The 56373-nt window shown below is 61.4% G+C and carries 53 protein-coding genes and 1 pseudogene (2 of these 54 cut by a window edge); 25 read left to right on the top strand and 29 right to left on the bottom strand.

The window, feature by feature from the left end:
- Positions 1 to 821, top strand: partial view of a HAMP domain-containing sensor histidine kinase gene (locus LCH64_RS15900; protein ID WP_103483998.1) — the 3' portion only. Its footprint begins 712 nt before the window's first position; the window shows 821 of its 1533 coding nt (coding positions 713–1533); its start codon lies off the left edge, out of view; the stop codon is at positions 819 to 821.
- A gap of 168 nt (positions 822 to 989) precedes the next feature.
- Here the strand turns inward: LCH64_RS15900 and LCH64_RS15895 are convergent, their stop codons facing one another.
- The 4 genes from LCH64_RS15895 to glyQ all read right to left on the bottom strand — a co-directional run bounded on the left by LCH64_RS15895 (position 990) and on the right by glyQ (position 5400).
- Positions 990 to 1769, bottom strand: a complete 780-nt coding sequence (locus LCH64_RS15895; protein WP_003220219.1) for a lysophospholipid acyltransferase family protein — start codon at positions 1767 to 1769, stop codon at positions 990 to 992.
- An 82-nt stretch (positions 1770 to 1851) separates the two neighbouring features.
- Positions 1852 to 2391, bottom strand: a complete 540-nt coding sequence (gene gmhB, locus LCH64_RS15890; protein ID WP_177434763.1) for a D-glycero-beta-D-manno-heptose 1,7-bisphosphate 7-phosphatase — start codon at positions 2389 to 2391, stop codon at positions 1852 to 1854.
- A gap of 4 nt (positions 2392 to 2395) precedes the next feature.
- Entirely contained in the window at positions 2396 to 4450 is a 2055-nt protein-coding gene (gene glyS, locus LCH64_RS15885; protein ID WP_226500712.1) for a glycine--tRNA ligase subunit beta, read from the bottom strand.
- On the bottom strand, positions 4447 to 5400 hold the full coding sequence (gene glyQ / locus LCH64_RS15880; protein ID WP_003187265.1) for a glycine--tRNA ligase subunit alpha: 954 nt from the start codon (positions 5398 to 5400) through the stop codon (positions 4447 to 4449). Before glyQ ends, glyS begins: the two co-directional genes overlap by 4 nt.
- Before the next feature lie 81 nt (positions 5401 to 5481).
- On the opposite strand from glyQ, the gene LCH64_RS15875 reads away from it, so the two are divergent.
- The 3 genes from LCH64_RS15875 to LCH64_RS15865 all read left to right on the top strand — a co-directional run bounded on the left by LCH64_RS15875 (position 5482) and on the right by LCH64_RS15865 (position 7317).
- On the top strand, positions 5482 to 6039 hold the full coding sequence (locus tag LCH64_RS15875) for a DNA-3-methyladenine glycosylase I (RefSeq protein WP_003220226.1): 558 nt from the start codon (positions 5482 to 5484) through the stop codon (positions 6037 to 6039).
- 40 nt (positions 6040 to 6079) lie between these two features.
- Positions 6080 to 6967, top strand: coding sequence for a lysophospholipid acyltransferase (locus tag LCH64_RS15870; protein WP_003220227.1), 888 nt, complete (start codon positions 6080 to 6082; stop codon positions 6965 to 6967).
- A 110-nt stretch (positions 6968 to 7077) separates the two neighbouring features.
- Positions 7078 to 7317, top strand: coding sequence for a PilZ domain-containing protein (locus tag LCH64_RS15865; RefSeq protein ID WP_003220229.1), 240 nt, complete (start codon positions 7078 to 7080; stop codon positions 7315 to 7317).
- Position 7318: 1 nt separating this feature from the next.
- Here the strand turns inward: LCH64_RS15865 and LCH64_RS15860 are convergent, their stop codons facing one another.
- The 5 genes from LCH64_RS15860 to def form a co-directional block, all read right to left on the bottom strand.
- The gene (locus LCH64_RS15860) at positions 7319 to 7633 is read right to left on the bottom strand and encodes a tetratricopeptide repeat protein (protein WP_103483994.1); all 315 of its coding nucleotides are present in this window, start codon (positions 7631 to 7633) and stop codon (positions 7319 to 7321) included.
- Between the two features lie 152 nt (positions 7634 to 7785).
- Positions 7786 to 9162: a Trk system potassium transporter TrkA gene (gene trkA, locus LCH64_RS15855; protein WP_003220233.1), complete on the bottom strand. Its 1377-nt coding sequence runs from the start codon at positions 9160 to 9162 to the stop codon at positions 7786 to 7788.
- Positions 9163 to 9184: 22 nt separating this feature from the next.
- A complete protein-coding gene (gene rsmB / locus LCH64_RS15850; RefSeq protein ID WP_226500711.1) occupies positions 9185 to 10495 on the bottom strand; it encodes a 16S rRNA (cytosine(967)-C(5))-methyltransferase RsmB in 1311 nt (436 codons plus the stop codon).
- Positions 10492 to 11451: a methionyl-tRNA formyltransferase gene (gene fmt, locus LCH64_RS15845; protein WP_103521331.1), complete on the bottom strand. Its 960-nt coding sequence runs from the start codon at positions 11449 to 11451 to the stop codon at positions 10492 to 10494. Before fmt ends, rsmB begins: the two co-directional genes overlap by 4 nt.
- 57 nt (positions 11452 to 11508) lie before the next feature.
- Entirely contained in the window at positions 11509 to 12015 is a 507-nt protein-coding gene (gene def, locus LCH64_RS15840) for a peptide deformylase (protein WP_027610272.1), read from the bottom strand.
- Between the two features lie 159 nt (positions 12016 to 12174).
- Here def and LCH64_RS15835 point away from each other — a divergent pair, with 159 nt between their 5' ends.
- The 4 genes from LCH64_RS15835 to LCH64_RS15820 all read left to right on the top strand — a co-directional run bounded on the left by LCH64_RS15835 (position 12175) and on the right by LCH64_RS15820 (position 15906).
- Complete coding sequence (locus LCH64_RS15835) at positions 12175 to 13200, top strand: LysM domain-containing protein (RefSeq protein WP_003220240.1); 1026 nt, start codon at positions 12175 to 12177, stop codon at positions 13198 to 13200.
- 82 nt (positions 13201 to 13282) lie between these two features.
- Positions 13283 to 14380, top strand: a complete 1098-nt coding sequence (gene dprA / locus LCH64_RS15830; protein WP_226500710.1) for a DNA-processing protein DprA — start codon at positions 13283 to 13285, stop codon at positions 14378 to 14380.
- 54 nt (positions 14381 to 14434) lie between these two features.
- On the top strand, positions 14435 to 14992 hold the full coding sequence (locus tag LCH64_RS15825; protein ID WP_003220243.1) for an L-threonylcarbamoyladenylate synthase: 558 nt from the start codon (positions 14435 to 14437) through the stop codon (positions 14990 to 14992).
- A gap of 239 nt (positions 14993 to 15231) precedes the next feature.
- On the top strand, positions 15232 to 15906 hold the full coding sequence (locus LCH64_RS15820; protein ID WP_226500709.1) for a hypothetical protein: 675 nt from the start codon (positions 15232 to 15234) through the stop codon (positions 15904 to 15906).
- 65 nt (positions 15907 to 15971) lie between these two features.
- Here LCH64_RS15820 and LCH64_RS15815 read toward each other — a convergent pair whose 3' ends face one another.
- Complete coding sequence (locus tag LCH64_RS15815) at positions 15972 to 16949, bottom strand: NADPH:quinone reductase (protein ID WP_103521328.1); 978 nt, start codon at positions 16947 to 16949, stop codon at positions 15972 to 15974.
- A gap of 164 nt (positions 16950 to 17113) precedes the next feature.
- On the opposite strand from LCH64_RS15815, the gene hemF reads away from it, so the two are divergent.
- Both hemF and aroE read left to right on the top strand, forming a co-directional pair.
- The gene (gene hemF, locus LCH64_RS15810; RefSeq protein WP_003220249.1) at positions 17114 to 18028 is read left to right on the top strand and encodes an oxygen-dependent coproporphyrinogen oxidase; all 915 of its coding nucleotides are present in this window, start codon (positions 17114 to 17116) and stop codon (positions 18026 to 18028) included.
- A gap of 9 nt (positions 18029 to 18037) precedes the next feature.
- Positions 18038 to 18859, top strand: coding sequence for a shikimate dehydrogenase (aroE, locus tag LCH64_RS15805; protein ID WP_226500708.1), 822 nt, complete (start codon positions 18038 to 18040; stop codon positions 18857 to 18859).
- Between the two features lie 126 nt (positions 18860 to 18985).
- Here aroE and LCH64_RS15800 read toward each other — a convergent pair whose 3' ends face one another.
- The 3 genes from LCH64_RS15800 to betC all read right to left on the bottom strand — a co-directional run bounded on the left by LCH64_RS15800 (position 18986) and on the right by betC (position 23199).
- Positions 18986 to 20554 (bottom strand): SulP family inorganic anion transporter, encoded by a 1569-nt coding sequence (locus tag LCH64_RS15800; protein ID WP_003220253.1) that lies wholly within the window; start codon positions 20552 to 20554, stop codon positions 18986 to 18988.
- A 194-nt stretch (positions 20555 to 20748) separates the two neighbouring features.
- Entirely contained in the window at positions 20749 to 21669 is a 921-nt protein-coding gene (gene choX, locus LCH64_RS15795; protein WP_226500707.1) for a choline ABC transporter substrate-binding protein, read from the bottom strand.
- A gap of 15 nt (positions 21670 to 21684) precedes the next feature.
- A complete protein-coding gene (betC, locus tag LCH64_RS15790) occupies positions 21685 to 23199 on the bottom strand; it encodes a choline-sulfatase (protein ID WP_226500706.1) in 1515 nt (504 codons plus the stop codon).
- A gap of 114 nt (positions 23200 to 23313) precedes the next feature.
- Here betC and LCH64_RS15785 point away from each other — a divergent pair, with 114 nt between their 5' ends.
- Complete coding sequence (locus LCH64_RS15785; RefSeq protein ID WP_226500705.1) at positions 23314 to 24264, top strand: LysR family transcriptional regulator; 951 nt, start codon at positions 23314 to 23316, stop codon at positions 24262 to 24264.
- Positions 24265 to 24268: 4 nt separating this feature from the next.
- Here LCH64_RS15785 and LCH64_RS15780 read toward each other — a convergent pair whose 3' ends face one another.
- A complete protein-coding gene (locus tag LCH64_RS15780; protein WP_226500704.1) occupies positions 24269 to 24931 on the bottom strand; it encodes an NAD(P)H-binding protein in 663 nt (220 codons plus the stop codon).
- Positions 24932 to 25011: 80 nt separating this feature from the next.
- Between LCH64_RS15780 and LCH64_RS15775 the strand changes: the two genes are divergently transcribed.
- The gene (locus tag LCH64_RS15775; protein WP_103522039.1) at positions 25012 to 25338 is read left to right on the top strand and encodes a DOPA 4,5-dioxygenase family protein; all 327 of its coding nucleotides are present in this window, start codon (positions 25012 to 25014) and stop codon (positions 25336 to 25338) included.
- On the opposite strand, the gene LCH64_RS15770 is transcribed toward LCH64_RS15775, so the two are convergent.
- A complete protein-coding gene (locus LCH64_RS15770; protein ID WP_226500703.1) occupies positions 25339 to 25740 on the bottom strand; it encodes a GFA family protein in 402 nt (133 codons plus the stop codon). It lies immediately after the preceding gene.
- 322 nt (positions 25741 to 26062) lie between these two features.
- Here LCH64_RS15770 and LCH64_RS15765 point away from each other — a divergent pair, with 322 nt between their 5' ends.
- The 4 genes from LCH64_RS15765 to LCH64_RS15750 all read left to right on the top strand — a co-directional run bounded on the left by LCH64_RS15765 (position 26063) and on the right by LCH64_RS15750 (position 31867).
- A complete protein-coding gene (locus LCH64_RS15765; RefSeq protein ID WP_007954069.1) occupies positions 26063 to 27370 on the top strand; it encodes a CitMHS family transporter in 1308 nt (435 codons plus the stop codon).
- A gap of 70 nt (positions 27371 to 27440) precedes the next feature.
- Positions 27441 to 28208 carry a TerC family protein gene (locus LCH64_RS15760; RefSeq protein ID WP_027610258.1) on the top strand — a complete coding sequence of 256 codons (768 nt, stop codon included), beginning with the start codon at positions 27441 to 27443 and terminating at the stop codon, positions 28206 to 28208.
- A 442-nt stretch (positions 28209 to 28650) separates the two neighbouring features.
- The gene (locus LCH64_RS15755) at positions 28651 to 30309 is read left to right on the top strand and encodes a Na/Pi cotransporter family protein (protein ID WP_003220268.1); all 1659 of its coding nucleotides are present in this window, start codon (positions 28651 to 28653) and stop codon (positions 30307 to 30309) included.
- Between the two features lie 169 nt (positions 30310 to 30478).
- Positions 30479 to 31867 carry an insulinase family protein gene (locus LCH64_RS15750; protein ID WP_226500702.1) on the top strand — a complete coding sequence of 463 codons (1389 nt, stop codon included), beginning with the start codon at positions 30479 to 30481 and terminating at the stop codon, positions 31865 to 31867.
- Here LCH64_RS15750 and LCH64_RS28380 read toward each other — a convergent pair.
- Positions 31867 to 31965 (bottom strand): annotated as a pseudogene (locus tag LCH64_RS28380) (metal ABC transporter ATP-binding protein); the annotation flags it as partial. The gene LCH64_RS15750 and the pseudogene LCH64_RS28380 sit on opposite strands and share 1 nt — an antisense overlap.
- Positions 31966 to 32058: 93 nt before the next feature.
- On the opposite strand from LCH64_RS28380, the gene LCH64_RS15740 reads away from it, so the two are divergent.
- The 5 genes from LCH64_RS15740 to LCH64_RS15720 are packed head-to-tail and all read left to right on the top strand — an operon-like array spanning position 32059 to position 36651.
- Entirely contained in the window at positions 32059 to 33087 is a 1029-nt protein-coding gene (locus tag LCH64_RS15740) for a DUF5924 family protein (RefSeq protein ID WP_201136157.1), read from the top strand.
- Between the two features lie 55 nt (positions 33088 to 33142).
- On the top strand, positions 33143 to 34291 hold the full coding sequence (locus LCH64_RS15735; RefSeq protein WP_226500701.1) for an ABC transporter permease: 1149 nt from the start codon (positions 33143 to 33145) through the stop codon (positions 34289 to 34291).
- The gene (locus tag LCH64_RS15730) at positions 34288 to 35091 is read left to right on the top strand and encodes an ABC transporter ATP-binding protein (protein ID WP_003220273.1); all 804 of its coding nucleotides are present in this window, start codon (positions 34288 to 34290) and stop codon (positions 35089 to 35091) included. The genes LCH64_RS15735 and LCH64_RS15730 overlap by 4 nt, the downstream gene beginning before the upstream one ends.
- A gap of 1 nt (position 35092) precedes the next feature.
- Positions 35093 to 36031, top strand: coding sequence for an MlaD family protein (locus LCH64_RS15725; protein WP_103483975.1), 939 nt, complete (start codon positions 35093 to 35095; stop codon positions 36029 to 36031).
- Positions 36028 to 36651, top strand: coding sequence for an ABC-type transport auxiliary lipoprotein family protein (locus LCH64_RS15720; RefSeq protein ID WP_226500700.1), 624 nt, complete (start codon positions 36028 to 36030; stop codon positions 36649 to 36651). Before LCH64_RS15725 ends, LCH64_RS15720 begins: the two co-directional genes overlap by 4 nt.
- 139 nt (positions 36652 to 36790) lie before the next feature.
- Here LCH64_RS15720 and LCH64_RS15715 read toward each other — a convergent pair whose 3' ends face one another.
- The 5 genes from LCH64_RS15715 to LCH64_RS15695 all read right to left on the bottom strand — a co-directional run bounded on the left by LCH64_RS15715 (position 36791) and on the right by LCH64_RS15695 (position 41247).
- Complete coding sequence (locus tag LCH64_RS15715; protein ID WP_103483973.1) at positions 36791 to 38020, bottom strand: spore maturation protein; 1230 nt, start codon at positions 38018 to 38020, stop codon at positions 36791 to 36793.
- Between the two features lie 204 nt (positions 38021 to 38224).
- Complete coding sequence (gene gltP, locus LCH64_RS15710; protein ID WP_003220280.1) at positions 38225 to 39556, bottom strand: glutamate/aspartate:proton symporter GltP; 1332 nt, start codon at positions 39554 to 39556, stop codon at positions 38225 to 38227.
- A 702-nt stretch (positions 39557 to 40258) separates the two neighbouring features.
- Positions 40259 to 40723, bottom strand: a complete 465-nt coding sequence (locus LCH64_RS15705; RefSeq protein ID WP_003220283.1) for an inhibitor of vertebrate lysozyme family protein — start codon at positions 40721 to 40723, stop codon at positions 40259 to 40261.
- Positions 40724 to 40725: 2 nt separating this feature from the next.
- Complete coding sequence (locus LCH64_RS15700; protein ID WP_003177151.1) at positions 40726 to 40890, bottom strand: DUF1328 domain-containing protein; 165 nt, start codon at positions 40888 to 40890, stop codon at positions 40726 to 40728.
- Between the two features lie 72 nt (positions 40891 to 40962).
- The gene (locus LCH64_RS15695) at positions 40963 to 41247 is read right to left on the bottom strand and encodes a hypothetical protein (RefSeq protein WP_047297449.1); all 285 of its coding nucleotides are present in this window, start codon (positions 41245 to 41247) and stop codon (positions 40963 to 40965) included.
- A 426-nt stretch (positions 41248 to 41673) separates the two neighbouring features.
- Here LCH64_RS15695 and algB point away from each other — a divergent pair, with 426 nt between their 5' ends.
- A complete protein-coding gene (gene algB, locus LCH64_RS15690; protein WP_003220286.1) occupies positions 41674 to 43020 on the top strand; it encodes a sigma-54-dependent response regulator transcription factor AlgB in 1347 nt (448 codons plus the stop codon).
- Between the two features lie 10 nt (positions 43021 to 43030).
- Complete coding sequence (locus LCH64_RS15685; protein WP_226500699.1) at positions 43031 to 44821, top strand: KinB sensor domain-containing domain; 1791 nt, start codon at positions 43031 to 43033, stop codon at positions 44819 to 44821.
- Here LCH64_RS15685 and LCH64_RS15680 read toward each other — a convergent pair.
- The 7 genes from LCH64_RS15680 to LCH64_RS15650 all read right to left on the bottom strand — a co-directional run bounded on the left by LCH64_RS15680 (position 44818) and on the right by LCH64_RS15650 (position 52150).
- Entirely contained in the window at positions 44818 to 46431 is a 1614-nt protein-coding gene (locus tag LCH64_RS15680; RefSeq protein WP_226500828.1) for an EAL domain-containing protein, read from the bottom strand. The genes LCH64_RS15685 and LCH64_RS15680 overlap by 4 nt on opposite strands.
- Positions 46432 to 46507: 76 nt before the next feature.
- Positions 46508 to 47287 carry an N-acetylmuramoyl-L-alanine amidase gene (locus LCH64_RS15675; RefSeq protein WP_226500698.1) on the bottom strand — a complete coding sequence of 260 codons (780 nt, stop codon included), beginning with the start codon at positions 47285 to 47287 and terminating at the stop codon, positions 46508 to 46510.
- A gap of 100 nt (positions 47288 to 47387) precedes the next feature.
- Positions 47388 to 49469, bottom strand: coding sequence for a GGDEF domain-containing protein (locus LCH64_RS15670; RefSeq protein WP_226500697.1), 2082 nt, complete (start codon positions 49467 to 49469; stop codon positions 47388 to 47390).
- The gene (locus LCH64_RS15665) at positions 49466 to 50344 is read right to left on the bottom strand and encodes an endonuclease/exonuclease/phosphatase family protein (protein WP_226500696.1); all 879 of its coding nucleotides are present in this window, start codon (positions 50342 to 50344) and stop codon (positions 49466 to 49468) included. Before LCH64_RS15665 ends, LCH64_RS15670 begins: the two co-directional genes overlap by 4 nt.
- Before the next feature lie 14 nt (positions 50345 to 50358).
- The gene (locus tag LCH64_RS15660) at positions 50359 to 51000 is read right to left on the bottom strand and encodes a thiol:disulfide interchange protein DsbA/DsbL (RefSeq protein ID WP_226500695.1); all 642 of its coding nucleotides are present in this window, start codon (positions 50998 to 51000) and stop codon (positions 50359 to 50361) included.
- 200 nt (positions 51001 to 51200) lie between these two features.
- On the bottom strand, positions 51201 to 51812 hold the full coding sequence (locus LCH64_RS15655) for a c-type cytochrome (protein ID WP_201136139.1): 612 nt from the start codon (positions 51810 to 51812) through the stop codon (positions 51201 to 51203).
- Positions 51813 to 51844: 32 nt separating this feature from the next.
- A complete protein-coding gene (locus LCH64_RS15650; protein WP_003220307.1) occupies positions 51845 to 52150 on the bottom strand; it encodes a c-type cytochrome in 306 nt (101 codons plus the stop codon).
- A 191-nt stretch (positions 52151 to 52341) separates the two neighbouring features.
- Between LCH64_RS15650 and yihA the strand changes: the two genes are divergently transcribed.
- Entirely contained in the window at positions 52342 to 52992 is a 651-nt protein-coding gene (gene yihA / locus LCH64_RS15645) for a ribosome biogenesis GTP-binding protein YihA/YsxC (protein ID WP_003220309.1), read from the top strand.
- Between the two features lie 410 nt (positions 52993 to 53402).
- On the opposite strand, the gene polA is transcribed toward yihA, so the two are convergent.
- Positions 53403 to 56207: a DNA polymerase I gene (gene polA / locus LCH64_RS15640; protein WP_226500694.1), complete on the bottom strand. Its 2805-nt coding sequence runs from the start codon at positions 56205 to 56207 to the stop codon at positions 53403 to 53405.
- Positions 56208 to 56281: 74 nt separating this feature from the next.
- On the opposite strand from polA, the gene LCH64_RS15635 reads away from it, so the two are divergent.
- Positions 56282 to 56373, top strand: partial view of a DUF2782 domain-containing protein gene (locus LCH64_RS15635; RefSeq protein WP_003220313.1) — the beginning only. 205 nt of this gene lie beyond the right edge of the window; the window shows 92 of its 297 coding nt (coding positions 1–92); the start codon lies at positions 56282 to 56284; the stop codon falls past the right edge of the window.

Raw genomic sequence — 56373 nt, 5'->3', positions numbered from 1 at the left:
CGGCATTGTCCACCCTGGCACTGCTGGAGTTTCGCGATCACAAGGAGCGCAGCCTGCGTCTGGAGCGGGCGGCATTGCTGCCGGTGGACGGCGATACTCCCATTGGCTGGCTGCTGAGCCTCACCGACCTGAGTGCCGAACGCGCCGCTGAAGAACAGCGCAGCGTACTGCTGCGTTTTCTGTCCCACGACCTGCGGGCCCCGCATTCGGCGATCCTTGCTCTGCTCGATGTGCATCGCCATCAGGCCGGAGCGGATTCACCGCTGTTCGAGCAGATCGAGCGCCAGGTCCGCCGCGCGCTGGAATTGACCGATGGCTTCGTGTTGCTGGCGCGGGCGGAATCCGAGGCTTACCAGTTTCAGCCCAGCCTGTTCGCGATGCTGGTGCTGGACGTGCTGGATCAGGCGTTGCCCATCGCCCAGCAGAAAAGCATCAAACTGCTGCACACGATGGACGAACAATCTCAGGAGCGTCTGATCAACGCAGATCAAGGCCTGCTGACCCGCGCCTTGTTCAACCTGTTGGAAAACGCCATCAAGTACAGCCCGGCCGACACAACGATCGAGTTGAGTGTCAGTTGCCAGGGCGACTGGTTGCGCTGTGAACTGAGCGATCAGGGCAAAGGCATCGCCGCCGAGGAATTGCCGGATCTGTTCATGCAGTACCGACGCTTTTCATCGGCGCAAGGTATCGATGGTGTGGGTTTGGGGCTGTCGATGGTCAAGGCAGTGGTCGATCATCATGGCGGCAGCATCGAGTGCCACAGCATCGTCGATCAAGGCACCACGTTCAGGCTGCAGTTACCGCTGATCGCGGAGTGAACAGGCACAAAAAAACCGGCTATATCAGCCGGTTTTTTTACTTCCGAAAAAAACTTATGCACCTTTTACGGTGCTTTATGAGCTTGAGAAATATATAGGTAAATCAGTCACTTAAATTAAAGATTCAGGCCTTTTCAACAAAACCGTACACAGGTTATCCACAAAATCTCAGACAGCCATCTGATCACTGGCTGCGGGCGCCTGCGGTGCCGGCGGAAGCGAACCCATTTCGCGCTGAGTCCGTTCGTTCCAGGCTTGTACCCGGTCGTTCAGATCGGCGATGGCGCGCGGGCCAGTGCCTTCGGCATACATCGGCTCGCCGATGACCACGGTGATCACGCCCGGTTGCTTGCCCCAGCCGATTTTCGGCCAGAATTTGCCGGCATTGTGTGCAATCGGCAGTACTGGAAGCGCCGCATTCACCGCCAACGCGCTGCCACTGCGGGAGAACTTGCCGACGGTGCCGTAAGGAACGCGGGTGCCTTCAGGGAAGATCAATACCCAGACGTTATCCTTGAGCAGTTCATCGCCTTTGGCGGCCACTTGCTTGAGTGCCGCTTTCGGGTTGTCGCGGTCAATCGCGATCGGCCGCAGCATGGCCATGGCCCAGCCGAAGAACGGCACGTACAGCAATTCACGCTTGAGCACCTGGCTCAAGGGCGAGAAATAAGCGGAGAGAAAGAACGTCTCCCAAGTGCTCTGGTGGTTCGACTGAATCACGCAGGGCCGGTCCGGCACGTTTTCCGCGCCTTTGATCTCGTAACGAATGCCGAGAAACACCTTGGTCAACCACAAGGCGCAACGGCACCAGTACACGTTGATGAAACGATAGCGCGCCTTGAACGGCAAAAAGGGCGCGATAAAAAAGCTCAGGCTGCACCACAGCAAGGCAGTGGTGCCCAGCAGCAGGTAAAAGAGGAAGATTCTGATGGCCTGCAGTATCGACATGGCGACGTTTACCGTTACGGGCGATGCCCGACTGTTCAAGCGCACTCCCGATCAATCCCTGGTCAGGAACTTCAGAAGCACTCTAGTTGTGGATAAGTTCTGCGGCAATCGCCGCCAGATCGTCAAAAATCAGGGTGCCGACCGGAAGGGTCTTGCCCAGAGTTTTTTCGCCTTTCCCGGTCTTTACCAAAACGGGCTGTGAATCGACGGCTTTGGCGGCCTCCAGGTCACCAAGGCTGTCGCCGACGAACCAGACATTCGTCAGCGCCACGTTGTAATGCTCGGCGATGGTTTTCAACATCCCCGGTTTCGGTTTGCGGCAATCGCAACCCTCATCCGGGCCATGCGGGCAGTACACGATCAGCCCGACTTCACCGCCCTGCTCCGCCACCAGCTCGCGCAGGCGCGCGTGCATGGCATCGAGGGTGGCGAGGTCGTAATAGCCGCGAGCAATGCCCGACTGGTTGGTGGCCACCGCCACCGTCCAGCCGGCCTTGCTCAACTGCGCAATCGCTGCGATCGAGCCGGGCAAAGGAATCCACTCCTCCACCGACTTGATATAAGCGTCGGAGTCGTAATTGATCACTCCGTCCCGATCGAGAATCAGCAGTTTCAACAGCAGTCCCTCAACCCAGCAGCGAAATGTCGGCAACCCCGAGGAACAGACCACGCAGGCGCGCCAGCAGCGCGTAGCGGTTGGCCCGGACCTTGGCGTCTTCGGCATTGACCATGACGGCGTCGAAGAACGCGTCTACCGGCTCACGCAATGCAGCCAGACGTGCCAGCGATTCGTTGTACTGACGCGCTGCGGCCATTGGCTGCACCGCCTGATCCGCTTGCTGGATCGCCGAGTACAGCGAGAACTCGTTGGCGTTGTCGAAGTATTTGGCTTCGACCACGGTCGGCACCGAGCCTTCGACTTTGCTCAACAGGTTCGACACACGCTTGTTGACCGCCGCCAGCGCTGCAGCTTCCGGCAGTTTGCGGAAGGCTTGTACCGCTTGTACACGCTGGTCGAAGTCCAGCGCCGAACCCGGCTTCAGCGCACGTACCGACAGGTAAGTGGCGACATCAACGCCTTCGTCTTCGTAACGCGCACGCAGACGGTCGAAGATGAATTCCAGTACCGAGTCCGACAGACCGGCAGCCTTGACCTTGGCACCGAACGCGGCCACGGCGAAAGCCACAGCATCGTTCAGATCGAGGTCGAGTTTTTTCTCGATCAGGATGCGCAGCACACCCAGTGCCGCACGACGCAGGGCATACGGGTCTTTGCTGCCGGTTGGCAGCATGCCGATACCGAAGATGCCGACCAGGGTGTCGAGCTTGTCGGCGATTGCGACGGCCGCACCGGTCAGGGTCGCCGGCAGTTCAGCACCGGCACCGCGTGGCATGTACTGCTCGTTCAGCGCCAGCGCGACGTCTTCCGGCTCGCCGTCATTGAGCGCGTAGTAGTAACCGGCGACACCTTGCATCTCCGGGAACTCGCCGACCATTTCGGTGGCCAGGTCGCACTTCGACAGCAAGCCGGCACGGGCCGCCCACGAAGCGTTGCCGCCGATACGTGCGGCGATGTACGCCGCCAGTTTCGACACGCGCTCGGCCTTGTCGTAGACGCTGCCGAGTTTTTCCTGGAACACCACGTTCTGCAGGCGCAGGTTGAAATCTTCGAGTTTCTGCTTCTTGTCTTGCTTGAAGAAGAACTCGGCGTCGGTCAGGCGTGGGCGAACCACTTTCTCGTTACCGGCGATGATCTGCTGCGGATCCTTGCTTTCGATGTTGGCGACGGTGATGAACCGTGGCAGCAACTTGCCGTCGGCATCCAGCAGGCAGAAATACTTCTGGTTGTCCTGCATGGTGGTGATCAGTGCTTCCTGCGGCACGTCGAGGAAGCGTTCCTCGAACGAGCACACCAGCGGCACCGGCCATTCGACCAGCGCGGTCACTTCATCGAGCAACGCCGGCGGCACGATCGCGGTGCCTTCCTGACGGGTCGCCAGCTCTTCGGTGCGCTTGCTGATGATCTCGCGACGCTCGTTGGCATCGGCCAGGACATAAGCGGCACGCAGGTCGGCCAGATAGCTCGACGGCGAACCGATGCGCACGCTTTCCGGGTGGTGGAAACGGTGACCACGAGAATCGCGGCCAGCCTTTTGCGCGAGGATCGTGCAGTCGATGACCTGGTCACCGAGCAGCATCACCAGCCACTGGGTCGGACGCACGAACTCTTCCTTGCGCGCCCCCCAACGCATGCGTTTCGGGATCGGCAGGTCGTTCAGCGAATCTTCGACGATGGTCGGCAGCAGGCTCGCGGTCGGCTTGCCGGCGATGTTCTGGCTGTAGCGCAGTTTCGGACCGCTCTGGTCGATTTCGCTCAGCTCGACGCCGCACTTCTTGGCAAAGCCCAGGGCTGCCTGAGTCGGGTTGCCCTCAGCGTCGAACGCAGCCTGACGCGGCGGGCCGTCGAGGTTGATGCTGCGATCCGGCTGCTGTGTGGCCAGCGCCGTGATCAGCACGGCCAGACGACGCGGTGCGGCGTAGACGGTTTTGCTTTCGTAGCTCAGGCCGGCAGCTTGCAGGCCCTTGTCGATACCGGCGAGGAACGCTTCAGCCAGGGTGTTCAGGGCTTTGGGTGGCAGTTCTTCGGTGCCCAGTTCAACCAGAAAATCTTGAGCACTCATTGTGCAGCCTCCAGCTTGGCCAGTACTTCGTCACGCAGGTCCGGGGTCGCCATCGGGAAGCCCAGCTTGGCGCGGGCCAGCAGGTAGGCTTGCGCAACGGAACGCGCCAGGGTGCGCACGCGCAGGATGTATTGCTGACGCGCGGTCACCGAGATCGCCCGGCGCGCATCCAGCAGGTTGAAGGTGTGCGAGGCCTTCAGGACCATTTCGTAGCTCGGCAACGGCAGCGGCTGGTCGAGTTCGATCAGGCGCTTGGCTTCGCTTTCATAGAAGTCGAACAGTTCGAACAGTTTGTCGACGTTGGCGTGTTCGAAGTTGTAGGTGGACTGTTCCACTTCGTTCTGGTGGAACACGTCGCCGTAGGTCACCTTGCCGAACGGACCGTCGGCCCAGACCAGGTCGTAGACCGAATCCACGCCCTGCAGGTACATGGCCAGACGCTCGAGACCGTAAGTGATCTCGCCGGTCACCGGGTAGCATTCGATGCCGCCGGCCTGCTGGAAGTAAGTGAACTGGGTCACTTCCATGCCGTTGAGCCAGACTTCCCAGCCCAGACCCCAGGCGCCGAGGGTCGGCGATTCCCAGTTGTCTTCGACGAAGCGAATGTCGTGGACCAGCGGGTCCAGGCCGACATGCTTGAGCGAGCCCAGGTACAGTTCCTGGAAGTTGTCCGGGTTCGGCTTCAGGACGACCTGGAACTGGTAGTAGTGCTGCAGACGGTTCGGGTTTTCCCCGTAGCGGCCGTCAGTCGGACGGCGGCTTGGCTGCACGTACGCGGCGTTCCAGGTTTCCGGGCCGATGGCGCGCAGGAAGGTCGCGGTGTGGAAAGTGCCGGCGCCTACTTCCATATCGTAGGGCTGAAGTACCACACAACCTTGCTCGGCCCAGTATTGCTGGAGCGCGAGGATCAAGTCTTGGAAGGTACGCACGGCTGGCGTAGGCTGGCTCACGAAATTCACCTGTTTCTTGGGCTGCGATTTAAAGAGCGGGAGTATACCCGATTCAGTCGCACCTCCACCCCCTGGAGCCTTATGCCACGCTGCTTTTGGTGTACCGAAGATCCGCTGTACATGGCTTATCACGATCAGGAGTGGGGCACGCCGCTACGCGATGCGCAGGGTTTGTTCGAGTTGCTTTTGCTCGAAGGGTTCCAGGCCGGCCTTTCCTGGATCACCGTGCTGCGCAAACGCGAGCGCTACCGCGAGGTGTTGTACGGCTTCGACGTGCAGCGCGTGGCGCAGATGAGCGACGCGGAAATCGCTGAGTTGATGCTCGATCCGGGGATCATCCGCAACCGCCTCAAACTCAATGCCGCCCGGCGCAACGCCCAGGCCTGGCTGGCGCTGGAAGATCCGGTAGCCTTCCTCTGGTCATTTGTCGGTGACAAACCGGTCATCAATCATTTCAAGGATCGCAGCGAAGTCCCGGCCATCACCCCCGAAGCCGTGGCGATGAGCAAAGCCCTGAAAAAGGCCGGATTCACCTTCGTCGGCCCGACCATTTGCTACGCGCTGATGCAGGCCTCGGGCATGGTCATGGATCACACTCAGGACTGTGATCGCTACGCGCAGCTGGTCAACGGCGGTTAGAATGGCCGCCTCGCGCACAGCACAAAATCAGGAGTGACCTGTGGAAAAGTTTAAAGGCGCCTTGCTGGTAGGCGCTCTGCGGCTGTTTGCCCTGCTGCCATGGCGGGCCGTGCAGGCCGTGGGTTCGGCGATCGGCTGGATCATGTGGAAAACCCCCAACCGCTCCCGCGACGTGGTGCGGATCAACCTCGCCAAATGTTTTCCACAGATGGACCCGGCCGAGCGCGAGCGCCTGGTCGGCCAGAGCCTCAAAGACATCGGCAAGTCCCTGACCGAAAGCGCCTGCGCGTGGATCTGGCCGGCCCAGCGCTCCATCGATCTGGTGCGCGAAGTCGAAGGCCTCGACATCCTCAAGGAGGCGCTGGCCTCGGGTAAAGGCGTGGTCGGCATCACCAGCCACCTGGGCAACTGGGAAGTGCTCAACCACTTCTATTGCAGCCAGTGCAAACCGATCATTTTCTACCGCCCGCCGAAGCTCAAGGCGGTGGATGAATTGCTGCGCAAGCAACGCGTGCAACTGGGCAACAAAGTCGCCGCTTCCACCAAGGAAGGCATCCTCAGCGTCATCAAGGAAGTGCGCAAAGGTGGTGCAGTGGGCATTCCGGCTGACCCGGAACCGGCCGAATCCGCCGGGATCTTCGTGCCGTTCTTTGCCACCCAGGCGCTGACCAGCAAATTCGTGCCGAACATGCTCGCCGGCGGCAAAGCGGTCGGCGTGTTTCTGCACGCCCTGCGCCTGCCGGACGGTTCCGGCTACAAAGTGATCCTCGAAGCGGCGCCGGAAGCCATGTACAGCACCGATACCGAGGAATCCTGCGCGGCCATGAGCAAGGTGGTCGAGCGCTATGTCGCGGCATATCCGAGCCAGTACATGTGGAGCATGAAGCGTTTCAAAAAGCGGCCGCCGGGCGAAGCGCGCTGGTACTGAGCAAGTTGGCACACTCTGTGGATAACCTGTAGAAGCTGCCGCAGGCGGCGATCTGTTGATCCTGCCTCTGCGGCTTATCCACAGCCTCGTTCATTCAAGGGCGCATAAAGATGTCCGAACACTGCAAATCTTTCCGCATCAAGATCACCCACGACAGCTTCGGCGAATGCCTCGGGCAGACGCGCAATCTGTCCACTACGGGGGTCTACGTCCAGCATCCGCGCCTGGCTTCGCTGCCCAAGGGCGCTGTGGTTTACGGGCAAGTGCAGGGCTTGCCCACCGGCGCGCCACGGGTGCGAATGGAAGTGGTGACGGTGGATGCCGAGGGCATCGGCCTGCGCTATCTCTAGCTTATTGCGCCTGACGATCGAGCTTCTTCAGAAACACCGCCATCTCCTTCTCGGCCTGCTTGTCGCCATGGGCGCGGGCGGCTTCCAGACCTTGTTCCCATGCCTGCCTTGCGGCGGCGTGATCGCCTAGTGCGAGTTGCGCCTTGCCCAATAGCTTCCACGCCGCCGAGTACTTCGGGTCGAAGCCGACACAGCGCTGGAAATGTTCGGCGGCTTTGGCGTTCTCGCCCAAATCCAGATAACCCTTGCCGAGGCCGAAGCGCAGCAATGAGTTATCCACACCCTTGGCGAGCATTTTTTCCAGGGATTCGAGCATGGGCAGAGTCCTTTTCTGTGGAGTGACAGGTGTTGATCGGTGTCAGTTACACCGCTTTCGCGAGCAAGCCCGCTCCCACATTTGGAATGCGTTCCCCTGTAGGAGTGAGCCTGCTCGCGATGGGGCCAGGTCTGATCACCCAGTAATCCGGATCAGAAGAAGCTGAGACCCACATGAAACAGCTTCTCCACATCGCGGATATGCTTTTTATCCACAAGGAACAGAATCACATGGTCACCGGTTTCGATCACCGTATCGTCGTGGGCGATGATCACTTCTTCGTTGCGGATGATCGCGCCAATCGTGCTGCCCGGTGGCAGGCCGATTTTCTCGATCGGTCGGCCGATGACCTTGCTCGACTTCGCATCACCGTGGGCAATCGCCTCGATGGCTTCCGCCGCGCCCCGGCGCAGTGAGTGCACGCTGACGATATCGCCACGCCGTACGTGGGCCAGCAGCGTGCCGATGGTCGCCAGTTGCGGGCTGATGGCGATGTCGATGTCGCCGCCCTGGATCAGGTCGACGTACGCTGGGTTGTTGATGATCGTCATCACCTTCTTCGCGCCCAGGCGTTTGGCCAGCAACGACGACATGATGTTGGCTTCGTCATCGTTGGTCAGGGCGAGGAAGATGTCGGCGTCGGCGATGTTCTCTTCCAGCAGCAGATCACGGTCCGACGCGCTGCCCTGCAACACCACGGTACTGTCGAGGGTATCCGAGAGGTAGCGGCAGCGTGCCGGGTTCATCTCGATAATCTTCACCTGATAGCGGCTTTCGATGGCCTCGGCCAGGCGCTCGCCGATCTGCCCGCCGCCGGCAATCACGATGCGCTTGTAGGTTTCGTCGAGGCGGCGCATTTCGCTCATCACCGCGCGAATATTCTCACGGGCGGCGATGAAGAAGACTTCGTCATCGGCCTCGATCACCGTGTCGCCTTGCGGCAGGATCGGTCGGTCACGGCGGAAAATCGCCGCGACACGCGTCTCGACATTCGGCATGTGTTCGCGCAGCTGGCGCAGCTGTTGGCCCACCAGCGGCCCGCCGTAATAGGCGCGCACCGCCACCAGTTGCGCCTGGCCTTCGGCGAAGTCGATCACTTGCAGCGCGCCCGGATGCTGGATCAGGCGTTTGATGTAGTTGGTCACCACCTGCTCGGGGCTGATCAGCACGTCGACCGGAATCGCTTCGTTCTGGAACAGCTGTTCTTCGCGATTGAGGTAGGACGCTTCGCGCACCCGGGCGATTTTGGTCGGGGTGTGGAACAGCGTGTGCGCGACCTGGCAGGCGACCATGTTGGTCTCGTCGCTGTTGGTCACCGCCACCAGCATGTCGGCATCGTCGGCGCCGGCCTGGCGCAGCACCGACGGCAGCGAGCCGCGGCCCTGAATGGTGCGGATGTCGAGGCGGTCGCCGAGGTCGCGCAGGCGCTCGCCGTCGGTGTCGACCACGGTGATGTCGTTGGCTTCGCTCGCCAGGTGTTCAGCCAGCGAACCGCCGACCTGCCCCGCACCGAGGATGATGATTTTCATCCAGTCACTCCATTGAATCCGTTTAGCCGCGCGCGGCAGCGATCTTGATCAGCTTGGCGTAGTAGAACCCGTCATGCCCGCCCTGCTGGGCCAGCAATTGGCGACCATGGGGCTGTTTGATCCCGGCCGTGGTGGCCAGATCCAGCTCGCGGGCACCGGGCGTGCGCTCAAGGAACGCGGCAATGACTTCGGTGTTCTCGGTGGGCAAGGTCGAGCAAGTGGCGTAGAGCAGGATGCCGCCGACTTCGAGGGTTTTCCACAGGGCGTCGAGCAGCTCGCCTTGCAGCAGCGCGAGGGCGGCGATGTCGTCGGCCTGACGGGTCAGTTTGATGTCCGGATGGCGGCGGATCACGCCGGTGGCCGAGCATGGCGCGTCGAGCAGGATGCGCTGGAACGGTTTGCCGTCCCACCACGCGGCGGTATCGCGACCGTCGGCAGCGATCAGTTCGGCGCTCAGGCCCAGTCGTTCAAGGTTTTCCTTTACGCGCACCAGACGTTTGGCTTCCAGATCCACCGCCACCATGCCGGCCAGCGCCGGTTCGGCTTCGAGGATGTGGCAGGTCTTGCCACCGGGGGCGCAGCAGGCGTCGAGCACTCGCTGGCCCGGCGCCAGATCGAGCAGATCGGCGGCCAGTTGCGCGGCTTCGTCCTGCACACTGATCCAGCCTTCGGCAAAACCCGGCAGGCTGCGCACGTCGGCGGCGGCTTCAAGGACGATGCCGTCGCGGCTATAGACGCAGGGCGTGGCAACGATGCCGGCGTCGCTGAGCAAGCCGAGGTAGGCGTCGCGGCTGTGATGCCGGCGGTTGACCCGCAGGATCATCGGCGGGTGCGCGTTGTTCGCGGCGCAGATCGCTTCCCATTGCTCCGGCCAGAAAGCTTTCAGGGATTTTTGCAGCCAGCGCGGGTGGGCGGTGCGCACCACCGGATCGCGCTCCAGCTCGGCAAAAATCGTCTCGCTTTCGCGCTGGGCATTACGCAGCACGGCGTTGAGCAGACCCTTGGCCCAGGGCTTTTTCAGCTTGTCGGCGCAACCGACGGTTTCGCCGATGGCCGCGTGCGGCGGCACGCGGGTGTAGAGCAGTTGATAGAGACCGACCAGCAGCAGCGCCTCGACATCGGCGTCGGCAGCCTTGAACGGCTTCTGCAGAAGCTTTTCCGCCAGCGCCGACAGCCGTGGCTGCCAGCGCGCGGTGCCGAACGCCAGATCCTGGGTGAAGCCGCGATCACGGTCTTCGACCTTGTCCAGTTGCGTCGGCAGGGAGCTGTTCAACGAAGCCTTGCCGCTGAGGACGGCAGCGAGTGCCTTGGCGGCAGCCAGACGCGGGTTCATTGCGCGTCCACCACGGCGCCGAGCACGGTACCGACGGCGAATTTCTCGCGACGGCTGTTGAACAGGTCGCTGAAGTTCAGCGCCTTGCCGCCGGGCAGTTGCAGACGGGTCAGGCACAGCGCCTGCTCACCGCACGCGACGATCAGGCCGTCCTTGCTGGCGCTGAGGATTGCACCCGGCGCGCCTTTGCCGTCAGCCAGGGTCGCGGCCAGTACTTTCAGCGCTTCACCGTTGAGGGTGCTGTGGGTAATCGGCCAGGGATTGAAGGCGCGTACCAGACGCTCCAGCTCAACCGCCGGACGGCTCCAGTCGAGGCGCGCTTCGTCCTTGTTCAGTTTGTGGGCGTAGGTGGCGAACTCGTCGTTCTGTACTTCGCCTTCGAGGGTTCCGGCGGCCAGGCCTGCAATCGCCTGGACCACGGCGGGCGGGCCCATTTCGGCGAGACGGTCGTGCAGCGTGCCGCCCGTGTCGTCGGCGCTGATCGGGGTCACGACCTTGAGCAGCATCGGCCCGGTGTCGAGGCCGGCTTCCATGCGCATCACGGTCACGCCGCTTTCGGCATCACCGTGTTCCACGGCGCGCTGGATCGGCGCCGCACCGCGCCAGCGTGGCAGCAGGGAGGCGTGGCTGTTGATGCAGCCCAGACGCGGAATATCCAGCACCGCTTGCGGCAGGATCAGGCCGTAGGCGACCACCACCATCAAGTCCGGTTTCAGCGCGGCCAGCTCGGCTTGAGCGTCAGCGTTGCGCAGGGTCGGCGGCTGCAACACCTGGATATTATTTTCCAGGGCCAACTGTTTGACCGGGCTCGGCATCAGTTTTTGCCCGCGACCGGCCGGACGATCCGGTTGGGTGTAGACCGCAACGATCTCGTAAGGGCTGTTCAGCAGGGCCTTGAGGTGTTCGGCGGCAAATTCCGGGGTACCGGCAAAAACGATGCGCAGTGGCTCAGTCATGAAGGGCGTCTCATAAAAAGAAAAAGGCTTGCCGCAGCAAGCCTTTGAAGGAGGGCATCAAGCGTTCTGGCGATGCAGCTTTTCCAGTTTCTTCTTGATCCGGTCGCGTTTGAGCGTGGACAGGTAATCGACGAACAACTTGCCGTTGAGGTGGTCGCATTCGTGCTGGATGCACACCGCGAGCAGGCCTTCGGCGATCAGTTCGTAAGGCTGGCCGTCGCGGTCCAGCGCCTTGATTTTGACCTTCTGCGGGCGGTCGACGTTTTCGTAGAAACCCGGCACCGAGAGGCAGCCTTCCTGGTACTGATCCATCTCGTCGGTCAGCGATTCGAACTCGGGGTTGATGAACACCCGGGGTTCGGTGCGGTCTTCGGAAAGGTCCATCACGACGATACGTTTGTGCACGTTGACCTGGGTCGCGGCGAGGCCGATGCCCGGCGCTTCATACATTGTTTCAAACATGTCATCGACCAACTGACGCACTTCGTCGTCCACTACAGCCACAGGCTTGGCGATAGTACGCAGACGCGGGTCCGGGAATTCGAGGATGTTTAAAATGGCCATAGGCTGATTGCTGCACGTATTGAGTAAAGTCGGGTCGATGGCCTGGCAGGTCCGAAGATGCAGGCTACCGTTGTGAAGCGTAGCTAATGCAATTTGCAGTAGCGAGCCACGGGGGCTCTGACGGTTCACGCGAACGCACATGATAAAGGGATTCGCTGCATGAGGAAAACACTACTCGCCCTGCTGCTTCTGGTCTCGGCCGGCGTGGCGCAAGGGCAAGTGCAACTCAGGGATGGTTTTCCACAGCAATACACGGTGGTTTCGGGAGACACACTCTGGGACATTTCCGGCAAATACCTGCGCGAGCCCTGGCAATGGCCACAGCTGTGGCGGGCCAACCCGCAAATTGAAAACCCCAACCTGATCTATCCCGGCGACACGCTGACGCTGAGTTATGTCGACGGCCAGCCTCGACTGACCGTCAATCGCGGCGAGTCGCGCGGCACCATCAAACTGTCGCCACGCATCCGCACCAGCCCGGTGGCCGAGGCGATCCCGAGCATTCCGCTGAAGTCGATCAACGCCTTTCTGCTGAGCAACCGCATCGTCGACAAGGTCGAAGACTTCGACAAGGCACCCTATATCGTCGCCGGCGATGCCGAGCGGGTGCTTTCCGGCACCGGTGACCGGATTTATGCCCGTGGCCATTTCGACCCCAGTCAGCCGGTGTACGGTATCTTCCGCCAGGGCAAGGTCTACACCGACCCGCAGACCAAGGAGTTCCTGGGGATCAATGCCGATGACGTTGGCGGCGGCGAAATCGTTGCCACCGAAGGCGATGTCGCCACCCTCGCCCTGCAACGCACCACCCAGGAAGTGCGCCTCGGCGACCGTTTGTTCAGCGGCGAAGAGCGCTCGATCAATTCGACCTTCATGCCCAGCGCCCCGAGCACCAACATCAACGGCGTGATCATCGACGTGCCGCGCGGCGTCACGCAGATCGGCGTGATGGACGTGGTCACCCTGAACAAGGGCCAGCGCGACGGCCTGGTCGAAGGCAACGTTCTGGCAGTGATGAAAACCGGGGAAACCGTACGTGACCGGGTAACCGGCCAGCCGTTGAAAATCCCCGACGAACGCGCCGGTCTGCTGATGGTGTTCCGCACCTACGAAAAAATCAGTTATGGCCTGGTACTCAACGCATCGCGCTCGCTGGCGGTGCTCGACAAGGTACGAAATCCTTAGCTGGCTTCACAAGTTACCAACAGAGTTATCCACAGCTTGTTCCGAATGGTTCGGGACTTATAACGATCAAGGATGATCCACGATGCTGTCTGCCTGTACGCCGGTTTCCCCTGCGGAACTGGAAGCGCGTTTGCGCCTGCACCGCTTGCCGGAAATCGGTCCGAAACGTTTTGCCAAACTGCTTGAAGCCTTCGGCTCGGCTTCAAAAGCCCTGAGCGCGCCGGCCAGTGCCTGGCGTGCGCTGGGGTTGTCGGCGGCGTCGGCCGAGGCCCGGCGCAGCCCCGAAGTGCGCGACGGCGCCAGCCATGCATTGCGCTGGCTAGAGCGGCCCGGCCAGCATCTACTGATGTTGGACCAGGCGGATTATCCGGCGCTGCTGGCGCAGATCCCTGACCCACCACCGCTGTTGTTTGTTGCGGGCGACCCGCTGATTCTGGAAAAACCGCAACTGGCGATGGTCGGCAGTCGCAGTGCTTCACGCCCGGGAATGGACACCGCTGCAGCATTTTCCCGCAGCCTCGCCGGGGCCGGTTTTGTCATCACCAGTGGCTTGGCGCTGGGCATCGATGCAGCTGCCCATCAGGCGGCGCTGGACGTCGGCGGGCAAACCGTCGGCGTGCTCGGCACCGGCCTGGAAAAGTTTTATCCACAGCGCAATCGCCGACTGGCCGACGCGATGATTGCCTCGGGCAGCGCGGTGCTTTCGGAGTTTCCACTGGACGCCGGTCCGACGGCGAGCAACTTCCCCAGGCGCAACCGGATCATCAGCGGTTTGTCCCTCGGTGTGCTGGTGGTCGAAGCGAGTGTTGCCAGCGGTTCGCTGATCACTGCCAGGCTGGCGGCAGAGCAGGGCCGCGAGGTGTACGCGATTCCGGGCTCGATCCATCACCCTGGCGCACGCGGCTGTCACCAGTTGATCCGCGACGGTGCGGTGCTGGTCGAAACCATCGAACACATCCTCGAAGCCCTGCGCGGCTGGCAGCATGTGCCGTTATCCACAGACACGCCGAAAGCCGAGCACCCCTTGCTGCGCCTGCTGCACGCGGCGCCGCACACCAGCGAAGCCTTGGTCGACAGCAGCGGCTGGGCGTTGCCCAAAGTTCTCGCGGCACTCACCGAGCTGGAAATGGAAGGCCGGGCAGTGTGTGAAAACGGTCGCTGGCAGGCCAGGACACGCTAGGTTTTACAGGGAAGATCGGTAAACTGCGCAAAACCTGTTTGCGGAGAGTTTTTCATGGTCAACAGTTGGCGTGTGCAGCAAGCCGCACGAGAGATTCGCGCCGGGGCGGTGATTGCCTATCCAACCGAAGCCGTCTGGGGGCTGGGTTGCGACCCGTGGAACGAAGAGGCAGTGGATCGTCTGCTGGCGATCAAGAACCGTTCGGTGGACAAGGGCCTGATCCTGGTCGCCGACAACATTCGCCAGTTCGACTTCCTGTTCGAAGACTTCCCTCAAGAGTGGCTCGACCGCATGGCCAGTACCTGGCCGGGGCCGAACACCTGGCTGGTGCCGCATCAAAACCTGCTGCCGGAGTGGGTGACGGGCGTGCATGACACGGTGGCGCTGCGGGTCAGCGATCATCCGCAGGTGCGGGATCTGTGCTCGATGGTCGGGCCGCTGATCTCCACCTCGGCGAACCCGCAAGGACGGCCGGCGGCGCGCACGCGGTTGCGCGTCGAGCAGTATTTCCGTGGGCAGATCGACCTGATCCTCGGCGGGCAACTGGGCGGGCGCAAGAACCCCAGCGTGATCCGTGATCTGGCGACCGGCAAGGTCATTCGTCCCGACTGATCCTGGCTCGAAAACCTTTACGTGAGTCCTCTTCGCCTTGATGGCGAGGAGGACTACGCGTACCTGCGATTTGTCCTGCAATGACGCCCGTTTCTATGTCGGAAAAGTCGCCAAGTACCCGGATTCATTGAGTTTTCCCACCGGATTATCAGACTTTCTGGCGTGGCGGAATCGCCAAAAGCAACCATCCTTTCCCTGCACTCGAAATACTTCGATAAGTTAAGGTCTGCGGAGAAAGAATGGACACTACGAATTTGCAACTCACGGATTATCTGCAGGCGCTTCAGGTGACGTTAAAGAGTCACCATGAGGGTTGTCGCATCGTGATGCTTGAGGCAGGGGCGGATACTCAAGAGTTCGACCGGTTTATCGATCGGCAATTTCGGCTTCGGTTGCAGCATTACATGCTGACTTCACGGGCGCGGATGCTCGAAACCAGACTGGCGATAAAGTCGCGCAGTACCCATTTCCTGCTGTATCGGCACGATCAACTGTTGGCGGTATTGAGAGCGACTCCGGCACCGTTCGAGTGGGTATCGCTGGCGCAGCAACACGTTTCTCCCACAGTAGCGCTGTCGCGCCATGTCGAATTCAGTCGATTGATGTCGTACACACCCAATCAGTTGCCCATTGCGGTCAACGGTCTGCTGGCGGCCGCTACCGAGTGGGCCATTAAACGCGGTTATAACGGGGTAACCGCGTTGTGCAGATCGCAACAGCTGCGCTTCTACCAGCGTTTCGGCCTGATGCCGATCGCCTCCAATGCGCTGCACATCGACCAGCGCGCACGCGGCGATTATTGGGTGTTGTCAGCCGAGTGGCGGCAAATCCTCGCGGCGGTTCAACAGCCCGATCACGCGACGGTTGGCCAGCTGGTGCAAAAACCGTTGGAGTCTCCTCTGCCGAGGTGCTGAACGCGTTCGAACTGTCTTGCCAGCCGTGGGTTCGCAACCCTGACTGGCAAGATGCCGAAGGTTGATCAGGGCAGCAGGATGGTCGAGCCGGTGGTGCGCCGCGCCGACAGTTCGGTCTGCGCCTTTGCCGCGTCAGCCAGTGGATAACGCTGGCTGATGTCCACCTTGATCTTGCCGCTGATGATCATCTCGAACAGCTCGTCGGCCATGCGCTGCAGGTTCTCGGCGTTGTTGGCGTAGGTCGCCAGGGTCGGGCGGGTCACGTACAGCGAGCCCTTGGCCGAAAGAATCCCCAGGTTCACCCCGTCCACCGCACCGGAGGCATTGCCGAAACTCACCACCAGTCCACGCGGCGAGACGCTGTCGAGCGAGGTCAGCCAGGTGTCCTTGCCGACGCCGTCATACACCACCGGGACTTTCTTGCCGTCGGTCAGCTCCAGCACCCGCTGTGCCACGTTTTCGTGGCTGTAATCGATGGTTGCCCAGGCGCCGTTGGCTTTGGCCAGTTCGGCTTTTTCCTTGGAGCTGACGGTGCCGATCAGTTTCACGCCCAGGGCCTTGGCCCATTGGCAGGCCAGCGAACCGACACCCCCCGCAGCGGCGTGGAACAGAATGGTTTCGCCACCCTTGAGTTCATAGGTCTGGCGCAGCAGGTACTGCACGGTCAGGCCCTTGAGCATGACCCCGGCGGCGGTTTCGAAGCTGATCTCGTCCGGCAGTTTCACCAGGTTGGCTTCGGGCAGCACGTGCAACTCGCTGTAGGCACCCAATGGGCCGCTGCCATACGCCACGCGATCACCGACCTTGAACCGGGTGACTTCACTGCCCACGGCATCGACGATACCCGCGCCTTCAGCGCCCAGACCCGATGGCAGCGCCGGTGGCGCATAGAGACCGCTGCGGAAATAGGTGTCGATGAAGTTCAGGCCAATGGCTTTGTTGGCCACTCGCACCTGTTGCGGGCCGGGGGCGGCGGGCTGGTAATCGACATACTCGAGTACTTCGGGTCCGCCGTGGGCGCGGAACTGGATACGCTTTGCCATCTGCCTACTCCTTGGGTCGTTTTGCGAGGCCCCTATCCAACTCCCCTGCTTGATCTTCGTCAACTGCGGCGCTCGGGTCTGCGGTGTTATGCTACGCGCCCATTTGCGCCGCCCCCTGCCTGCGGGGCGCCCGCGTAGTGATGCCCCTGATTCAAGGTGAAGCCATGACGACCCGCACCGACGCCGTAAAGGCCTATCTGCTCGACCTGCAAGACCGCATCTGCGCCGCGCTGGAAACCGAAGACGGCGGCACGCGCTTCGTCGAAGACGCCTGGACCCGGCCTGCCGGCGGTGGCGGTCGTACTCGCGTGATCGAGAACGGTACGGTGATCGAAAAGGGCGGCGTCAACTTTTCCCACGTGTTCGGCAGCGGCCTGCCACCGTCGGCCAGCGCTCACCGTCCGGAACTGGCCGGTCGCGGTTTCGAAGCCCTCGGCGTATCGCTGGTGATCCATCCGCACAACCCGCATGTGCCGACGTCCCACGCCAACGTGCGCTTTTTCATCGCCGAGAAGGAAGGTGAAGAGCCGGTCTGGTGGTTCGGCGGCGGCTTCGACCTGACCCCGTATTACGGCAACGAAGAAGACTGCATCCACTGGCACCGCGTCGCCGAACAGGCCTGCGCGCCGTTTGGTGCGGACGTCTACCCGCGCTACAAGGCGTGGTGCGACACCTATTTCCACATCAAGCATCGCCACGAACCGCGCGGCATCGGCGGCTTGTTTTTCGATGACCTGAACGAGTGGGACTTCGACACCAGTTTCGCCTTCATGCGCGCCATCGGTGACGCCTACATCGATGCGTACCTGCCCATCGTGCAACGCCGCAAGAACGATGCGTTCACCGCGAAACAGCGTGAATTCCAGGAATTCCGCCGTGGCCGCTACGTCGAGTTCAACCTGGTCTACGACCGTGGCACGCTGTTCGGCCTGCAATCGGGCGGGCGTACCGAGTCGATCCTCATGTCGCTGCCGCCGCAAGTGCGCTGGGCCTATGACTTCAAGGCCGAGCCCGGCAGTGAAGAAGCGCGCCTGACCGACTACTTCCTGCAAGACCGCGACTGGCTGGCCGAAGCCTGAGGACTGCTGATGGATCGTTACGTCGTTTTCGGTAACCCGATCGGCCACAGCAAGTCGCCGATGATTCACAAACTGTTCGCCGAGCAGACCGGCCAGCGCCTTGACTACAGCACCCTGCTGGCGCCACTCGACGACTTTACTGGCTGCGCCATGGCGTTTTTCCAGGACGGTCGCGGCGCCAACGTCACTGTGCCGTTCAAGGAAGAAGCCTTTCGCCTGGCGAACAGCCTGACCCCCCGTGCGCAACGCGCTGGTGCGGTGAACACCCTGAGCAAACTGGCCGACGGCTCGTTGCTCGGTGACAACACCGACGGTGCCGGACTGGTGCGCGACCTGACGGTGAATGCCGGTTTCAGCCTGACCGGCAAACGCATCCTGCTGCTCGGCGCTGGCGGCGCGGTGCGTGGCGCGCTGGAGCCGTTGCTGGCCGAGAAGCCGGCATCGGTGATCATCGCCAATCGCACGGTGGACAAGGCCGAGCTGCTGGCAGAGTTGTTCGGTGATCTGGGGCCGGTGTCGGCCAGCGGTTTCGACTGGTTGCAGGAGCCGGTGGACGTGATCATCAACGCCACCTCCGCCAGTCTGACCGGCGATGTACCGCCGATTGCGCCGAGCCTGATCGAACCGGGCCAGACCCTGTGCTACGACATGATGTATGGCAAGGAACCGACTGCGTTCTGCCGTTGGGCCAGCGAGCATGGCGCGGCGGTGTCGATGGATGGCCTGGGGATGCTGGCTGAACAGGCTGCCGAGGCATTTTTCCTGTGGCGCGGGGTGCGTCCGGATACGGCGCCGGTGCTCGCCGAACTACGCCGCCAGCTAGCGCAGTAACAGAGCCTTTGTGGCGAGGGAGCTTGCTCCCGCTCGGGTGCGAAGCGCCCGCAATTGGGTTTGGGCTGCTGCGCAGCCAGCGGGAGCAAGCTCCCTCGCCACAGAGGTCTGGAAGTGGCCAGCAGGTCAGTCCTCAAACCGGATCGGGCATTTCTCCGGCCCTTCCAGCTTTCTCAACTCCTCCACCACCTGCGGCCGCGCCCGGCGCAGAGTCAGGCTGCGATCCTGACGCAGCAAGCGCCGCGCCTCCTGATGCAGCATTTCCACCCCCGAATAATCGATGAAGTTGATCTGCTGCGCCTCGATCACCACCCGCGTGCCGTGCAGCCGTTGCAGGCGCACTTGCAGGTAATGGCTGGCGCCGAAGAAAATCGAGCCGCCAACCCGCAACACATCCTCTTCACCCTCGCGCCAATGTTGTACTCGCGGTTGCGAGGTGCGCTTGAGGTAGAAGAACAGTGACGCCAGCACCCCGGCGTAGATTGCCGTCTGCAATTCCAGCAGCAGGGTGGCGAGGCAGGTCAGGGCCATGACCACGAACTCGGCGCGGCTGACCCGCAGCAGCGAACGAATCCCGCGATGATCCACCAGCCCCCAGGCGATCAGCAGAATGCTCCCTGCCATCGCCGGAATGGGAATGTGTGAAATCAGCCCTGCACCGAAAATCGCGAACAGCGCAACCCAGATCGCCGAAAACACCCCGGCCAGCGGCGAACAGGCACCGGCCTCGTAACTCAGACCTGAGCGGGTGAACGAGCCGGCGGACAACGAGCCGGAAAAGAACGCCCCGACGATGTTCGACAAACCCTGCGCACGGACTTCCTGATTGGCATCGAGCAACTGCTGGGAGCGCGCGGCAATCGAACGGGCAATCGACAGACTCGTTACCAGCCCGAGCATGCCCACCGCCACGGCGCTCGGCAGCAAGCGCAGCACCAGATCCAGATCCAGCGGCAGCGCGCTGAACGGCGGCAAGCGCCCGACAAAGGCGCTGACCCGATGCACGTGGCCGAACATCGTCGGCCACAGCCACACCAGCAGGCTGCCGAGCACCAGCGTTATCAACAGGGTCGGCCAGCGCGGCAGCAATTGTCTGAGCACGAAACCGACCACCACCGTGGCCACGCCCAATACCAATGAAGGTTTATCCACAGCCTGCAGGTGCTGCAGCAGATCCATCAGGCTGTCCAGCGCCGTGGCTTTGGCCGGCAGATCCAGCCCCAGCAGATTCGGCAACTGGCCGATGGCAATCACCACCGCCGCGCCGAGGGTGAAGCCGAGCACCACCGAATGCGAGACGAAATTCACCAGCGCACCGAAGCGCAGCAGGCCGAGCAGCCACTGAAAAATCCCCGCCAGAAAGCTCAACAGCAGGATCAGGGTGATGTAGTCCTGGGACGCGGGCACGGCCAAGGGGCTGACGCTGGCATACAGCACAATCGAAATCGCTGCGGTCGGGCCGCAGATCAGGTGCCACGAGGAACCCCAAAGGCAGGCGATCAGCACCGGGATGATCGCCGCATAGAGGCCGTATTCCGGCGGCAGGCCGGCGATCAGCGCGTAGGCGATCGACTGTGGCAGCGCGAGTATGGCACCGCTCAGGCCAACGACCAGATCCCGGCCGACGCTGGCGCGGGTTTGCCGGGGCAGCCAGGTCAGGAAGGGGAAAAGTGAATGGCGACTGGGCAGGGCCATGGGTCCTCGCGGGGTGTGGGTTTATGCAAGGTTATCAGGACGCGCCAATCACTGTGGCGAGGGAGCTTGCTCCCGCCCGGCTGCGAAGCAGTCGCAAACCAGACTGCTCGGTTTATCTGCGAAAACCCAGTCAGCCCGATTGGGAGCGTTTCGCACTCCAGCGGGAGCAAGCTCCCTCGCCACAACAAACTGCGTTAGAGCTTGGCCTTCACCGCAGGCAACGCATCCTTGCCATCTACGGTCTTCACCCCATCCAGCCACTTGTCCAGCACCGCCGGATTGGCTTTGATCCATGCCTTCACCGCATCGGCATTGCTGACTTTCTTGTTCACCACCTCAGCCATGATGCTGTTCTCCATGTCCTGGGTGAACGCCAGGTTGGTCAGCAACTTGCCCACATTCGGACAGGCCTCGGCATAACCCTTGCGCGTGAGGGTATAGACGCTGCCGGTGTCGCCGAAGTATTTCTCGCCGCCCTTGAGGTAATGCATCTTCAGCTGCACGTTCATCGGGTGCGGGGTCCAGCCGAGGAAGGTGACGAATTTCTGTTTCTTCACCGCTCGCGACACTTCGGCGAGCATCGCCTGTTCGCTGGATTCGATCAGCTTCCACTGGCCGAGGTCGAAGTCGTTCTTCTTGATGATTTCCTGCAGCGAAATGTTCGCGGGCGCCCCGGAACCGATGCCGTAGATCTTCTTGTCGAACTTGTCGGCGTATTTGTTCAGGTCGGCAAAGTCATGCACACCGGCGTCCCACACGTAATCCGGGACGGCGAGGGTGAACTCGGTGCCGTCGAGGTTCTTCGCCAGTTGCGTGACGTCACCGGTGGCGACGAACTTGTCGTAGAAGCCCTGCTGCGCCGGCATCCAGTTGCCGAGAAATACATCCACTTGACCGTCCTTCAAACCACCGAAGGTGATCGGCACCGCGAGGGTGTCGACCTTGGCCTTGTAGCCCATGCCGTCCAGCAGAAACCCGGCGATGGCGTTGGTCGCGGCGATGTCGCTCCAGCCCGGGTCGGCCATTTTCACCGTTTCGCAGCTTTGCTCGGCGAATGCCGAGCCGCTGCCCAGAGCCAGCAGGCCAATCGTCAGTGCTGTGGATAACTTGCGCATGGACTTCCCCTTACATTATTGATTTTGGCAGGGTTGTGGATAACGGGCCTTGCGCTCCAGATCGTCGAGGTCGATGTGGTTGCGCATGTACTGCTGACTGGCGTCCACCAGCGGCTGGTGATCCCAGCTCTTCAGCTTGCCGATGGTCAGGGCGTCGGCGACAAAACGTCGGCGACGCTGGCTGGCGAGCACCTCGCGGTGAATCGCCGGGATGTCCCACTTGGCCCGCGCTTCGGCGAGAAAATCGTCGAACAGCTGGCGATGTTGCGGCGACTGGCTGAGTTCTTCGACTTCACGCGGATCGTTGTGCACATCGAAGAGTAGGCACGGGTCGCTTTCACTGTAGATAAATTTGTAGGCGCCGCGACGGATCATCATCAGTGGACTGATGGTGCCTTCGGCCATGTATTCGCCGAAAACTTCGTCATGTCCGCCCTGCCCTTGCAGATGCGCCACGAGTGATCGGCCATCCAGTGGCAGGCCTGGTTCCAGGCTGCCGCCGGCCAGTTCGACGAAGGTCGGCAACAGATCAGCGGTGGACACCGCAGCGCTGACCCGGCCGGCAGCGAACTGCCCCGGAGCGCTGATCAACAGCGGCACCCGCGCGGCCATCTCGAACCAGTGCATTTTGTACCAGAGGCCTTTCTCGCCAAGCATGTCGCCGTGGTCGCCGGAGAAGACGATGATGGTATCGTCGATCAGCCCGGTATCTTCGAGGGTTTGCAGAAGTTTGCCGACGTTGGCGTCGATATAGCTGCACGCGCCGAAATAGGCACGGCGCGCATCGCGAATTTTATCCACAGGCAGCGGTTTGTCCCAAAGGTCGTAGACCTTGAGCAGGCGTTGCGAGTGTGGATCGAGGGAATGTTGTTCCGGGGTGGTCGGCAACGGGATGTCACCGTCGTCGTACAAATCCCAGAACGCCTTGGGAATCGTGTATGGGTCGTGTGGGTGAGTCATCGAAACGGTCAGGCAGAACGGCTGATCGCCGTCCTCGCGAATGTGATCGAACAGGTATTGCTGGGCCTTGAACACCACCTCTTCATCGAAGTCGAGCTGGTTGGTGCGCACGCACGGCCCGGCCTGCAGCACCGACGACATGTTGTGATACCAGCTCGGGCGCACGTCCGGCTCGTCCCAGTTCACCGCCCAGCCGTAATCGGCCGGGTAGATGTCGCTAGTCAGGCGCTCTTCGTAGCCGTGCAATTGATCCGGGCCGCAGAAATGCATCTTGCCTGACAGCGCGGTGCGGTAGCCGAGGCGGCGCAGGTAATGGGCGTAGGTCGGAATGTCGGCGGGGAAATCGGCGGCGTTGTCGTAGGCGCCGATCTTGCTCGGCAGCTGGCCGCTGACCAGGGTGAAGCGCGACGGCGCGCACAGCGGACTGTTGCAATAAGCGGCGTCGAACACCACGCCCTGAGCGGCGAGGCGCGAAAGATTCGGCAGTTTGATCGGCGACGGGCCGTAGATCGGCAACATTGGCGCGGCCATTTGATCGGCCATGATGAAAAGAATGTTCTTGCGCTTCATGTGATCGCGGCATTCCATAGTGAATATTTATGCGACATTGCTGCGATCGAGCATGGAGTCCATGCTGTGTCCGGTAAAGCCCGCGCCGGACAATGACTAGGATAAGCACAGCTTATGTATGAAGCCCTCGGCAATCTGTCCCTCGACCTGTTGCGCGCCTTCGAGGCGGCGGCCCGCCACCGCAGCTTTACCGCTGCGGCGGTGGAGCTGGGCACTACGCAGCCAGCGATCAGCCAGCAGATCAAGCGTCTGGAAGAACAGCTGGGCGCACGACTGTTTGACCGGATCTACCGCGGCATCGAACTGACCGAGGGCGGAACGATCCTGTTCGAGCAGGTTCAGCTCGGTTTGCAAAACATCGACGCAGGCTTGAGCGCGATCAGCGCGCAACAGCAACATGAGGTGTTGCAGGTCGCCACCGATTTTGCCTTCGCCGCGTACTGGCTGATGCCGCGCCTGCATCGCTTCCACGAAGCCAATCCGAATGTCGACGTCAGCCTGGTCACCAGCGAGCGCAACCACAATATGCTGCGCACCGACATCGATGTCGCGATCTTGTTTGGCGACGGGCGTTTCAAGCAGGGCGAAAGCCATTGGCTGTTCAGCGAAGAAGTGTTTCCGGTGTGCAGTCCGCAGTTGCTCAAGGACAGTGCCCTGCCCTTGCCCGCACAGGCGTTGCTGGAGTTGCCGCTGCTGCACCTGCGCGGGGAAAACAGCAGCAACTGGTTTGACTGGAGCGGGCTGTTTCGCGAACTGGGTATCAGCACCCCGCCAGCACCGGGCCAATTGCGTTTCGACAATTACACGCTGTTGATTCAAGCGGCGATTGGCGGTCAGGGCGTGGCCATCGGCTGGCGCCACCTTGTGGATAACTTGTTGAGCCAAGGCTTGCTCTGTCGGCCAATCGCCGAGACCACGTTGTCGCGTCTGGGGTATTACGTGGTGCTGCCGCAACGCAAACGCCGGGGTGCGTTGATTCAGCAGTTTGTCGATTGGTTGATGGCGGAACAGGCCAGTAGCGCCGAATCTCTCGCCGGGGTAGCGTTACCGTCGATTGCGGTTTGAACGCTCAGCCAGTTGCGGCGACAAAATTCACATGTTGCCCCACATGCAGGTTCAATCGCAGCTCATCGGCAATCCCCACCGCGACCCGGTTCAGGCGTTCCAGCGGCTCCGCCAGTCCCGGCTCCAGATTGCCGCCCACCTGACTGAAATGCTCAATGGTCAGCCCCGCCACCCCGTGGGGCGCATTCACCAGTGTCCACTGCAGCGGGCTGCTTTGCAGGGCTTCGCGGATTTCTTCGGCGGCGTGGCGTTGCAGTGCGTCGTCCAGTTCCGGCTCGTCGAGCACGGCAAAATTCCCCACCAGGAACAGCCTGGAAACGTTGGCTGCTTGCAGGCCGTCGACCAACGCATCGACCGCCAGCACCTGTTCCACCGGGCCGAGTACCACTGACCTTTCCACATGGTCGCTGCTGAACGGCAACCCCGGAGCATCCAGCAGACAGATCACCGCCGAACTGCCCGCTACGCTCTGCTTTACCCGCTCGGCGTCGAACAGATCGCCGCTTTTGGTGCGCAGGCCGGGACGTGGCGCGAGTACGTTCAAATCGTCGAGAATCGCGATCACTTCGTGCTGCCGTCGCAGCAATTCAGCCATCAACGCACCGCCGAGGCTGGCCATGGCACCATAGAGCACCACTTTCACCGTCGGGGTTTCGGCATTTTTCATGGCTGAGCTCCTGTTCCTGTCATATGGCGTGTGACCTACAGGAAACGGCGAGGGTTCGAATTCGATTCAGAGGCTTTCAAATGCACACGATCAAGGGCTACCACGCCCATATTTATTACGACGCCAGCACGATTGCTCAGGCCCGGGCCTTGTGCGAACAGGCCGCGCAGTTGTTTCCAGTGCAGATGGGCCGGATGCACGAACGTCCGGTCGGCCCACACCCGGACTGGAGCTGCCAGTTGGCTTTCGGCCCGCAGTTGATCGGCGATCTGTTGCCGTGGCTGGCGCTCAATCGCAAGGGGCTGGTGGTGTTCCTCCACCCGGATACCGGCGATGACTTGCTCGATCACACCGAGCATGCGATCTGGATGGGCGCGATGCGTCCGCTGGATCTGTCTATTTTCTGATCAAAGCGTTTCTTCAGGCTCGCCCGGCAGATGCTCGTCCAGATGCAGCCAGGGCAATTGGCTGTCGGTCCAGATATGCCGCTCGGCCAGCGCCCGCTCCGGGTGATCCAGCGTGGCGATGGTCACATCGATGCTCTCGGGGCTGAGTTGCGTCACCAGCGCCAGTTGCGCGCCGCAGTGCGGACAGAAATACCGCGCGCAACTGCCCGACGAGTCATAGCGCGAAGGCGTCCCGGCCAGCCACTGGAAGTTGGCCATTGGCAGCGTGATCCATGTGGTGACGATCCCGCCACTGACCTTGCGGCAGATCGAGCAGTGGCAGTGCGCGATGTCCTGCAATGGCCCGCTGAACCGATAGCGGATATGTCCGCAATGGCAGCCGCCGCTGTGCACGTTTTCCATGTCCCTGCCCTCCCGTCCCCGAAATGATTGACTCTAGTCGCATCCGACAGCCGGTTGGCCATTCGCCTGAAGCTTTCGTCAGCGAAAGGTAGCTGAAAGGTTGCCCGATTAGGATCGCCGCCACTACCGGCAACAGACCGGTTGGCCAGCGCGTGTGATCGCTCGCACGTCAGGCCCAATTAACAACAACAATGGTGATCTGATGTCCTCTGTAACCCGCCTCTTCGCTGTCACTCCGCCCGTACGTCTCGTGCTTCCCGTTCTGCGCTGATCCCCACCGATCCGCTCACTTCACTCGCCGCGCTACGCCTGGAGTATTCCCATGCTGACTTTCCTTGGCTTTGCCATGGTCATCACGTTCATGTTCCTGATCATGACTAAGCGCCTGTCTGCGCTGATCGCCCTGATCATCATCCCGATCCTGTTCGCCCTGTTCGGTGGTTTCGCGCCGAAGATCGGCCCGATGATGCTCGAAGGTATTACCAAGCTTGCGCCGACCGGCGTGATGCTGATGTTCGCCATTCTGTACTTCGCCCTGATGATCGACTCCGGCCTGTTCGACCCGGCCGTGCGCAAGATCCTCAAACTGGTCAAGGGCGACCCGCTGAAAGTTTCGGTCGGTACCGCCGTGCTGGCGCTCGTCGTTTCCCTCGATGGTGACGGCGCGACCACTTACATGATCTGCGTGGCCGCCATGCTGCCGCTGTACAGCCGCATCGGCATGAGCCCGCGGATCATGGCCGGTCTGATCATCCTCGCCGGTGGCGTGATGAACATGACCCCGTGGGGTGGCCCGACCGCCCGTGCCGCCAGTGCGCTGCATGTGGACCCGTCGGACATCTTCGTGCCGATGATCCCGGCCATGGCCGCCGGTGTGGTGGCGATCCTGATCATTGCCTACTTCTACGGCAAACGTGAGCGTGCGCGTCTGGGCGAGCTGCACCTGATCGGCGACGAAATCGATCACAGTGAAATCAGCGTGTCGCAATTCCCCGATGCCCGCCGTCCGAAGCTGATCTGGTTCAACGGCCTGCTGACCCTGGCGCTGATGTGCACCCTGATCGCCGGCCTGCTGCCGCTGCCGGTGCTGTTCATGGTGGCGTTCAGTATCGCGATGATCGTCAACTACCCATGCCTGCAAATGCAGAAGGACCGCGTTGCGGCCCATGCCGGCAGCGTGCTGTCGGTGGTCAGTCTGATTTTCGCTGCGGGTATCTTCACCGGTATCCTGTCCGGAACCGGCATGGTCGACGCCATGTCGAAAAGTCTGCTGGCAGTGATTCCGGACTTCCTCGGCCCGTACCTGGCGGTGATCACGGCGCTGGTGAGCATGCCGTTCACGTTCTTCATGTCGAACGACGCGTTCTACTACGGCGTGTTGCCGGTGCTCTCCGAAGCGGCTAGCCATTACGGCATCACCGCAGTGGAAATGGCCCGTGCCTCGATCGTCGGTCAGCCCGTCCACTTGCTCAGCCCGCTGGTGCCGTCGACCTACCTGCTGGTGGCGCTGGCCGGCATCGAGTTCGGTGATCACCAACGTTTCACCCTGAAGTGGGCAGTGCTGGTCTGCCTGTGCATACTGGTGGCCGCCTTGCTGCTGGGGACGTTCCCGCTGTTCAGCACGTTGTAACGGCATTCACTCACCATGACGCCAGCTGCTTGCTGGCGTCATGGTTTAACACTCGCTCAAAGGAATACACATGGATTGGCTGACCAACCCCGAAATCTGGGTTGCCTTCTTTACCCTGACCGCCCTGGAAATCGTTCTGGGCATCGATAACATCATCATGATTTCGATCCTGGTCAGCCGCATGCCCAAGCACATGCAGCAGCGCACGCGCATCTTCGGCCTGGGCCTGGCGATGATCACGCGGATCCTGTTGCTGCTGTCGATCACCTGGGTCATGCGCCTCACCGCCGACCTGTTCGTGGTGTTCGGCCAAGGCATTTCCGGGCGTGACCTGATCCTGTTCTTCGGTGGCCTGTTCCTGCTGTGGAAGAGCTCGCAAGAGATGTACCACGCGCTGGAAGGCGAAGACGAAAGCGGCGACGAGCCTTCGGGCAAGGGCGGCAACTTCCTCTACACGATCATCCAGATCGCGATCATCGACATCGTGTTCTCGCTGGACTCGGTGATCACCGCTGTCGGCATGGTTTCCCATGTGCCGGTGATGGTCGCGGCAATCGTCGTCGCCGTGCTGGTGATGATGGCGGCCTCGGGCAAGATCAGCGAGTTCATCGACAAGCACCCGTCGCTGAAGATGCTGGCGCTGTCGTTCCTGCTGGTGGTCGGTACCGTGCTGATTGCCGAGTCGTTCGACGTGCACGTACCGAAAGGCTACGTCTACTTCGCCATGGCGTTCTCGCTGGCAGTGGAAGCGATCAACATCAAACTGCGCGGCGCGATGGCCAGGAAGAAACAGCAGCAAGATCCGGTGAAACTGCGCAAGGACGTTCCGGGGCAGTAATCCGGAAGTCCTGAATCACGCAACACCCCTGTGGGAGCGAGCCTGCTCGCGAAGACGGAGTGTCAGTCGACAACAATGTTGGCTGAACCACCGCTTTCGCGAGCAGGCTCGCTCCCACAGTTGTTCAGGGGTACTGAAGAGTCCGGGGCAGCCGTAATACCTGTAGGAGTGAGCCTGCTCGCGATCGCCGGTCGTTCAGTAAACAACGATGTTGAAGTTGATGGCCCTATCGCGAGCAGGCTCACTCCTACAGGGGACCGCGTTGATTTCAGATGAGGTGAATAAACCCGTTTTCATGACACTTTTGTTTCAATCCGCACTTTAGCTGTGCAATGCTGGCGCCCAGTCCGTTAGCCAACTACAGCTTAAGTATCAAAAACGTAGAAACCGCGCGGTACCGTCAACTTGCCCCTCTGGGGCGCTGCCATTACAGGGGGTCTGCATGCTCACCCTGCTCAATTTGCTTTCTGCCGTGGCCCTGCTGATCTGGGGCACGCATATCGTCCGAACCGGCATCCTGCGGGTGTACGGCACCAATCTGCGCCATGTGATCGGCCAGAACATGTCCAAACGCTGGCTCGCGTTCGTCGCCGGCATCGTCGTCACCGCGATGGTGCAGAGCAGCAACGCCACCGCCATGCTCGTGACCTCCTTCGTCGGCCAGGGCCTGATGGCGCTGACCCCGGCGCTGGCGACCATGCTCGGCGCCGACGTCGGTACCGCGCTGATGGCGCGGGTGCTGACGTTCGATCTGTCGTGGCTGTCGCCGCTGCTGATTTTCCTCGGGGTGATTTTCTTTCTGTCGCGCAAACAGACGCGGCTCGGGCAGATGGGCCGGGTGGCGATTGGCTTGGGGCTGATCATTCTCGCGCTGCAACTGATCGTCGAAGCCGCCGCACCGATTACCCACGCCCAAGGGGTGAAGGTGATTTTTGCCTCGCTGACCGGCGACATTCTGCTCGACGCCCTGGTCGGCGCGTTGTTCGCGATGATTTCCTATTCCAGCCTCGCTGCCGTGCTGCTGACCGCAACGCTCGCTGGCGCCAGCGTGATCAGCCTGCCGGTGGCGATCGGTCTGGTGATCGGCGCCAACATCGGCAGCGGCGTGCTGGCGTTCATGAGCACCAGCATGCAGAACTCGGCGGGCCGGCAAGTGGCGCTGGGCAGTCTGTTGTACAAGCTGATCGGCCTGCTGCTGATCATCCCAGTGCTTGATCCGCTGGTGCACTGGATGGACGGCCTGGATTTCAGCCCGCAGGAAATGGTCATCGGTTTCCACCTGCTCTACAACACCGCGCGCTGTCTGATCCTGCTGCCCAGCGTCTCGCCGATGGCACGCCTGTGTGCCTGGCTGCTGCCGGAGCGTGCGGAGGTCAACGGCACCGCCAAGCCGCGTCATCTCGATGCAACGGCGCTGGTCACCCCGAGCCTGGCGCTGGCCAATGCCGCCCGCGAGACCCTGCGCATGGGCGACCTGATCGACAACATGCTCGACGCGATGCTCGATGTGCTGCGCGGCAAGCAGACCGCCATCACCCAGGAAATGCGCCGTCTGACCGATGACGTCGAAGCGCTGTACAGCGCGATCAAGCTGTATCTGGCGCAAATGCCCCGCGAGGACCTTGGCGAGCAGGACAGTCGGCGCTGGGCGGAGACCATCGAGCTGGCGATCAATCTGAAACTGGCCAGCGACCTGATCGAACGCATGCTGCGCAAGGTGCAGCAGCAGAAGACTTCGCAGCGTCGCTCGTTCTCCGAGGACGGTCTGGAAGAGCTGGCTGGGTTGCATCAGCAACTGATCGCCAACCTGCGCCTGGGCCTGTCGGTGTTCCTCAGCGGCGACAAGGAAAGTGCTCGGCAACTGCTACGCGAGAAACGTCGTTTCCGCGCACAGGAACGCCGTTTGGCCCATGCGCATGTCAGCCGTTTGCAACGCAAGATCGTGCAGAGTCTGGAAACCAGCTCCCTGCATCTGGAGTTGATTGCGGATATGAAACGCTTGAATTCGCTGTTTTGCAGCAGTGCTTATGTGGTGCTGGAAACCTCGGACACCGGGGCGCTGGAGTCGGACGATATGGTAGACATTACGCATTCGCCTTGAACGTCTGGGGCTGGGGTCAGTCAGTAACATTGATTCAGCCTTCAGGGCGCTATCGCGAGCAGGCTCACTCCTACAGGGGGAACGCGTTTCAAATGTAGGAGTGAGCCTGCTCGCGATGAGGGCCTGACTGACGACACGGATCTCCAAATCAGCCGTATGGAAGCCTGTTATGCGTTGCCTGTTGTTCGCCTGTCTGTTGCTCGGTTCCCTGCCCGCCTTCGCTGTTGATCGATTTCAGGTCGAAGGCTATGCGCTGCCCAACGGTTTGCAGCTGTTGCTCAAGCCTGGCACCGAACGCGGGCATGTGGCGATTCGTCTGGTGGTGGGCGTTGGTCTCGACGATTTCGATTGCGATGAAAAAGAGCTGCCGCATCTGCTTGAGCATCTGCTGTTCAGCGGCGTCGATGCCACGGGCGAAGGCGGCCTCGAGGAGCGCATGCAGGCGCTGGGCGGTGAGTGGAACGCGTTCACCAGCAACGCCGACACCACGTTCGTCATCGAGGCCCCGGCGAAGAACCAGCGCAAGGTGCTCGACCTGCTGCTCGACCTTTTGACCCAGACCCGCATCGACGACAACGCGATCAACGCCGCCAAACGGGTGGTCGAGCGTGAGGACGGCGGCCATTACACGCGCCTGCAGCGCTTCCTCGACCGCCAGGATCTGGGCCACACCGCGAGCAATCAACTGGCGGTGGAACTGGGTCTGAAATGCTCGCAACGCGCTGAAGTCGGCCATCTGACCCAGAAGCAACTGGAGAAGGTGCGCAAGACCTGGTACGCGCCGAACAACATGACCCTGATCGTCGTCGGCGAGCTCGACAAACTGCTGCCAGCCTATCTGGAACGCACCTGGGGCGCGCTCGAAGCGGTGGACCCGGCGGAGCACCGTGAGCTGCCGGACATCCGCACCAGCGCCGCCCATGAACGCACCCTCACCCGCGGCTTCATCGGCGACAGCGCCAAGTTGCACTGGCTGGTGCCGGAGCCGATGCTCGACGATCAATACGACGAGACCTTCGACATCCTCAAGGACTACCTCGACTGGGCGCTGTACCGGCAGATCCGCCTGAACCATGGTTTGTCCTACGGGCCGTGGGCCGAGCGCGAAGTGTTTGGCGGGGTCGGGTTCATGAGCCTCAACGCCGATGTGGATCGCGATGACCTCGCCGAAGCCCAACAGGTGCTGGAAGACCTCAAGGCCGATCTGCTGAAAAACGGCCTCGACCCGGACACCTTCGCCCGGATCAAACAAGCCGCCATCGCCCATCAGGCCTGGGCTGTGCAAGGAAACAGCGCGATGGCCGATTACTACTGGAGCGCGCTGGGCGACTACGAAGACGGCCGCTTCGCCAACCCCGCCCGTGAGCTGCAAGGCGTGACGCTGGAAACGGCGAACAAGGCCATGCGCGAGTTGCTGCTGCAACCGGGGTATCTGCGGATCGAGAAACCGTTGCTCAGTGATGATGAGGTGTTGTGGCTGATTGCCGGCGGTCTGGGCGTGGTGCTGCTGGGGCTGATTGGCTGGCGCTTGCACCGTCGTAAGCCAGCCGAACACTGAACCTGTGGGAGCGGGCTTGCTCGCGAATGCGGTGTGTCATGCAACACATGCACCGACTGATACGACGCCTTCGCGAGCAAGCCCGCTCCCACAGGGATCTGTGGTGATTTTACTGACCGGGAGCCTCGCCACGTCGCCCGGCGGACGGTACTCTGTCGAGGTTTTTTCCTATCCAGTCGTGAACCGCCCACATGCCGAAAATCCCCCTCCTGATCCAGCGTATTCTCGAGCTGATGAAGCGCTATCCCGGGGTGATTGCGCTTGGCGGTTTCATCTCCGGGGTCGGCAGTTTCATTCTGGTCGACCGCCAGCAGGGGCTGGCGAGCTGGATCACCATCATCATGCTGCTCAGCTGGATCTGGCTGATGCTGGAAAACACCCTGACCGGCCTGTTCACGCGCATCTTCAAGCGGGAAATCCCCCAGCCGCTGCTGCGTTACGCGACGCAGATGATCCATCAGGAAAGCCTGTTTTTCGTCCTGCCGTTCTTCTTCATCACCACTACCTGGAACAGCGGCCAACTGATCTTCACCGGGCTGCTGTGCATCGCCGCGTTGATCTCGATTGTCGATCCGCTCTATTACAAATGGCTGGCGCCACGGCGCTGGGCGTTTCTCGCGCTGCACACCCTGACCCTGTTCGCCGCCCTGCTCACCGCGCTGCCGGTGATCATGCACCTGACCACCGCGCAGAGTTTCAAATGGGCGCTGGGTACGGCGGTGGTGCTGTCATTCCCGAGCCTGGCGTCGATCTTCCCGATCCGCACGGTGCGCAACGCGCTGGCGATCCTGTGCATTACCGTCGGCATCGGCGCGGTCGGCTGGACCCTGCGCTCGTGGGTGCCGCCGGCGACGCTGTGGATGACCGACGTAGCGATCAGCACCCAGTTGCAGGATCGCACCCCGGGCGACAGCCTCGAACAGGTCAGCGCCGAGCAGATCCGCAACGGCGGTCTCTACGCCTACACCGCGATCAATGCGCCGCGCGGGCTGGATGAGCGGATCTACCATGTGTGGCAGTTCAACGGTCAGGAAGTCGACCGCATCGCCCTCGACATCCACGGCGGGCGCAAGGAAGGCTACCGGGCGTGGACGCACAAGCAGAACTTCCCCGGCAACCCGGCGGGCAAGTGGCAGGTGCGGGTGCTGACCGAGGACGGTCAGGTGATCGGCGTGCTGCGTTTCGAAGTGACCGACAGCACAGCGATCAAAGAAAAGTAATCCGGTTCGTGCTATTACGTATGCCAGCGTATTTAGCCGAACAAGCACGGAGCTTATGATCAGCAGCTCAATGAGCGGTAATGCCCAGCTGGACACCTCGATCAGCCCTGCCCGTCTGCGGGTTTCCGGGGACTGGACGCTTGCCCATTACGCCGACCTCAAGCACCTGACCGAAAAACTCCACGGCCAGTACGACGCCAATACCGTGGTCGACCTCAACAGCCTCGGCGCGCTCGACACCGCTGGCGCTTCGTTGCTGGTGGAACTGCTCGGCTCCGAGCGTCTGGGCAGATCCGCCGAACACCCTGACTGCACGATTTCCCAGGCTGACCGCGCGCTGCTGCAAACGGTGTATCGCTCGCTGACCGACTTCTGCGTGCCGATCAAGGAGCCGGAAATCAGCGTCAGCGTGCAACTGCTGACCCGCATCGGGCGCGCGGTGGAAACGGTCTGGCAGGACACCCTGCAAGTGCTGGGCTTCATCGGCCTGATCCTCGAAACCATCGCCCGCAATCTGCTGCGCCCCAAGCGTTGGCGCATCACCCCCGTCGTCGCCCACATCGAACAGACCGGTCTCGACGCTGCGCCGATCGTGGCGCTGCTGACCTTTCTGGTCGGTGCGGTGGTGGCGTTTCTCGGCGCCACGGTGCTCGCCAGTTTCGGCGCGACGATATTCACCGTGGATCTGGTGGGCTTCTCCTTCCTGCGTGAGTTCGGTGTGCTGCTCACGGCGATCCTGATGGCCGGGCGCACCGCCAGTGCGTTCACCGCGCAGATCGGCTCGATGAAGGCCAACGAGGAGATCGACGCGATCCGCACCCTCGGCCTCGATCCGATGGAGTTGCTGGTGGTGCCGCGGGTACTGGCGATGCTGGTGGCGCTACCGATGCTGACCTTTCTGGCGATGCTCTGCGGGATCATTGGTGGCGGCGTGGTGTGCGCGGTGTCGCTGGGGATTTCGCCGGCGATGTTCCTCTCGCTGCTGCAAAGCGACATCGGTATTCAGCACTTTCTGGTCGGCTTGGTGAAAGCGCCGATCTTTGCTTTCCTGATCGCCACGATCGGTTGCCTGGAAGGCTTCAAGGTCAGCGGCAGCGCCGAATCGGTCGGCGCACACACCACCTCCGCCGTGGTGCAGTCGATTTTCGTGGTGATCGTGCTCGATGCGGTGGCTGCGCTGTTCTTCATGGAGATGGGCTGGTGAGTCGTCTACCCCGCGCGCCCTCGGAGGCGGTGATCGAAGTCCGTGGCCTGTGCAATCGCTTTGGCAGCCAGAGCGTGCACGAGAACCTTGATCTGGATTTGTACAAAGGCGAAATCCTCGCCGTGGTTGGCGGTTCCGGCAGCGGTAAATCGGTGCTGCTGCGCAGCATTGTCGGTTTGCGCCGGCCCAGTGAAGGCAACGTGAAGGTGTTCGGCCAGAACCTGCCGAGCCTGTCCGAGCACGAACGTTCGCTGGTCGAGCGACGTTTCGGCGTGCTATTCCAGAAAGGCGCGCTGTTCTCCTCGCTGACCGTCACCGAAAACGTCGCCCTGCCCCTGATCGAACACGCCGGCCTGAGCCGCAACGACGCCGAGCATCTGGCGGCGGTGAAGCTGGCGCTGGCCGGGTTGCCGCTGTCGGCGGCGGACAAATACCCGGCGTCGCTGTCCGGCGGGATGATCAAGCGCGCCGCACTGGCCCGAGCGCTGGCACTGGATCCGGACATCCTGTTTCTCGACGAACCCACCGCCGGCCTCGACCCGATTGGCGCGGCAGCGTTCGATCAACTGATCCTGACCCTGCGTGACGCGCTGGGTCTGAGCGTGTTTCTGGTAACCCACGACCTCGACACGCTCTACACCATCACCGACCGCGTGGCAGTGCTGGCGCAGAAGCAAGTGCTGGTGGCCGGCCCGATCGATGTGGTCTCGGAAACCAACGACGCGTGGATTCACGAATACTTCCACGGCCCGCGCGGCCGCTCGGCGCTGGACGCCGCCAAATTGCTCAACGAGGTCTGACATGGAAACCCGAGCCCATCATGTGTTGATCGGCCTGTTCTCAGTGATTGTCGTGGCAGGCGCCCTGCTCTTCGGCCTGTGGCTGGCCAAGTCCAGCGTCGACAGCGAGTTCAAGGATTACGAAGTGGTGTTCAACGAGGCGGTCAGCGGCCTGTCCAAGGGCAGCCCGGTGCAGTACAGCGGGATCAAGGTCGGTGACGTGGTCAGCCTGCGTCTCGACCCGAAAGACCCGCGCCGGGTGCTGGCGCGGATTCGTCTGGGCGGTGATACCCCGGTCAAGGAAGACACCCAGGCCAAACTGGCGCTGGCCGGGATCACCGGCACTTCGATCATCCAGCTCAGCGGCGGCACCCCGGAGAGCCCGAAACTGCGCGGACATGACGGCGAATTGCCGACCATCGTCGCGGCGCCCTCGCCCATTTCCCGGCTGCTCAACGACAGCAACGACCTGATGACCGGCATCACCGCCCTGCTGAACAATGCCAACCAGATGTTTTCCCCGGAGAACGTCGAGCGCGTCAGCAACACCCTGGCGCATCTGGAGCAAACCACCGGTTCGATCAACGATCAGCGTGGCGACCTGCGCCAGGCCATGCAGCAACTGGCGAGCGTCGGCAAGCAGGCCGGCAGCATGCTCGAGCAAACCTCGGCGTTGATGCGCAACGCTAACGGCCTGCTCAACGATCAGGGCAAGCAGGCGCTGGGCAGTGCCGAGCAGGCGATGAAGTCGCTGGAGCAAAGCAGCGCCACCATCAACGGCCTGCTCAGCAAGAACCAGAACTCCCTCGACAACGGCCTGCAGGGCCTCAATGGCCTGGCCCCGGCGATCCGCGAACTGCGCGAAACCCTGACTTCGCTGCGCGGCATTTCGCAACGCCTTGAGGCCAACCCCAGCGGCTACCTGCTGGGCAGTGACAAGAACAAGGAATTCACCCCATGAAGCTGACTCACTTCGCTCTCCTCGCCAGTTTCTCGCTGCTCTCGGCGTGCTCGATCCTGCCCAAGGCCGAGCCTTCGGACGTCTATCGCCTGCCCGCCGCGCAAGCGCCCGCCTCGGCCAGCTCAGCGGCGACCCAGCACTGGTCGCTGCGCCTGAACAAGTTGCAGGCCAGCGAAGCGCTGAACCGGCCGAACATCGCGGTGATTCCCCAGGGTGACGTGATCAGCAGCTACAAGGCTTCGCGCTGGAGCGATCCGGCGCCGGTGCTGGTGCGTAATCGTCTGCTGGATGGCTTTGCCCGGGATGGTCGGGTGACGCTGCTCAGTACCGATGACAGCAACTTCGCCGCGGATCTGGAACTGGGCGGCAATTTGCAGGCGTTTCAGACCGAGTATCAGGGCAATCAGGCCAGCGTCGTGGTGCGCGTCGATGCGCTGCTGGTGCGCGGCTATGACCAGAAGATCCTCGCCAGCCGCCGCTTCGAAGAGCGTCAGCCGTTGAACGATGTGCAGGTGCCGGCGGTGGTGGCGGGGTTTGGGCAGGCCAGTGATCGGCTGACGGCCAAGGTTGTCGCCTGGGCCGTCGACCAAGGCCAGAAGCTCGCACCTCAGAGACCCTGATCTATCAAAATTGCTTTTGTGGCGAGGGAGCTTGCTCCCGCTGGGCTGCGTAGCAGCCCCATCTTTCAGGGCAGCTTCGCGCCCCGGCGGGAGCAAGCTCCCTCGCCACAGAGAAATTGGTTGCCCGAAGCTCTTGGGGTTAACCGAAGAACCAGTAGCAGACGCCAATCGCGCCGAGCACACCGGCCAGTTCGGCCAGCAGTGCGCAACCTACCGCATGCCGCGCTCGCTGAATCCCCACCGCACCGAAATACACCGCCAGCACATAGAACGTGGTCTCGGTACTGCCCTGAATCGTCGCCGCGACCAGTGCCGGGAAGCTGTCGACGCCGGAGGTCTTCATGGTCTCGATCAGCATCGCCCGTGCGGCGCTGCCGGAAAACGGTTTGACCATCGCGGTCGGTAACGCATCGACAAAACGCGTGTCCCAACCGGCCCACTGCACCAGATGCCGAATGCCGTCGAGGCCGAAGTCCAGCGCTCCGGAAGCACGCAGCACGCCGATCGCGCAGAGCATCGCCACCAGATACGGCAGCAGGTTCTTGGCGACGTCGAAGCCCTCCTTCGCGCCCTCGACGAACGCCTCGTAAACCTTGACCTTGCGTAACGCGCCGATCACCAGGAACAGCATGATCAGGCCGAACAGCGTCAGGTTGCCGAGGATCGACGACAGCCCGGCCAGCGCTGTGGCCGACATCGTCGCCAGCAGCGCCATGAAGCCGCCGAGGATCAGTGCGCCGGGAATCAGATAGGCCAGCACCACCGGGTCCCAGATACGCAGGCGCTGCATGAACGCCACCGAGAGGAAGCCGACGATGGTCGAGCAACTGGTCGCCAGCAGGATCGGCAGAAACACCAGGGTCGGGTCCGGCGCGCCTTGCTGGGCGCGGTACATGAAGATCGTCACCGGCAGCAGGGTCAGCGACGAGGCGTTGAGCACCAGGAACAGGATCTGCGCGTTGCTGGCGATGGTCGTGCTGGGGTTGAGCTCTTGCAGCGCTTTCATCGCCTTGAGGCCGATCGGCGTGGCGGCGTTGTCCAGCCCCAGACCGTTGGCGGCGAAGTTCAGGGTGATCAGGCCCAGTGCCGGATGACCGGCCGGGACTTCCGGCATCAGCCGCAGAAACAGCGGGCCGAGCACCTTGGCCAGCCATTCGACGATCCCGGCCTTCTCGGCGATGCGCAGAAAGCCCAGCCACAGGGTCAGCGTGCCGAACAGCAGCACCATGACCTCGACCGAGAGTTTGGCCATGGCGAAAATGCTTTCCACCATCGCCGCGAAAATCCCGGCGTTGCCACCGACCAGCCACTGCACCAGCGCAGATATTGCCGCCACGACGAAGAAGCCAAGCCACAGGCCATTAAGCATCAGTCAAATCCCCCGGAAGATGCGGCGAATGATAGCGGGGTCGCCAGAAACGACAAACCCCGGATTGCTCCGGGGTTTGTCGGTAAGGCTTGCATCAGTCACTGTGGGAGCGAGCTTGCTCGCGAAGGCGGTGTGTCAATCAACATAATTGTTGGATGTGCCGGCCTCTTCGCGAGCAAGCCCGCTCCCACAAGGGTGTTTGCATTATGGCTTGGAGATCTCGCCAGCCGGCAGTTTTTCCTTGCTGCGCCAGTGCGGCAGGGAGTTCCAGTAGCGCTCGCCCTTGGCGTCGTCGTACATGCCTTCCCAACGCGCGATAACCAGGACTGCCAGGGCGTTGCCGATCACGTTCAGTGCGGTACGCGCCATGTCCATGATGCGGTCGACACCGGCGATGAACGCCAGGCCTTCCAGTGGGATACCCACGCTGCCCAGAGTCGCCAGCAGCACCACGAAGGACACGCCCGGTACGCCGGCGATGCCTTTGGAGGTGACCATCAGGGTCAGCACCAGCAGCAGTTGCTGGCTGATCGACAGGTCGATGCCGTACAGCTGGGCAATGAAGATCGCGGCGATCGACTGGTACAGGGTCGAACCGTCGAGGTTGAACGAGTAGCCGGTCGGTACCACGAAGGAGCAGATGGCTTTCGGTGCGCCGTAGGCTTCCATCTTCTCGATGACGCGTGGCAGCACGGTTTCCGAGGAGGCGGTGGAGTAAGCCAGGACCAGCTCATCCTTGAAGATGCGCATCAGCTTGATCACCGAGAAGCCGAACAGCTTGGCGATCAGGCCCAGCACCACGAAGGCGAAGAAGGCGATGGCGACGTAAACCAGGATCACCAGTTTGGCCAGCGGCAGCAGCGAGGCGAAGCCGAAGTTGGCCACGGTCACCGCGATCAGGGCGAACACGCCGATCGGGGCGTAGTTCATGATCATGTGGGTGACTTTGAACATGCTTTCCGAGACGCCCTGGAACATCTTCACCAGCGGCTCGCGCAGGTCCGACTGCAGGCTCGACAGACCGAGACCGAACAGCACGGAGAAGAAGATGATCGGCAGCATCTCGCCGCGGGCCATGGCCGCGAAGATGTTCGACGGGATCAGGTTGAGGATGGTCTCGATGAACGCGTGTTCATGCTGCACTTCGGCGGCGGTCGCCTGGTACTTGGAGATATCCACTGTGCCCAGGGTGCTCATGTCGATGCCGGCGCCCGGGTGGAACACGTTGGCCAGCACCAGACCGACGATGATCGCGATGGTGGTGACGACTTCGAAGTAGATGATGGTCTTCAGGCCGATACGCCCGAGCTTCTTGGCGTCGCCCACGCCAGCAATGCCGACGATCAGGGAAGAGATGACGATCGGGATCACGATCATCTTGATCAGACGGATAAAGATATCGCCTGCCGGTTGCAGGACGTTGCTGATCCACCAGGCTTTCTCGGCACTGAAGTGGTTGAGCAACGCTCCGATTGCAATCCCTAATACCAGACCGATGAGGATCTGCCAGGCGAGGCTGAGTTTTGCCTTCTTCATTATCTTTACCCTTACTTGCGTTTGACTCAGGCACATGCAGGAACTGGAACGCTCTTTCAGCGGAAAAGTCTGTGCATCTGCCTCCGTATAAGGTGCCCCGAAGCGCGTGTTTACGGCTCTTCGGCAGGCGAAAAAAGGCGCAACTATTCCGATGCAAGGTTGCGCCGTCTAATGCCGTAAACGCCTACCCTATGCCGAATCGGCATGAGCTTTTTTAAATGAAACTGGCGTCCCAACCGGTTCGATTACGACATTTCAGCCGGCATAAGTGCCGTGAACCGGCCATTACAGCCGAGGTTGGTTATTTTTTGAACGAGTGAATTCGTCGGAAAATTTAGGAAAAAGCCTACATTTGCAGACTAGATCTCCCACTGTTTAAAGGGACTCTTTCTCGATATACGGTCGCCAGGAAACACCGCGAAATGTTTTCGCGCGCAGTGTGAGGCATTAAAAGACGAGCAGGACGCTCTAGATCAATGTTTTTGCATCGGACAAAGCTCAGCGCAAGTCCGTCGAACCGCTGTGGGTCGGCGAACCTGCGTCGCAGCTTTTACCCTGACCCGGCCCTCGCGCAGGCACTCCCTGTACCCGTAGGTCACTCCGACCCTGTAACAGTCAGAACGTCCCGGCCCCCTGGTCATGCGCCGGCCTTCCTCGGGCAGGCGCAATAAAGGGCAGCGGGGCGCTGCCCTCATGTTCGAATCAGTACCAGTTCGGATCTTTCTTCAACGTTTCCATCAACAGGTTCTGCATGCCCTGATCCGGTTTGCCGAGGAAGCGGTAGGTGGCATGTCGCGTGGGCGACTTGTCGGCCGGCAGTCCTTCGGGCACATCGACGAGCATGGCGTACGCATCTTTCTTGTCGAAGCTGAAAGCCACGATCAAGCGGTGGTTGAGGCACTTGTCTGCGGATTCGCAGAGCGGCCCGACCAGATACTTGTCGCCATCTTCAGTCACGGCATTCATCTGCTGGTCTGGCGTGCCGGACAGGTTCATCACCCATTCCGGCAGGCGTTCTTCGTGCTTCACAACGCCTTGCCAGGTTTCCCGGTATTGCGGGTCGGAGCTGAGCAGCTCGTTGACCCGCGCCTGGCCATCATTGGCCGCCATCGCCATGGCACTACCGCCCAGAAGCAGGGCGGCTGCCAGTGTCTTTAAAGCAATCATCGTTAACCTCGGCCGCGACGGCCAAAGAAGAAGGAAGCGATGAACATCACCAGGAACACGACAAAGAGAATCTTGGCGATACCCGTGGCGGTGCCCGCGATACCACCGAAGCCCAGTACGGCGGCGATGATGGCAATGATCAAGAATGTAATTGCCCAGCTCAACATGGTGATTCTCCTTACTTCTCTATTTAGGGATATTGCGTGTTCTGGCGCGATGCGCCCGAATTCTTCGGTTCGTCAGAAAACCCAGCGCTCTTCACGTGGCAGTTGATCCAGCGGCTGTGGCTGATCGACATCCATCATGCGCATCGAGGCGCTTTCGGCCTGACTGCTGCTGACGGCGCTGAAGTGCGTCTGCGTGCTGTGTTGAATCGAGATCAGTGGCTCAGGCTTCTGGCTGTTTTCCCAGCTCAGGTATTGCTGGCAAGCGATCAGGGTGATCAACAGCGCAAGTACGCCAAACAGGCCTTGCTGAATATGCAGTGGCGAGATACGCACTTGGGCGGCACGTTGGCGAGTCATCCTGGGTTCCTCACTCTTATTCGGTGGGGGCAGTGGAATCTGCCCGGGCTGAATGAGCTATTGCAGGCTGCATGCCAGTTTTTTATTTGAAAAATATTCAATAAAATCAATGAGTTATAAGTGGTGAAAATTCAGCGACGGACGCATCCTGCACGATGGGTCGTCTACGGTCGTGCGGAATGCACGATTATTTCGTAGGAGATTTCATTCTTATTGAATTGAGAGCACGTCCCGGATGTCAGAAAAGTACGCAGGGAACCCCCTGCAAATCGGTGATTGTTTAAAAACTCAACAAAATCAATGGATTGGCCGTTAAGGCAGGAGAGAGCTACCCTCCTATGGCTCGCATCGTTCAGAATCAACCATGCAACTTGCCCGATTTTTCCGGGACTAACCCAAGATCAATCACTATGGAGCGTAGGAAAAATGGAATCTGCCACTGAGCATCAAGGCCGCATTCTGCTGGTGGACGACGAGTCCGCCATCCTGCGAACCTTTCGTTACTGCCTCGAAGACGAAGGTTATACGGTGGCCACCGCCAACAGCGCGGCCCAGGCTGAGGCATTGTTGCAACGCCAGGTGTTCGACCTGTGCTTCCTTGATTTGCGTCTGGGTGAAGACAACGGTCTCGATGTACTGGCGCAGATGCGCGTTCAGGCGCCGTGGATGCGCGTGGTGATCGTCACCGCGCACTCGGCAGTCGATACCGCCGTGGACGCGATCCAGGCGGGCGCCGCCGACTATCTGGTCAAACCGTGCAGCCCCGACCAGTTGCGTCTGGCCACCGCCAAGCAACTGGAAGTGCGCCAGCTCTCGGCGCGCCTGGAAGCCCTTGAAGGCGAGATCCGCAAACCCAAGGATGGCCTCGACTCCCACAGCCCGGCGATGAAAGTCGTGCTGGAAACAGCACGTCAGGTCGCCGGTACCGACGCCAACATCCTTATCCTCGGCGAATCCGGCACGGGTAAGGGCGAACTGGCACGGGCCATTCACGGCTGGAGCAAGCGTGAGAAGAAATCCTGCGTGACCATCAACTGCCCGTCGTTGACTGCCGAGCTGATGGAAAGCGAGCTGTTCGGTCACAGTCGCGGTGCGTTTACCGGCGCCAGTGAAAGCACGCTTGGTCGAGTCAATCAGGCTGACGGCGGTACGCTGTTTCTCGACGAGATCGGCGATTTTCCGCTGACATTGCAACCCAAGTTGCTGCGCTTTATTCAGGACAAGGAGTACGAGCGGGTAGGGGATCCGGTGACCCGCCGCGCCGATGTGCGGATTCTCGCCGCGACCAACCTCAACCTCGAGGACATGGTGCGCGACGGGCGCTTCCGTGAAGACCTGTTGTATCGCCTCAACGTGATCACCCTGCATCTGCCGCCACTGCGCGAGCGTGCCGAAGACATTCTGACCCTGGCTGACCGTTTCCTCGCGCGCTTCGTCAAAGAGTACGCGCGTCCGGCCCGGGGCTTCAGTGACGAGGCGCGGGAGGCGCTGCTGGGTTATCGCTGGCCGGGCAACATCCGGGAGCTGCGCAACGTGGTGGAGCGGGCGAGCATCATTTGCCCGCAGGAACGCGTGGAAATCAGCCACCTGGGCATGGCCGAGCAACCGGCGAACAACGCACCACGGGTCGGCGCGGCGCTGAGTCTCGATGAGCTGGAAAAAGCCCACATCGGCGCGGTGCTGGCGACGGCAGGCACCCTCGATCAGGCGGCGAAAACCCTGGGCATCGATGCGTCGACCCTGTATCGCAAACGCAAGCAGTACAACCTGTGAGCGCCCGACGATGAAGCTGGCGATGAAGTTGCGCACTCGCTTGTTCCTGAGTATTTCTGCGCTGATCACGGTTGCCTTGCTCGGGCTGTTGCTCGGGCTGGTCAGCGTGATGCAGATGGCCGGTACTCAGGAAGCGACGATCCGCAGCAACTTCGTGACCCTGGATCTGGGGCTCAAATTGCGCCAGACCCTCGGCGACCAATTGGTGCTGATGCTGGCTGAAAAGCCCGATCCCGCGGCGTTCGAGGCGTCAAAGCAGCATTACCTGCAATTACTCGATGAAGGCATTTCGCAGGAGGCGCAGGGCGATGGCCGACAGTACGGGTTTACTCAGGCCAAAGCCGACTACCTGAGTTTTCTCCAGGCGTTCGAGCAGTCGCGTGACCCCGGCAACGTGCTCAGTGGCAACAGCGAACTCAGAGAGCGCTTCAACACCTTGCGCAACGGTCTGATCGCCGAACACAAGCATGCGCTGGACAACATCAACGCGGTACAGCATGACGCCCGGGAGCGGGCGCTCCTGGTCTCTGGCTTGCTCGGACTGGTAGGGCTGGCGGTGTTGATCATCGGGTTTGTCACTGCCCATGCGATTGCCCGGCGCTTCGGCGCGCCGATCGAGGCGCTGGCGCAAGCGGCGGACAACATCGGCCAGGGCAATTTCGAAGTCACGCTGCCGATTTCCTCGGCGATGGAAATGAACCAGCTGACCAAGCGCTTCGGCCTCATGGCCGAGGCGCTGCGCGAGCATCAGGCGACCAATATCGACGAGCTGCTGGCCGGTCAGCAGCGCTTGCAGGCGGTGCTCGACAGCATCGACGACGGCTTGCTGATGATTGACCGCGAAGGGCATCTGGAGCACCTCAATCCGGTGGCCCAGCGCCAGTTGGGCTGGGACAGTGACCGCTTGGGGCAGGGCCTTGGCACTGCGCTTGAGCGCCCGGAGCTTGATGCGCAACTGCAACTGGTGCTGCGCGGCGGCAGCCTTGAGCGCGCCCCGGAGGATTTGAGCATCGAGGTCGATGGCGAATCACGCTTGTTGACCTATAGCCTGACTCCGGTCAGCCACACCCAGGGGCATATTCTTGGCGCGGTGATGGTGCTGCACGACGTCACCGAGCAGCGCGCCTTCGAACGGGTACGCAGCGAGTTCGTGCTGCGCGCCTCCCATGAGCTGCGCACGCCGGTCACCGGCATGCACATGGCGTTCGGCCTGTTTCGCGAGCGGGCGAAGTTTCCCCCGGAGTCACGCGAGGCGGACCTGCTCGACACGGTCAACGAAGAGATGCAGCGCCTGATGCAGTTGATCAACGACTTGCTCAACTTCTCGCGCTATCAGAACGGTTTGCAGAAACTCACCCTGGCGCCGTGTTCCATCGAAGATTTGCTGGAGCAGGCGCAGTCGCGTTTCGCCGATTCGGCCGCGGCCAAGGGCATTGCCTTGAACGTCGAAGTGCAGGGGCCGTTGCCGCGCCTGCAGGCCGACCAGGCGCAACTTGAACGGGTGCTCGACAACCTGATCGACAATGCCCTGCGTCATACCGCCCGCGACGGCCAGATCCGCCTGCAAGCGCGTCGGCATGGCGAGCGGGTGATCATCAGCGTCGAAGACAACGGCGAAGGCATTGCCTACGGGCAGCAGGGGCGGATTTTCGAACCGTTCGTGCAGGTCGGGCGCAAGAAGGGCGGCGCCGGCCTTGGCCTGGCACTGTGCAAGGAAATTGTGCAGTTGCATGGCGGGCGGATGGGCGTGTATTCGCGGCCGGGGCAGGGCACGCAGTTCTACATGGCGCTGGCGGTCTAGGCTTCGTCGTCGAGGCGGCGCCCGGCGAGGCGCCGTCCACGGGTGATCAGTTCGATGAACTGCACCGCGCTCAGTGCCTGGGCGAACAGCCAGCCCTGACCGAACTTGACCCCCTCACTGCTGAGAAACACCGCTTGTGCTTCGTGCTCGATGCCCTCGGCGATCACTTTCAAATCCAGTGCCTGCGCCATGTGAATGATGTGCGGAGCAACGCCGCTGCTGGCGGCGTCATGGCCGAGGGCATCGATGAAGGCCTTGTCGATTTTCAGGCAATCCACCGGCAGCGTCTGCAAATAGGCGAGGCTGCAGTAGCCAGTGCCGAAATCATCGATCAGCACCTGGTGGCCGACATCACGCAAGGCTTGCAGGTTCTCCCGCGCCACCACCACATCGATCAGCCCGCGTTCGGTGACCTCAAAGGCGATCTGCCGCGCCGCGACCCGGTGCAGGGTCAACAGCTTGGCCATGACCTGACCGATGCGCGGCACCATCACGTCGCACGCGGCAAGATTGACCGAGATATACAGTTGCGGGTTGGCGCGCAGCACCGGCCCCAGTTGTTCAAGCAGCCGTTGCAGGACGAAATCGGTCATCTGGCGAATCTGCCCGGTGTTTTCCGCCATGGGGATGAACAGGTCGGGACTGGTCAACGTACCGTCCGGCCGGCGCCAGCGCAGCAGGGCTTCGGCGCCCACGCAGTTGCGGTTGTCGAGGTCGAAGATCGGCTGATACAGCACTTGCAGTTCGCCGCGACGAATCGCGCCCTGAAGCTCGGCGTCCAGCGACTGACGCTGGCGCACCAGCAGAAACACCAGGAACCCCGACAACGCTCCAAGCAGCAGGAAGACCGGCACCATCCACCACCAGGCGGTGGGAATGTGCATGCCGGTTCGTGGCGTGATCAGCACCAACTGGTATTCCGGATTTTTAGTTGGCATGCGGTAGATCAGCCGTGACTGGGTGACTTGCAGCGCCTCGCGGCTTTTTGGCGGCCAGGCCTCGGTCGGTGGCCATGCCTGGGCTTTGCCGAGTACAGGAATAGCTCGCTTGCCGTGATCGAGCACCACCAGCAGGCTGCTGTCCGGTGGCAGGTCGACCATGTCAGTCAAATGCCCTCGGGATGTGGCTACGCGGAAATTGCCGCGCCCGAGCATCAGGGCTGCGCGGTTTTCATCGGGTTCGGTGGTTGTGTTGAGCCAGTAGCTGTAAGTCGGGCCTTTGATGTCCGGCGCACGGACGACCGACAGACCTTCTTGCCGGGGCCGGTTGGAGCAGATTCGCTTGCCGTCCATGTAGGCCGCTTCATAGACGAAGCGATAGTTGAAGGTGACCTGTTGCAGGGTGGCGATCATTTCGTCATCGCAACTGCGCAACGGCTGCGCCTCAAGGTCGTCGAGACTTTCGCGCAATTGCCCGAACAGTTGCTCCAGTCGAGCCAGAAAACGCTCGCCCTGAGCGTTCATCTCCTGGCTCTCGTTTTGTTCGATCTGGTGAATGGCGAAGAACATTCCACCGGTGATCAGCAGCGCAGCGCTGAGGACAGCCGCGATCATCGCCAAAAACCACGGGCGATAGAACCAGCTACGCAGCGTCGCTCGGGTAGCAACCATCATGGAATATCCGAAGAATTACCAATGAGTTATAGCTGCTGATTAAGGTTTCGCCCTGACCGTCGGGCGGGCGTCATTATTTTGTCTGGTTGAGTACCAGCAACAATGCGGCTGTTTGCGCGTCCGGCATACCGTCGAAACGCGAAGGTCGGAAGTGCATTTGGAACGCCGCCAGTACATGACGGGTCGCGACATCCAGCTCGCCGGTTTGCGGAGTGTCGTAACCGACACGCGCCAGCTGTTCCTGGAACCAGCTGATGCTCGGCAGTTCGGCGCTGAACTGCGCCTGCTGGCGGGCCACCGCTTGTTCATTGGGCCATACGCCCAGGCCTTCGGCAGCCAGACGTTTCCACGGGAACAGTGGGCCGGGATCGAGTTTGCGCAGGGGGGCGATGTCGCTGTGACCGATGATATGGCGCGGGCTGATGCCTTGGCGTTGGCTGATGTCCTTGAGCAGAACGATCAGTGACTGGATCTGCGCTTCGCTGTACGGGAACCAGCGGCGCCCGGTCGGCGTGTCCTTGAAGCCCGGATTGACGATTTCGATGCCGATCGAGCTGGAGTTGAGCCAGGTGCGGCCCTGCCACTGACTTTCCCCGGCATGCCATGCACGCTGGTTTTCATCCATCAGTTTGTAGATGGTGGCGCTTTTGTCGTCGCCGATCAGGTAGTGACTGCTGACTTCGCCGTGGGTCAACAGCTGCAGCGAACGGGCGAGCGATGCAGAGGTGTAATGCACGATCACGAACTGCACGCGGCTGTCGTGATTGGCCGAGGGATGGCTGGTGTCGTAACGCGGGGCGCTGGCACAACCGGCCAGAACGAGCAGCGCCGCGAGGAGGGCAAAAAATTTCATGGTAGAAGGCAGTACACGCAAGACAGTAATGCAACAGTGTAACGTACTGCCTTGCGTCTCGACGGCCGACGAGCTGATTTAAACAAAATGGAACAATTGCTCAGCCCAGTTCGACCCGGTTACGCCCGCCATTTTTCGCGCGGTACAGCGCCTGATCGGCTCTTTTGAGCACCAGATCGCTGTGTTCTCCCGTCCTGAACGACGCCAGGCCCATGGAAATGGTGATCGTCACCCGTTCACCCTTGAAGTGAAACGGGCAGGCTTCGATCGCCGCGCGCAGGCTTTCCAGCAGTTTAGCGCCCACGGCCGGCGTGGTCGCCGGCAGCAGCAGAACGAATTCTTCGCCACCAAAGCGGGCAATGAAATCTGCACCGCGCAGGCGTTTGCGCAGTACGGTGGCGATGATCTTCAGTACCTTGTCGCCGGCCAGATGGCCGTAGTTGTCATTGATGCGCTTGAAATGATCGAGGTCGAGCATCGCCAGGCTCAAGGTGTTGCCGTGTTGCTGCCACTGCTTGATCTCGTGTTCCAGCCGTTCGCTCCAGGCGGCGCGGTTGGGCAGGCCGGTCAACGGATCGATCAGGGCTTTCTGCCGTTGTTCTTCCAGGTGTTCGCGGAAACCCAGGGCTTCCTGCTCCATGTGCGCCACGCGCTCGGCCAGCCCCTTGAGACGTGCCGCCACTTCCTGCTCGCGGGCATCGCGTTGTTTCTGGTGCTGGTCCATGGTGCCGAGCAGGCCTTCGAGATGGTTCTCCAGCACCTGTTTGAGGTCATCCAGATCGGCAGCTTCCTGCATGCTGGTCTGCAAGCCGTCGACTTGCTCGCGGATCTGCGTGTCCATTGCCCGCGCCGCCGAGCTGTTGTCGGCGTGACCCTCGCTGGCGGCCTGCAAGTTGCTCTGGAACGCTTCGAGGCGTTCGTTGAGTTGTTGCAGATAGGCTTCGAACTCGTGCTGGCCGCTGTCGGTGATGGCCAGCATCAAGGTCGCAAGATCGTCGAGAATCGGCAGCAGTTCGTACCAGTTCAGGCCATTTTTCAAGCGGTCGCGCATCGCCTCGGCCTGCGGGCGATGGCGCTCGGGCAAGGTCAGGTCGTCGAGCAGCCCGATCAGCGTGTCTTCAATGTGTTTGGCCACCGAGCTGTAGGACGGCTCCGGCGAGTCGGGCAGGGCGTACAGAATATCCTGCTCGGGTTGCTCCGGATCGATAGCGGCCAGGGCCTGGGCGATCGGTTCGGGCAGGGGCAGGCTGTCGAGCAGCAACGGTGTCGGGCTGTCACCGGGGTGGATCAACTCGTCGGGGTTGATCGCGGCAACCAGCGCTGGTGATGTGATCGGGGTGGCCGGCCGCGCGACTTCCGGTTCGGTTGCCGGCAGTGCGGGCGCGGCAGCGGGTTCGCTGATCGGCTCGACAGCAACCACGGGTGGCACAAATGAAACCACGGGCGATTCGGCCTGGGGTTGCACGGCTGGCGTTTGCTGAAGCTCAGCCTCCGGTGGTTGCGCGATGGTCTCTGCGGTGAGCGGCGCTACCGGCACGGGTTCGATTGTTTTTGTCGGCACTGGCGCGGGCACGGGCTCTGGCGCAGGTCCCGCGCTGGGTGGCGCAGGCGCTTGAGGCTGATCCGGGGCCGGTGGCGCGGCTGTTGCCTCTTCACTGTCGCGGCTGCCAAACAAACGCTGCAGAAAGCCCGGACGGTCCGGCTCGGCCGGCGTTTCCAGCTGGCTCAGCGCCTTGCCCTGCAAACCGCTGAGTTCGCTCAGCAGCAGCGGCATTTCCCGCGCCTGACCGACCCGGCTGTCGAGTTGCTTGGCGAATTTTTTCAGCGGCTGAGCGACTTCCCGAGGCAGCGGCAAGGCTTGCAGTTGGGTGACCAGTGCGGTCAGCGCGGTGCTGACCTGATCGATTCGGGTCTCGCGACGCTGCTCGGAGTCGAGCACGGCTTTTTCCAGGCGCGGCAGCAGGGCAGCGAGGCCGGCGTCCATGTCGTCGGTGCGCACCACGTCGCGCATCTCTTTCATGCACTGATCAACGACTTTGTCGGTGCCTTCAGCGGCCAGCGTGCTGCGCACCAGACCGCGACGCAGCAAGTCGAGCCGGGCGGCCCAGCGACGTTCGAGCTTGTCCTGTTGTTCGATGCTTTTAAGGTACTTCTCTTTCCAGCGCTGGGCGTCGTCGCTCATTCAGGGGTTCCGCGAGGGGCAGGACTCATCGCGGGCAATGCATCGGCCGTGAGCGAACCCGGCAGACGGATCTCTACCGCGACCGGCAGGTGATCGGAAATGGGTTGAGCCAGCACTTCGACCTTTTCCAGGGTCAGGGTCGGGCTGAGCAAAATATGATCCAGGCAACGCTGCGGCCGCCAGCTGGGGAACGTCGCTTCCATCTGCGGGGCCAGCAGGCCGAGATCGCGTAACGGTGAGTGTTGTAGCAGATCACTGGCATGGGTGTTCATGTCGCCCATCAATATCTGGTGCTTGTAGCCACCGATCAGATCGCGAATGTAGGCCAGTTGCAAGCTGCGCACCCGGGCGCCGAGGGCCAGGTGCATCATCACCACCACCAGCGCCTCTGGGCCTTCGCCGAAGCGCAGCAGGATCGCGCCGCGACCTTTCGGGCCGGGCAGCGGATGATCTTCGATCGCCCACGGCTTCAGGCGACTGAGCACGCCATTGCTGTGCTGGGCCAGTCGGCCGAGGTTGCGATTGAGTTGTTGATACCAGTAGGGGAAGGCGCCGAGGTGGGCCAGGTGTTCGACTTGATTGACGTAGCCTGAGCGCAGGCTGCCGCCATCGGCTTCCTGCAGGGCGACCAGATCGAAGTCGCCAAGCAGGTCGCCGATTTTTTGCAGATTGCCTGAGCGCCCGGTGTGCGGCAGCAGATGCTGCCAGCTGCGGGTCAGGTAGTGCCGATAGCGCTCGGTGCTGATGCCGACCTGGATGTTGAAGCTGAGCAAGCGCAGACGATGGTCTGCGGGCAGGCCCGTGGACTCCAGGTGATGCTCGTTGACCTGCGGATCATGCAGGCCAACGATGCGTTCGGTGCCCCAGCGGTGCATGGCGATTACCGCGCTTAGTTGGCAGCTGCCTTGTTGGCCGCTCGCTCTTTGGCGATCAGTTGATCAGCCAGTTGCAGCGCTTCTTTCTCGCCACCGGCAGAGCCGACGTCAAAGCGGTATTTGCCGTTGACGATCATGGTTGGAACGCCAGTGATTTCATACTTCTTGGCCAGCTCACGTGCCTTGACGATCTGCCCTTTGATGGCGAACGAGTTGAAGGTGGCCAGGAACTTGTCCTTGTCGACGCCTTGAGTGGCAAGGAAGTCGGCCATGTCTTCCGGCTTGGTCAGAGGTTTGCGATCTTTCTGAATCGCGTTGAATACCGCAGCGTGAACCTTGTGCTCGACGCCCATCGCTTCAAGGGTCAGGAACATCTGACCGTGAGCATCCCACGGGCCGCCGAACATGGCCGGAATACGCACGAAGTTGACATCGGATGGCAGTTTTTCAACCCAGGGATTGATCACTGGCTCGAAGGAGTAGCAGTGCGGGCAGCCGTACCAGAACAGCTCCACCACTTCGATCTTGCCAGGCTCTGCCACCGGCACCGGGTTGGCCAGCTCGACATAAGGGGCGGCCGGTGCTTCGGCAGCCTGGGCGGTGAAGCCGAACAGGCTGGCAGCGACGAGAGCGGCGCTGATGATCAGATTACGCATGCTTTACTCCTGGACAATTTTGGTCGCCTCGCGCGACCTGTTTTCAGACAGATCCTGGCGGGCATGAGTTCTGTAGTGTAACGGCAGCGGCCACAAAAAAGGGCAGCCAAAGCCACCCTTTTTATACTTGCTGCGACGGATTAATCGAGCGTTAACGTTGCAGGAGATGTCCATCAGCTGTAACGCTCGATTCAGGACGGTTAGTGCAGGCCCTGGATGTAGCTGGCGACCGCGGCGATGTCTTCGTCGCTCAGTTTGCGTGCGATGGTGCGCATTGGCATGGAGTCGCCGTCGTTGGCGCGACCGCCTTCTTCCTTGCGGAATTCGGTCAGTTGTTTGGCGATGTATTGAGCGTGTTGGCCACCCAGGTGCGGGAAGCCTGCGGCGGCGTTGCCGGCACCGTTCGGCGAGTGGCAGCCGGTGCAGGCCGGCAGGCCTTTTTCCAGGTTGCCGCCACGGAACAGGGCTTCACCACGCGCGACGATTTTTGGATCGGCAGCGCCGACGCTGCCTTTCTGGCTGGCGAAGTAGGCGGCGATGTCGGCGAGGTCCTGATCGCTCAAGTTGGTCAGCAGGCCGGTCATTTCCAGAACGACGCGCTTGCCCGATTTGATGTCGTGCAACTGCTTGTCGAGGTAGCGTTCACCCTGACCTGCCAGTTTCGGGAAGTTTGGCGCCATGCTGTTGCCATCCGGGCCATGGCAGGCCCCGCATACGGCAGCTTTCGCCTGGCCGGCGGCGGCGTCACCGGCAGCATGGGCGAAGCCTGAAATTCCCACGGTCAACAGCAGACTCACGATCAATTTGTTCATCAGCTAATCCAACTACGGCTAAGGGTTAAGAGTTATGGACCGGGTTTACTCTCGCTCATCCAAAGGATGATGGCCTGGTAATCCTCGGCACTGCAGTCCATGCACAAACCACGCGGCGGCATCGCCTTGAAACCCTGGGTCACGTGTTGCACCAGCGTCCCCATACCTTTCGCCAACCTCGGCGTCCAAGCTGCCTGATCGCCTCTTTCGGGCGCCATGGGTAGTTGGCCGGAATGACAGGCACCACAAACACGGTTGTACACGGCTTCCGGTTCCTGTGTAGCCTGTGCGCCGCAAAGCGGTATCAGGACTCCGGCAGCCAGCAGCCATTTCGTCATAAAACGACCTTTTCAGGGTTGAGAGCGTTCTGCGTTCTGATGCGCAATCAAGGTCTTTGGCTCTCGTGAACTTCATCCTTCGCTGGGACAAAGCACACACAAAATCTGCGGCATTATATACTGGCGTCACTGAAACGGAAGCGACACCGCGTTCCGCGCCCAATCCCGGCGCCGCCCACATCGGAAATCCCATGCAACTCAAGAATCCCATCCTCGGCCTGTGCCAACAGTCCACGTTCATGCTCAGTGCCGCCAAAGTCGATCAATGCCCTGACGACGAAGGCTTCGAAGTGGCATTCGCCGGTCGTTCCAACGCCGGTAAATCCAGCGCACTGAACACCCTGACTCACGCCAGCCTGGCGCGCACCTCGAAAACTCCGGGTCGCACACAGCTGTTGAACTTCTTCAAGCTAGACGATGAACGGCGTCTGGTCGACCTGCCGGGCTACGGTTATGCAAAAGTACCGATCCCGCTCAAGCAACACTGGCAGCGTCACCTCGAGGCTTACCTCGGTGGCCGCGAGAGTTTGAAGGGTTTGATTCTGATGATGGACATCCGTCATCCAATGACCGATTTCGACCTGCTGATGCTCGACTGGGCCGTTGCCGCCGGCATGCCGATGCACATTCTGCTGACCAAGGCCGACAAGCTGACCTATGGCGCCGCCAAGAACACGCTGCTGAAAGTGCAGTCGGAAATCCGCAAGGGCTGGGGTGATCTGGTGACGATCCAGCTGTTCTCGGCGCCAAAACGCATGGGCCTGGAAGAGGCCTACACTGTGTTGGCAGGCTGGATGGAACTGGCTGACAAGGGCGCCGAAGCGGCGACCGAGGCAGAATAAGGGAATATCAAAACTGTCTGTGGTGCTGCCAGGCAAGGCAAAAGTGCAACAAAAAAGCGGAGTTTAGGGGACCTAAATGAGCATTTTTTGTTGCGCTTTTAACGCAGCATGGCTGCGCCACAGGCAGTTTTGAGGCAAAAAAAGCCCCGGACTTCATATGGGGAGGGAGAAGTTCCGGGGTTTAAGCTCCGAACCGCTAGGGCGGGGTTCAGATATCTGCCAACACTTAACACAACATAGGAGCATTGAAGGGCTTCACCAGCCATTCAGTATCTCTGAGTAGTGAGTTGTCAGATTAGTTCAGATTTTTTTCAAAAAGCTTTGGAATAACCCCAAGCGCGTTTCGAAATAAGCGCGTTTCGGGCGTTTGCCGCGACGGTGTGTCGCGGCAAACGCCCGGGCCAGATGCCTTAGTGCGCTTCATCCCAGTTGTTGCCGACGCCGACTTCCACCAGCAACGGCACGTCCAGCTTCGCCGCTTCGCTCATGTGCAGGCGGATTTCCTGGCTGACCTGATCGACCAGATCCTCGCGAACCTCCAGCACCAGTTCATCGTGCACCTGCAGGATGACTTTGGCGTCCAGCCCCGAAGCCGCCAGCCAGTTATCCACCGTCACCATGGCTTTCTTGATGATGTCGGCGGCGGTGCCCTGCATCGGCGCGTTGATCGCCGTGCGCTCGGCGGCAGCGCGTTCCTGCGGCTTGTTCGAGTTGATCTCCGGCAGGTACAGGCGACGACCGAAGAAGGTCTCGACATAGCCCTGATCAGCGGCCTGCTTGCGGGTGCGCTCCATGTATTCGCGCACACCCGGGTAGCGGGCGAAGTAGGTGTCGATGTAGGCCTTGGCGGTCTTGGTGTCGACGCCGATGTCCTTGCCGAGCTTCTGCGCGCCCATGCCGTAGATCAGGCCGAAGTTGATCGCCTTGGCGCCACGGCGCTGGTCGGAAGTCACTTCATTCAGCTCAACCTTGAACACTTCAGCGGCGGTCGCGGTGTGCACGTCCAGATTGTTGCGGAAGGCGTTCATCAAGCCTTCGTCTTTGGACAGGTGGGCCATGATCCGCAGCTCGATCTGCGAATAGTCCGCCGCCAGCAGTTTGTAGCCCTTTGGCGCAACGAATGCCTGACGGATACGCCGGCCTTCAGCGGTACGCACCGGAATGTTCTGCAGGTTCGGATCGCTGGAGGACAGGCGCCCGGTAGAAGCCACAGCCTGGTGGTACGAGGTGTGGATACGCCCGGTGCGCGGGTTAATCTGCTCCGGCAGGCGATCGGTGTAGGTGCTTTTCAGTTTGCTCATGGAACGGTGTTCCATCAGCACTTTCGGCAGACGGTGATCGTCCTCGGCGAGCTTGGCCAACACTTCCTCGGCGGTCGATGGCTGGCCCTTGGCGGTTTTCTTCAGTACCGGCAGGCCGAGCTTTTCGTAGAGGATCACGCCCAACTGCTTCGGCGAGCCGAGGTTGAATTCTTCCCCGGCGATCTCGAATGCTTCGCGCTCCAGCGCGACCATTTTGTTGCCCAGCTCGATACTCTGGATGCCGAGCAGTTCGGCGTCGACGAACGCACCCTGCCGCTCGATGCGCGCCAGCACCGGCACCAGCGGGATCTCGATGTCGGTCAGCACACTGGCCAGACTCGGGATTGCGCTAAGTTTTTCAAACAGGGTCTGGTGCAGGCGCAAGGTGATGTCGGCGTCTTCGGCGGCGTACGGGCCGGCCTGTTCCAGGGCGATCTGGTCGAAGGTCAGTTGCTTGGCGCCTTTGCCGGCGATGTCCTGGAAGCTCACAGTGGTGTGGTCCAAGTACTTCTGCGCAAGGCTGTCCATGTCGTGGCGGGTCGCGGTGGAGTTGAGCACGTAGGACTCAAGCATGGTATCGAAGGCGATCCCGCGCACGTTGATGCCCTGGCTCTGATCGCCGCCGATGGCGCAATTGGCCAGGATGTTCATGTCGAACTTGGCGTGCTGGCCGACCTTGAGCTTGTTCGGGTCTTCCAGAATCGGCCTCAGCGCGCGCAGCACGGTGTCGCGATCCAGTTGCTCGGGCACGCCGATGTAGGAGTGGGTCAGCGGAATGTACGCCGCTTCGTTGGCCTGCACCGCGAACGACAGGCCGACCAGTTGCGCCTGTTGCGCGTCGATGCCGGTGGTTTCGGTGTCGAAGGCGAACAGCTTGGCGTTGTTCAGTTTCTCCAGCCAGACGTCGAAACGCGCCTGATCGAGGATGGTTTCGTAAGCGGCTTCAGCGGGAGCGGCTGGCGCTTCGGCTTCAGGCGCGCCGAACAGATCGCCAGCCGGCGCAGGCTCGGCGGCCGCGTTCAGTTCCTGGCGCTTGGCGTCGCGATCCAGATCATTCAGCCAGCTCTTGAATTCCAGCAGGGTGTAGAGCTCGTAGAGCTTGGCCGGGTCTTCCGCGCCCATCTGCAGGTCGTCGAGGCCGATGTCCAGCGGCACATCGACCTTGATGGTCGCCAGTTGGTAGGAGAGGAAGGCCATCTCCTTGTGCTCTTCGAGCTTGGCCGGCAGGGTCTTGGCCCCACGGATCGGCAGGGTCGGCACAATGTCGAGATTCGCGTAAAGCTCGGTGAGGCCACCGTTGACCCCGACCAGCAGGCCGGAAGCGGTCTTCGGGCCGATGCCCGGTACGCCCGGAATGTTGTCGGAAGAATCGCCCATCAGCGCCAGATAATCGATGATCTGCTCGGGAGCGACGCCGAATTTCTCCTTCACGCCCTCCACGTCCATCGAGCTACCGGACATGGTGTTGACCAAGGTAATGTGACCGTCGACCAGTTGCGCCATGTCCTTGTCGCCGGTGGAGATGATCACCGGGCGGTCCGCCGCCGCACTGCTGCGGGCCAGGGTGCCGATCACGTCGTCAGCCTCGACGCCTTCCACGCACAGCAGCGGGAAGCCGAGGGCGATCACGCTCTGGTGCAGCGGCTCGATCTGCACGCGCATGTCGTCGGGCATGCTCGGACGGTTGGCCTTGTATTCGGCGTACATCTCATCGCGAAACGTCCCGCCCTTGGCGTCGAAGACCACGGCGAACGGGCTGTCCGGGTACTGCTTGCGCAGACTCTTGAGCATGTTCAGCACACCTTTGACCGCGCCGGTCGGCAGGCCTTTGGAGGTGGTCAGTGGTGGCAGTGCATGGAACGCGCGGTATAGGTAAGACGAACCGTCCACCAGGACGAGGGGGGCTTGGCTCATGAGCAGAATCAACCTTTTCGGCGGGCCCGGCGCTAGAATAGCGGGACCGTTGACGACAAAGGGACAAGGTTATCATGCGTACGTTAAATCGCTTGCTGCTGGTCAGTTTGATTGCTGTCTCACCGCTGGCCGCGATCGCGGCGGATGATGCGCCGTCAAAGGAGCC

The sequence above is a fragment of the Pseudomonas sp. MWU16-30322 genome, assembly GCF_020515535.1.
GTDB lineage: Bacteria > Pseudomonadota > Gammaproteobacteria > Pseudomonadales > Pseudomonadaceae > Aquipseudomonas > Aquipseudomonas fluorescens_H.
Note: the sequence above shows the minus strand (reverse complement) of the source record. Positions and strands in the feature narration are given on the sequence as shown.

Bases quoted from the DNA above. Each gene is read 5' to 3' on its own strand.
- LCH64_RS15895 (WP_003220219.1), bottom strand. From the start codon at position 1,769: ATGTCGATACTGCAGGCCATCAGAATCTTCCTCTTTTACCTGCTGCTG.
- glyS (WP_226500712.1), bottom strand. From the start codon at position 4,450: ATGAGTGCTCAAGATTTTCTGGTTGAACTGGGCACCGAAGAACTGCCA.
- LCH64_RS15875 (WP_003220226.1), top strand. From the start codon at position 5,482: ATGCCACGCTGCTTTTGGTGTACCGAAGATCCGCTGTACATGGCTTAT.
- LCH64_RS15865 (WP_003220229.1), top strand. From the start codon at position 7,078: ATGTCCGAACACTGCAAATCTTTCCGCATCAAGATCACCCACGACAGC.
- LCH64_RS15860 (WP_103483994.1), bottom strand. From the start codon at position 7,633: ATGCTCGAATCCCTGGAAAAAATGCTCGCCAAGGGTGTGGATAACTCA.
- trkA (WP_003220233.1), bottom strand. From the start codon at position 9,162: ATGAAAATCATCATCCTCGGTGCGGGGCAGGTCGGCGGTTCGCTGGCT.
- rsmB (WP_226500711.1), bottom strand. From the start codon at position 10,495: ATGAACCCGCGTCTGGCTGCCGCCAAGGCACTCGCTGCCGTCCTCAGC.
- fmt (WP_103521331.1), bottom strand. From the start codon at position 11,451: ATGACTGAGCCACTGCGCATCGTTTTTGCCGGTACCCCGGAATTTGCC.
- def (WP_027610272.1), bottom strand. From the start codon at position 12,015: ATGGCCATTTTAAACATCCTCGAATTCCCGGACCCGCGTCTGCGTACT.
- LCH64_RS15835 (WP_003220240.1), top strand. From the start codon at position 12,175: ATGAGGAAAACACTACTCGCCCTGCTGCTTCTGGTCTCGGCCGGCGTG.
- dprA (WP_226500710.1), top strand. From the start codon at position 13,283: ATGCTGTCTGCCTGTACGCCGGTTTCCCCTGCGGAACTGGAAGCGCGT.
- LCH64_RS15825 (WP_003220243.1), top strand. From the start codon at position 14,435: ATGGTCAACAGTTGGCGTGTGCAGCAAGCCGCACGAGAGATTCGCGCC.
- LCH64_RS15820 (WP_226500709.1), top strand. From the start codon at position 15,232: ATGGACACTACGAATTTGCAACTCACGGATTATCTGCAGGCGCTTCAG.
- LCH64_RS15815 (WP_103521328.1), bottom strand. From the start codon at position 16,949: ATGGCAAAGCGTATCCAGTTCCGCGCCCACGGCGGACCCGAAGTACTC.
- hemF (WP_003220249.1), top strand. From the start codon at position 17,114: ATGACGACCCGCACCGACGCCGTAAAGGCCTATCTGCTCGACCTGCAA.
- aroE (WP_226500708.1), top strand. From the start codon at position 18,038: ATGGATCGTTACGTCGTTTTCGGTAACCCGATCGGCCACAGCAAGTCG.
- LCH64_RS15800 (WP_003220253.1), bottom strand. From the start codon at position 20,554: ATGGCCCTGCCCAGTCGCCATTCACTTTTCCCCTTCCTGACCTGGCTG.
- choX (WP_226500707.1), bottom strand. From the start codon at position 21,669: ATGCGCAAGTTATCCACAGCACTGACGATTGGCCTGCTGGCTCTGGGC.
- betC (WP_226500706.1), bottom strand. From the start codon at position 23,199: ATGAAGCGCAAGAACATTCTTTTCATCATGGCCGATCAAATGGCCGCG.
- LCH64_RS15785 (WP_226500705.1), top strand. From the start codon at position 23,314: ATGTATGAAGCCCTCGGCAATCTGTCCCTCGACCTGTTGCGCGCCTTC.
- LCH64_RS15780 (WP_226500704.1), bottom strand. From the start codon at position 24,931: ATGAAAAATGCCGAAACCCCGACGGTGAAAGTGGTGCTCTATGGTGCC.
- LCH64_RS15775 (WP_103522039.1), top strand. From the start codon at position 25,012: ATGCACACGATCAAGGGCTACCACGCCCATATTTATTACGACGCCAGC.
- LCH64_RS15770 (WP_226500703.1), bottom strand. From the start codon at position 25,740: ATGGAAAACGTGCACAGCGGCGGCTGCCATTGCGGACATATCCGCTAT.
- LCH64_RS15765 (WP_007954069.1), top strand. From the start codon at position 26,063: ATGCTGACTTTCCTTGGCTTTGCCATGGTCATCACGTTCATGTTCCTG.
- LCH64_RS15760 (WP_027610258.1), top strand. From the start codon at position 27,441: ATGGATTGGCTGACCAACCCCGAAATCTGGGTTGCCTTCTTTACCCTG.
- LCH64_RS15755 (WP_003220268.1), top strand. From the start codon at position 28,651: ATGCTCACCCTGCTCAATTTGCTTTCTGCCGTGGCCCTGCTGATCTGG.
- LCH64_RS15750 (WP_226500702.1), top strand. From the start codon at position 30,479: ATGCGTTGCCTGTTGTTCGCCTGTCTGTTGCTCGGTTCCCTGCCCGCC.
- LCH64_RS15740 (WP_201136157.1), top strand. From the start codon at position 32,059: ATGCCGAAAATCCCCCTCCTGATCCAGCGTATTCTCGAGCTGATGAAG.
- LCH64_RS15735 (WP_226500701.1), top strand. From the start codon at position 33,143: ATGATCAGCAGCTCAATGAGCGGTAATGCCCAGCTGGACACCTCGATC.
- LCH64_RS15725 (WP_103483975.1), top strand. From the start codon at position 35,093: ATGGAAACCCGAGCCCATCATGTGTTGATCGGCCTGTTCTCAGTGATT.
- LCH64_RS15720 (WP_226500700.1), top strand. From the start codon at position 36,028: ATGAAGCTGACTCACTTCGCTCTCCTCGCCAGTTTCTCGCTGCTCTCG.
- LCH64_RS15715 (WP_103483973.1), bottom strand. From the start codon at position 38,020: ATGCTTAATGGCCTGTGGCTTGGCTTCTTCGTCGTGGCGGCAATATCT.
- gltP (WP_003220280.1), bottom strand. From the start codon at position 39,556: ATGAAGAAGGCAAAACTCAGCCTCGCCTGGCAGATCCTCATCGGTCTG.
- LCH64_RS15705 (WP_003220283.1), bottom strand. From the start codon at position 40,723: ATGATTGCTTTAAAGACACTGGCAGCCGCCCTGCTTCTGGGCGGTAGT.
- LCH64_RS15700 (WP_003177151.1), bottom strand. From the start codon at position 40,890: ATGTTGAGCTGGGCAATTACATTCTTGATCATTGCCATCATCGCCGCC.
- LCH64_RS15695 (WP_047297449.1), bottom strand. From the start codon at position 41,247: ATGACTCGCCAACGTGCCGCCCAAGTGCGTATCTCGCCACTGCATATT.
- algB (WP_003220286.1), top strand. From the start codon at position 41,674: ATGGAATCTGCCACTGAGCATCAAGGCCGCATTCTGCTGGTGGACGAC.
- LCH64_RS15685 (WP_226500699.1), top strand. From the start codon at position 43,031: ATGAAGCTGGCGATGAAGTTGCGCACTCGCTTGTTCCTGAGTATTTCT.
- LCH64_RS15680 (WP_226500828.1), bottom strand. From the start codon at position 46,431: ATGGTTGCTACCCGAGCGACGCTGCGTAGCTGGTTCTATCGCCCGTGG.
- LCH64_RS15675 (WP_226500698.1), bottom strand. From the start codon at position 47,287: ATGAAATTTTTTGCCCTCCTCGCGGCGCTGCTCGTTCTGGCCGGTTGT.
- LCH64_RS15670 (WP_226500697.1), bottom strand. From the start codon at position 49,469: ATGAGCGACGACGCCCAGCGCTGGAAAGAGAAGTACCTTAAAAGCATC.
- LCH64_RS15665 (WP_226500696.1), bottom strand. From the start codon at position 50,344: ATGCACCGCTGGGGCACCGAACGCATCGTTGGCCTGCATGATCCGCAG.
- LCH64_RS15660 (WP_226500695.1), bottom strand. From the start codon at position 51,000: ATGCGTAATCTGATCATCAGCGCCGCTCTCGTCGCTGCCAGCCTGTTC.
- LCH64_RS15655 (WP_201136139.1), bottom strand. From the start codon at position 51,812: ATGAACAAATTGATCGTGAGTCTGCTGTTGACCGTGGGAATTTCAGGC.
- LCH64_RS15650 (WP_003220307.1), bottom strand. From the start codon at position 52,150: ATGACGAAATGGCTGCTGGCTGCCGGAGTCCTGATACCGCTTTGCGGC.
- yihA (WP_003220309.1), top strand. From the start codon at position 52,342: ATGCAACTCAAGAATCCCATCCTCGGCCTGTGCCAACAGTCCACGTTC.
- polA (WP_226500694.1), bottom strand. From the start codon at position 56,207: ATGAGCCAAGCCCCCCTCGTCCTGGTGGACGGTTCGTCTTACCTATAC.